Genomic DNA, 57671 nt, shown 5'->3' on the forward strand with positions numbered 1-57671 from the left:
ATGTTCTTCAAGCGTGACTATTCTCATAACTGTCAGATAAATATCTTTTGTATATTTTAAAATCTTCCGGGTACAATACTACGTGTATCATACGCGATGTTGTCCTCCTGCCAAATAGCTCAATAGTTGGGTTATCAATAGTTACCAGGGAAACTCGCCGCCTTCCTGGAAAAACCTTGCCGTAGTTCCCGGATGCGCTTGCGTTGCCAGTTGCACGATGGGCATTGCACCTTGCTCCGCGGTTTTTGTACCCTGAAACTGGTTGAGGTCGGAAGCGGTATACCCCGGCGTAACACTGTTAACGCTGATACCGGTATCACGAAGTTCATTGGCCAACATAACGGTAAAGGCATTTAACGCTGTTTTAGATGTACCATAGGCATGGTAATTCGCACGGTTGGGGTTTCTTTCGGGCGCGGTGTGTACGGCGAGAGATCCAATCTCGCTGGAAACATTGATGATAGCTGCCTGGCCTGCTTTTCTGAGCAATGGCAGAAATTCCTGCGAGGTTTGTATTGCACCAAAAAAATTCGTGTCGAAGATCCTGCGCAGGTTTTCTATGTTTCCGATAGCCAGGGTTTGCGGTTGGTCGCCAGCAATACCGGCATTATTTATCAAAATATCTAAGGAACTTATTTTAGCCTCCAATTCATGCCTGGCCTGACGAACAGATTTAAAATCGGTTACATCAATTACAATAGTTTCCACGTTAGTTATACCCAGATTGTTCAATTTCTGAACAGCTTCAAGTCCGTGCTCTTTATTCCTGCTGCCTAAATATACAAAATAGTTAAGTTTTGCCAGTTGCCTGGCGGTTTCAAAACCAATTCCTTTGTTTGCGCCGGTGATTAGTACTGTTTTCATAAGTATGTCTCTTACTGAATTATGTAAGTATAATTAGCTACTACAAAGAAACAATGTCAAGTGTTATGCCGCAATGGTTTATTGGTGGCATTTACAGGATAATTCATGGATAATTCTTCGATATGAAAAAGTTTGCATGTAGTTTAAAAAGGCCAGGAGCAATAAAGCACTGGCCATCCATTAAGAGTTGCGCTTGTCAAAAAGACAAAAGCGAGATCCGGAATTCCCCATAAGGCACTGATTTACCCGTCGTTTTGATAAATGCATCATTATAATTGCTGCCTTTTGCTATGGTTCTGGCAGAGGCAATGCTGTTAACGCCACCGCTGACCCCCAGGACAACATATTGTCCAAGCAGGTATTCAAAGCCCGGACCGGTTTTAAACTCAATGGTGTTGTAGCTGAAGTGCCCGGGCAACGCCGGATCGCCAGATTTAAAGAATGATGCATACGTATTAGCAGTAGTGCCCACATAGATCCACGCTTTACGGGAAAGTGCCTGTTTCAGTGATGCGCCCTGAGGGAAGTCAAGTATCAGCTGCAGCCCGCTGCTATTCAATTTGCGGAAATAATTGACTACAGGCAGCACCGGAGAGGGAGCAGAGGGGTCAATCAGTACCAGCGCCCCTACCGAGAAGTACTCATCAGGCGTGTGCGTCAGGGGAAAGCTAATGCTGCCGTTAAAGTTGAACCTTCTTACCGAGCTCAGATTGTCGGATAATCCGGTGAATACGGCGGAATAGATCACCGGGGTATGAAAAATGGCATCTGTCCTTGAAAAGTTGAGGGACAGGCCGAGGGTGCTTTTGGAGATGTCTCCTTTGTTTACGCGCGGGGCAGCAAGCTGGTTGTTCGCTTCCCGTATATTAAAGAACTGTTGGTTATGATAGATGGTTGCGCCGATCACGTTACCGTCCCAGCTGCTGATCGGTATGGAGAAGAAAGAGCTGATCCGGGCATTGCGGCTTTCTCCGCTGGAGAAATCTTTACCGTTCAATTTTGACTCAAAATGTCCTGAACCGAACAAGTCGGTCGTAACAGAAGCCTGCCGGAGTGATGGATAACGCAGCGCCTGTTCGTGAGACTCGCTCCGGAGGGTATCGGCCGGGTGCAAACTGGACATGCTGAACATGTTTTGAGCATAGGTGCCGGCGCTGCAAAAGAGCATGCCAATCACCAGAATGTTGATTTTCATAGAATTTAGTAAAATGATGAACGATAGAAGATTGCCAGCTTGCCTTTCGGCTTTAAGCGGTAACCGGGCCGGCTTTAATGGTTTTACCCAATCGGATCGCAGCTAACAAAAAGTAAAATGCACCAAATAAGGAGTATCCCGCAAGGCTGGAAATACCATGGTTAGGGTCATGCGCCATAGCAATAAAAACACCTCCGGCGAGTACAGACTGTCCGCCGCTTAGGATCATCGGCCATTGACCGCCGAATATCTTGCGTCGCTTTAGGCCCAGTATAAGCTGGATGATTCCGGTGATTGCAGCCCAGGCACCAATGACCATCATTGCAGTTGGCACACCGGATTGTAAGGCCAATGCGATCGCTATGGTGGTTACAATGCCGATTGCCAGGTTAACATATTGGGGGGTTTTAGAGGCTTCCGGCGGATTCGCTTTGATATCAAACCAGGTAGCTACAGCATCCCATAACGGGTAAATAATAAAAAGTGCGTTTGCAAGTGAGGGGTTAGATTTCAGTGACGTAACAAGGGCAATAACCCATACTACCGAAAATCCTACACGTGTAAAATAAAGTGTGCGCAGCACTTTGGCTGTTTGCACAGATTGGGCGGACAGTGCCGCGCTTGATTCATTGTTTGTATTCATGATGTGATGTTTTTTATTTGTGTAAAGCAAAGTTGCCGGTTTACATTGCCCGAAATTTTCACTTAAGTTAAAATGGCGCCAATTATGATAATAATCTTACAATCAGTGTTTTTTAACATCAGGCTCAAAGTCAAGGGAAACGGAGTTCATGCAAAAACGCTTATGCGTGGGTGGCGGTCCGTCGTCAAAAATATGGCCTAAATGTGAATCACACCGCCCGCACAATACTTCGGTCCGGTGCATGCCGTAGGAATCATCGGTATGATAGCGGATAGCTGTTGTCCGGCTTGGCTCGTAGAAGCTGGGCCAGCCGCAGCTGCTTGCAAACTTGGCATCCGACCTGAACAACAGATTGCCGCAAACGGCGCAATAGTAGGTCCCCAGGGTTGTGCTTTTCCAGTATTTGCCGGTGAATGGCCGCTCTGTATCTTTTTCGCGTGCAACCGCGTACAAGTCGGTGGACAGTACTTTTTTCCATTCTGTATTGCTCACGTTCAGTTTGGCCGTATCGGTGTTGGAATACCATGGATTCTGCTCGTGACCACGGGCAGATTTTTCATTCTGGGCGAAGCTGCTCAGGCTGGGCAGCATCAGCAGGCTACAATAAATCAGGATCTTTTTCATTGTTTGAGTTTTTCTTTAAAGATGTGCTTGAACTTTTCCAGCTGAGGCTGGATGACATAACGGCAATAAACCTCCCCGGGGTGCTTTTTATAATATTCCTGGTGGTATCTTTCAGCTTCGTAGAAAACTGTAAAACCTGTCAGCTCCGTCACGATCGGCCGGGGATATATCTTTTGTTCGGTTAACTTGCGGATATAATACAATGCTTTTTCTGACTGTGCTTTGTTATGGTAGAAAACAGCCGAACGGTACTGGGTTCCTACGTCGTTTCCCTGCCGGTTGAGCTGCGTAGGGTCGTGGGACAGGAAGAAGGCTTCCAGCAGCTCGTCATAAGTAATGACTGAACTGTCGTAAACCACGTTGAACGCTTCGGCATGACCCGTGGTGCCGGTGCAAACCTGCTCGTAGTCCGGATCAGCCACATGGCCGCCGGTATACCCCGAAGTCACTTTCAGCACGCCCTTCAGCTGCGAAAATTTCGCTTCGCCGCACCAGAAGCAACCGGAAGCGAACGTCGCCGTATCAATACGACCGGTTGCTTTGCTTAGGGTTGCTCCAAGCTTTTTATTTACAAGAGAAGCTGCAAAGGCTGAAACGATCAATGCAAGCAGAAATATGGATAACAAGATTTGTTTTTTCATCAGCTTATTTGTTTAAAGCGACTTTGCTGTCTGCAGCTTCCTGCGCGAATTGCATCAGCCCGTTACCGTCAACAAAGCCGGTATGATTGGCGACTACTTTACCATTTTCATCAACGATAAGCAATGTAGGCAGTCCTTCAACCTGCCAGGTTTTCGCCAGTTCCACACCATCACCCTTTTCTACATCCACGCTGAAATTGATAAAATGCTGATTGAAATAGGCGGCTGCTTTTGCATCTCTGAAAGTCGTTTTACGGAGTTCTTTACAAGGTGCGCACCACGTCGCATAAGCGTCTACAAAGACCCGCTTATGGCTTGCCTTAGCTTTTGCCAGTACCTGTTTATAGGATTGCTGGCTGAATTTTATTTCCTGCGCTGTTCCTTTTTTCTGCGCTGAGGCATGTAGTGAATAAAGACTGGATAGCAGCGCAATGCACAGGGCCAGTATCCGGGATTTGAACAATTGATTTTTCATAGGTTTGATTAATTAAAGTTTTGAATTGATGATGTTCTTTTTGCTGCGTTTATGCCCTGATCTAAAAAATTGGTATAAGCTTTTATATCCAGGTCGAAGGCGCGGGGTTCTGCAGCGGGCTTTCCGTCAGGTCCCAGTACCACGTAAAAGGGCTGGGCATTCGTATTATACCGGGCCTCCTGGAGGTCACTCCATTTCTGGCCCAGCGTATTGATGGACCTGGCAGAGACCTTGGAGATATATTTTTCTGAATTACTAAGGGCTGTTCTGTCATCTACGTACAGGGAGATGAGTACATAGTCATTTTTGAGTCTTTTCAGCACTTCAGGGTCCGACCAGACTGATGCTTCCATCTTTCTGCAATTGGTGCAGCTCCAGCCGGTAAAATCCAGCAGCACCGGTTTGTTGACCTTTTTGGCATAGGCCAGCCCTTCCTCGTAATCATAAAAGGCATCGATGTTATCGGGAGCATGGAACAGGCCGGCGTATTTATGGCCTGTTGAAGGCGTTGTACCCGGTGCGTTGCCGGCACCTGTAAGCGAAAACTGTTGTGTGCTCTGTGGCGGCAGCCATCCGCTGATGCCTTTAAGCGGAGCGCCGAACAGGCCTGGAACAAGGTATAACGTAAATACCAGCGTTACCATGGCAAGCAACAACCTGAATAGCGGTATGGAGCCAACCTCAGTGTCATGGCTCAACCTGATCTTACCCAGAAGATAAAATGCAAGCACACCAAAAATGATGATCCAGATCATCAGGAACAGGTCTCGGCTGATTAGCCCCCAGTGATAGGCCAGGTCAACGTTCGTCAGGTATTTGAAGGCAAGCGCCAGTTCCAGTAATCCAAGCACGATTTTAACTGAATTCAGCCAGCCGCCAGACTTTGGCAATGCTTTCAGCCACGATGGAAATATGGCGAAAGCAGTGAACGGCAGCGCCAAAGCAAAGGAGAACCCGAACATGCCGAGTGCCGGCCCGAGATAAGTGCCCTTGCTTACCGCTTCAACCAGGAGTGTACCGATCAGCGGCCCGGTACATGAAAATGATACCAGTGCAAGCGTGAACGCCATGAAAAACAGGCCGATCCAACCGCCGCTTTCTGATTTCTCATCCATCTTATTGACGAAAAATGACGGCAGCGTAATCTCGAAAGCACCAAGAAAGGATAGTGCAAAGACAATTAGGATGACGAAAAATAACAAATTAAATGCAGCGCTACTCGCCGCCTCGTTCAGCGCTGACGCACCAAAGATTGCTGTGATCAGCAGGCCAAGGCCCACATAAATGGTGATGATAGATAACCCATAGATGACAGCAGCCTTGATACCCTGTGACCGTGTGCCGGACCTTTTTGTGAAAAATGAAACGGTTAGCGGAACCATCGGGTAAATGCAGGGAAGAAAGAACGCAGCCAAACCACCAACAAAACCTGCCAGGAAGATGGCCAAAAGCGAATGATCGTCGCTCGCTGCATTTTTCGTGGAGGCTGCTTTTAAGGCCTGCGGGCTGTTGCGGGCAGCCTTCGCCGGGCTACCCCCTAAGAGTATTTGCCCGTTCCCTGTAACCGGAATGTCAAAACTTACATCGCTTGGCGGCAGGAATTTTTGACCGCTGCAAACCATATAGTTCAATGAACCGGTCAAATGGGCACCCGTATCTTTGGTATTGACGATTTGTGTAAAGGTGACCTGGTGTTCATGATAGCGGATCGTCATTTGAAAGGACTGGTCAAACCCGCTTAAAGCTGCCGGCTTTTCGGTCACCTTGCCGGCCAGCGACAGGCCCGGTGTTTGGTCGAACTTGAACGAGGTAGGAACCGGTCCGCCGCTTTTAAGAAATTGCGAATACAAATGCCACCCGTTGTCAATGTTCGCAGTAAATGAAACGGCATATTTGTCCTGATCTATTTTAGTGGAAGCAAACTTCCAGTGCACAGGCGTATCAATTTTGGCGAAAGCCTGCAGCGAAAACAGGCAAAGCCATAGTAAAATTAATTTTTTCATTGTTTGATCTTTTAGGACGGCGCTGCCGCCGCTACAAAATTGCTGCTGGCTGAGTAGCGAAATTTTCACTATAGTTAATATGGTTGTAATCAAACGGTCAAAAAAAAACCGCTACATTGCTGTAAGCGGTTTTTCACATCAAACATTAAACACTACTTGCTTGTCAGATAGCTTAAAACCTGTTTTGAGTGTTCATCTCCCTTCATAAAATCCCTGAAGCTGTAGGCTACATTTCCGTCAAGGCCAATAACGAATGTTTCGCGGCCGCTTACTTTCATTTCGCCAAAAGCTTGTTCTTTTACGCCGTAAGAGTTCAATACTTTATTCTCCGGGTCACTCAGCAAAGTGAATGGCAAGTGCTCTTTTGTAGCAAAGGCTTTGTGACTGGCAACAGTACCATTGTTGATCCCGATCACAAGGGCATTTGCATCATTGTATTTGGCATAAGCGTCACGAAACGCGCAGGCCTCTTTGGTGCAAACGGGGCTTTCATCCTTTGGATAGAAAAAGATCACCACTTTCTTTTTTCCAAGATATTTGGCGAGTTTGAAAGGCTTCCCGTTCTGATCCATCAGCGTGAAATCGGGGGCTTTTTCGCCCTGTTTCAATGTGGTGGTCTCGGTTGGGGCAACATCCTGTGCCGCTGCCTGATTGACGTTCAGGCCCACGAAAGCAGTTAATACGATCAGGCCGGTCCATAATTTTGATTTCAAGTTTGTTTTCATGAATATTCAATAATTTGTATAAATGATTTATTGAATCAAAAGTCAGCGCAATTGGCCGCCTGATTTTTCACTTAAGTTAAAATGGCCGGATTTAGTCTCTTGTTTGGGCAAGCAAGACCGTATTATAACATTCAAATGACTTTATGAATTAAAGCCCATGTTGCAGGTGTTTCGCAGGTCTTGTAATGCGCCAAAGCCCATGCGGTTGATCTCCAGATCACCGCCTAATAGAAAAGTTGATTTAAATTCCGAAGATGTCTTTATATAATAGCTTTATTTGATGATTTGTAAAAGTAAACTGGTCACCTCATCCGGCTTTGTAAGCATCGGACAATGACCTGAATCAACAGCGTAAACATTTTTGATACCTGCCGAGGCTACCTTTTTGATTTGGATATTTATTTACCACTCCAAATTTCTATTGATATCCATCGTGAAGTTTTAACTTAAGTGAAAATATTAGTGTTATTTTGATTTTACTTTTGAAGACACTGCTGCACTGGTTGGATAAGTTTAGTTGGACCATGCAGCTGTATGATATAGCACATTAAATACCCAGTTTCCATGCAATACGAATTACCCTTTTGGTACGAGCAACTGAAAAGCAAATATCCTGTAGTAACCGATGAAGAATGGCTGTTGCTGAACCGTATGGCTACTGTTAAGCGCATCCGGAAAGGTGAACCCTTTTTAAAATATGGTAAGGTTGCCCGGTACTCAGCGTTTATTATTTCAGGGCTGTTCAAATTTTCAATTCAAGACGAGGACGGAAATGAAAAGATCATCAAGTTCGGCTTCGCGAACGACTTCCTGGCAAACTGCGAAAGCTATAACCAGGGAGTGCCTTCTGCTGTAAGCATTATTGCGCTTGAGGAAGCGGTGATCCTAAAAATAAATATTAAAAAATTGCAGCCCCTTTATGACCTGCACATGAATTTGCTTCATGTCAACCTGCAGTTATACCGGGAAATTTCGGAGCAGCAATCCGAGCACCAGCATATCCTGTCATTAAAGAGCCCTCTGGGGCGGTACCGCTATCTGCTTGAACGCCGCCCTGCGATCATACAGAAAATATCGCTGACCAATATAGCGCGTTATCTTTACATCAGCCGGGAGGCTGTAAGCCGGGCGCGTTTATTTTTGTTAAAAAAGCCCGGTAGTTTTTGTGACTGAGATCACAAATTCAGGTTTTGCTTCTGCGATAACTTTGGCTAAAAAATGATGAAGCAAAGCATGATTTTACTCCACGGCCTGTTTGGCGGCCTAAGTAACTGGAATGGTGTTATTAAATATTTCGAAAGCAGGTTCGATATTCATGTTCCGGTACTGCCATTACATGAAAAGCATAAAGGTGATACGGTGGAGTATCTTATTGAATATTTAGAATTGATGATCACCTCAAAAAAACTGAAGAATGTTATCCTTGTTGGGAATTCGCTCGGCGGACATATTGCTATACGGTACGCCCATCGTCACCACGGGAACGTCGCAAAATTAGTGTTAACAGGCAGTTCCGGACTTTATGAAAATACGCAGATGGGGAGTTATTTGAAACGCGGAAACTATACATACATCAAAGAAAGAGTCGCCGCGACATTTTTTGATCCTGCAGTTGCTACCGATGAACTGGTTGCAGAGGTGATGCAGACCACGACAGACGCTTACAAATGTTTAAGCATTATCAAAGCCGCGAAGTCAACCCAGCGGGATCATGTGCTTGCACGCCTTCCTGAAATTAAAACGCCGGCATTATTAATATGGGGCAATGACGATATCATCACACCTCCTGCAGTTGCCCGGCAATTTAAGGACAACTTGCCAAACTCGGAATTGGTTATGCTGAAAGAGTGCGGACATGCCCCGATGATGGAAAGGCCGGAAGCGTTTAATAAAGCCCTGGAAGAGTTTCTTGCTTAAGTGACCCCGTCGGTTAAAGGATAGACTCCGGATATTAATTAATACAAATCTTTACAAATACTATATAAACACAAATGGATATCTCTAAATCGCAAAGCAAAAAAGCTATCGGAATATTTCTGATTTTGACTTTAGCCTTTAGCACAGTTGTCTGGGTATTAACAATTCACTCAGGCGAAGGCCGGATAGGCGGCAGAATATATGGTTATGGCATTATGTGGTGCCCGGCACTGGCTACCTGGCTGACCTGTAAGATCCTGAATTATAAAATAAGCGATCTGGCCTGGCAATGGGGTAAAGCAAAGTATCTGGTATGGGCCTACATCATTCCTTTAGCCTATTCACTGATCGCTTATCTGATCATATGGTTAAAGGGTTGGGGAGGATTTTACAATAAGACCTTTGTCACTGAAGCAGCAAAATCTTTAGGTTGGAGTAACCTGTCTCCGGGGGTGTTCATCGCCTTGTTTTTTGTGGTCAACGGCGTTATTGGCATGTTTGGAAGCATGGCTACTGCGTTAGGTGAAGAGATAGGTTGGCGCGGGTTTTTAGTACCTCATTTAAACAAAGTCACCGGTTATACCTATACGTCATTGATTAGCGGTATCATCTGGGCCTTATGGCATTACCCCCTAATTATCTGGGGACACTATAACGGGGGCACTCCAATTTGGTATGGGTTGACCTGTTTTACCATAGCGGTGGTTAGCGAAGGCTTTATCTATACCTGGTTCAGGCTGAAATCAGGAAGTTTATGGACAGGCGTTATGCTTCATGCCAGCCACAACTTATTTGTCCAGTCTTTTTTTACACCATTAACCATCGTTAACAATAGCCGAACAAATTATTTCATAGATGAGTTCGGGGCTGTGCTTGCCGTTGTAACACTGTTTGGCGCTATTTATTTCTGGACCCGGAGAAAAGAAGTGCATAACGCTTAATGCTGCTACTAAACTTTATTTGAATTGTATAAATTTGATACGATTAATTGTGATTTTTGCTCCTTTAAAAAATAGTGCTTCATGATAGGGCCGGAGATGATCATGGTAACTACTGTCATTACCACCAGGCCTTCAAAAACCGGTTCACTGATGATCTTTGCCTGTAAGGCAAGTAAACCTAATACGATTTCCTGTGATCCCCGCGCGTTCATACCGAAAGCCACGGCTATGGATTCATTTTTTGACATGCCGCTCATAGCGCTGCCTATACCGGCACCAATAAGTTTGGCCAGACAGGCAATTACCAGAATGATAACAACTATTTCAAGATTAAAATTGGCAATAAAATTTAGTCGTAATCCAACCGATGCGAAAAACAGCGGCGCCAGCACATTGATGGTAAATTGGTGAAGAACGTGCTTATGCTTCTCGGTAAAATATTCCGAATCATTAATGCCAACTCCAACCAAAAAAGCGCCGAACACCCCACGGACGCCCAGGCTTTCGGTAATACACGCACTGATCAGGCATAAGCAAACCGCCATGGTTAGTACCCGGCCGGGCTTTTGGCTTTTGCCGGCAAAAGCCAAAAGCTTATGCATCAGCCAGCGGCCTCCGGTAAGCATAAAAACAGCATAAAGCACCACTATACTTACCGACCAAAATGAGGCTTCTTCTTTACCCACATTCATAAGCTGGATGATTATTGAAAATAATATCCAACCTAAAAAGTCATCCACCATGGCGGCGGTAAGTACGATGTTGCCTATTCGGGTATTTAAAATATCCAGATCAAGCAAGATCTTAGTAATTACCGAAAGCGCTGTAATGGAAAGTGCTGTGCCCAAAAACAAGGAAGTAACCAACTGGTTATTAAACCCGTTTGCAAAGTGACTCTGGTATAGGAACCATACAGCGGCAAAACCTATGGCAAATGGAAATATAATCCCCGTTAGGCTGATGCTGATTGCCTGTTTACCGTTTTGACGGATCTGTTTAAGATCTACCTCAAAGCCTGCAATGAACATCAGTAAAATGATACCAATATTGGCAATGCCATCAAATGCCTCAAAGGCGTGGGGTGCTGATAAAAAGACGCCTTTAAAAAGATCAGGAAATAACAAGCCTAACAGGGTAGGCCCAACAAGAATACCTGCAAAAATTTCGCCAATGATAGCCGGTAGTTTGTACCTGCGGCATAACTCACCCAACAACCTTGCCGGGATAAGTATGATTAACAGGATAATTAAAAAGTGGACTATCTCTGATGAACTGAGTTTGGAAACCATGATCTGATAAGTATTATTGTAAGCCCTCTTTTATTTCTATCCTTAATTGGTGTGTATTAAAAACATGGGAGTAGGGCTGCACGCTTTTTGTTAAGAATACACTGCCGCCAATTACACTATGGTGCCCGATTACCGTTCGCCCTCCCAATATGGTGCTGCGGGCATAAATGATCACGTTATCTTCAACAGTTGGATGCCTTTTTGTTTCTGAAAGCTCTTTACTAACCTGCGAAGCTCCTAATGTTACCCCTTGATATATAGTAACATATTTGCCAATGATACTTGTTGCACCTATTACAATACCAGTGCCGTGATCAATACAAAAGGGTACACCAATGCTGGCCTTAGGATGGATGTCAACACCTGTTTTTCCATGAGCATGTTCGCACAGTATCCTGGGTAAAATGGGTATAGCAGCTTGTGTAAGTTTATGAGCGATGCGGTAAACAGCAATGGCATAAAAACCAGGGTAGGATACAATTACCTCGTGTACACTGAGGGCTGCCGGGTCCTTATCATAGATCATCGAAGCATCCAGTCGCAGGTCCTGGTAAATTTCATCCAATGAATCATAAAATAAGTCAACAGCTTTCTCAATATCAATGTCTTTTGGATCGAGATAACTTAACAATATATTTTCAAGGTCTATCTGGTTCTTTTTAAGGTGACCACCATAAATGGATAGTTTATTTGCATGATTATTGGGAAACAGAAATTCAAAAAGGTCAGATAACCAACCAACACATTGCCTGATCTTGGGCGTGGCTTCCCATTCTGCCTTATGAGTTTGATAAAGCAATTCTATAAAGCTGTCGAATTTATCATCTTTCATATCGTAGCTTATCTTTTAAGGCTATGAAGCGTGTTCACCAACAGATCAATTTCGGCACAGGTATTATAAAATGCCAGTGATGGCCTTACCGTGCTTTCAACCCCAAAGCGCCGCAATATAGGCTGAGCACAATGGTGGCCCGAACGTACAGCGATGCCCTGCTGGTTCAATGCGGCTCCAACTTCTTCGGTTTTGTAGCCATCCAGTACGAATGATAAAACGCTGGCTTTATCGGGCGCTGTACCAATCAGGCGAATGCCTTTAACCTCTTTTAACAACTGGGTTGCATAAACTAACAGATAATGCTCATATTGGGCTATGAGTGGCATCCCTAAGCGGCTTACATAATCAATTGCCGCGCCTAAACCAACCGCGTCGGCAATGTTACCTGTACCCGCTTCAAAGCGGCTGGGTGCGTCATGGTATTGGGTGTGCTCAAAAGTTACATCCTTAATCATATTGCCACCTCCCTGCCAGGGTTGGGTTTCGTTTAACAGATCTTCCTTACCATAAAGTACACCAATACCGGTAGGCCCGAATACTTTATGACCCGAGAATACAAACCAGTCGGCATTCAATGCCCTTACATCTACAGGCATGTGCGAAACAGATTGTGCGCCATCAACCAATACTTTAGCGCCTGCCAAATGCGCTAAATGAATAATTTGCGCGGCCGGCGTAACCGTACCCAAAGCATTAGATACCTGGGTAAATGACACCAGTTTGGTTTTGGGCCCCAGGAGTTTTACATATTCATCTATCAATACCTGCCCGTCATCATCCACAGGAATAACTTTTATTGTAAGATTCTTTTTAGCAGCTAATTGCTGCCATGGAACAATGTTGGCGTGGTGTTCCAGGTGGCTCACAATGATCTCATCGCCTGTGTGCAGGTTTTGCTCGCCCCAGCTTTTGGCCACCAGGTTAATGGCTTCGGTTGCGCCACGCACAAAAATGATCTCGTTTATGGAACCGGCATTTAAAAAAGTTTGTACTTTTTTGCGCGCGCTTTCATAAGCATCGGTTGCCCTTGCCGCCAGTTCATGTGCTGCCCGGTGTATGTTGGAGTTTTCGTGCTCATAAAAATAGCTGATGCGGTCAATTACCTGTTTAGGCTTTTGGGTGGTAGCCGCGTTATCCAGCCATATCAGTTGCTTCCCGTTCACCTGTTCCTGTAATATGGGAAAGTCACGCCTCACCAGGTTTACATCAAACGGCTGACTAATAATATTGCTGATACCGGCCTGCCTGACCTTTTCCTGATCTGATTTTACCACAGGTAATCCATGGTTATCTGATAAAAAATAAAACGGAATTTCGGTAGCAGCAGGCGCACCGGCAAATGGTAATGCGTTTGAAGGCCCCGATGTATTAATGTTGCTCAATATCTTCTTCAGATCGATATCAAAAGCCTGATCCTGCTGGTATGGTAGCTGGAACAAGCTTTCAGGAGCAGGTGAAAGTTGCTCAACCGGGAAGCTTTGTTTTAAAGCTACATCCGGTATAAGATCAGTTTTCGCCAGGTATGATTCATAACTAAAACCAGGTTGCGTAGGCAATTGCCCTCCAAAAGCAGTAGGGGTACTACCCGCAACAGGCGCTGACGAATTAGAATGATTACTTAAATTAGGATCGGCAAAGCTGGTTTGCGGATCCTTTAAGTTTACTGCATTATTCTGGTTAATGGCAGATGGCGAAATACCACCACCTCCAATTGTACTTGAAGGAATTGATTGTACAGGGGTATTTACATGCTGCAACGGGTTAAATAAACCCTCATCAGCTATATTGCCTGGTGATGAAAAAGATTCAGGAGCTTGTTGAACCGGTAATTGGTTTACAAAGCCTCCTGGTCCCGATTTAAAGAACTGGTTAGCCAGTTGCTCCAGCTCCTGTGGGTTGGGTAAGTTATCCTGATTAATATTTGTACTCATGGTAATTGCCTAAATCAACATCCTCTAAAACAGCAATAGCATCATCAACTAACACGGCTAAAGAGCAATAAAGCGAAACCAGGTATGATGCAATTGCTTTGTTATTTATACCCATAAAGCGGACAGATAAACCCGGTGACTGCTCGCCCGGAAGACCCGGCTGGAACAAGCCTACAACACCCTGACGGCTTTCGCCTGTCCTTAACAATATGATCTTTGATTTATTTTTTACGATGGGCAGTTTATCCGAAGGAATAAGCGGGATCCCTCTCCAGGTAATAAACTGCGAACCGAATAACGAAACCGTAGGCGGTGGTACGCCACGGCGGGTACATTCGCGTCCAAAAGCGGCTATGGCCAGCGGGTGCAGCAGGAAAAAGCCCGGTTCTTTCCAAACTTTAGTGATCAGTTCGTCCAGGTCATCAGGGGTGGGGGGACCCAGCCTGGTTTTAATTTTTTGTGATGGGGCGATACTGCTCAGTAGCCCATATTCAGGGTTGTTGATGAGCTCACTTTCCTGCCTTTCCTTAACAATCTCAATGGTAAGCCGCAACTGTTCGCTGATTTGGTTATAAGGTTTGCTGTACAAGTCCGACACACGGGTATGCACATCCAGTACCGTGTTTACCGCGCTCAGGTTATACTCCCTGGGGTTTTCCTCGTAATCTACAAAGGTTGATGGCAGTTCACGTTCATCACGTGATGAACAATCCACTTCTACATTGTTCGCGTGTACCACTTTGTTTAAACGATAAACGCCCGATTCAACCGGGATCCAATTCAGTAAATGGGTTAACCATCGTGGTGTAATGGTTGATAACTGGGGCACGGTGCGGGTTGCTACCGCTAACTGCCTGGCGGCTACATCGCCAAGGGCAGTTTGTTTTGATTTTTGATCTGGCATTTTGGATAATAGACTAAGTGTATTAAGAAATTATTTAAGGTGCTGCTTTAAATTACGATAACCTGTTGGCAATGATAAGAAATAAAATATATAAAGTCTATGGGAATTATAGTTTTTAATATATATTTGCAGCATCACGTTCTTTTATACTTATCCAGAAAGACAGAGGGAAGGGCCCCATGACGTCTTGGCAACCTGTACCATGAATCTCAGATTTAGTAAAAGGTGCTAATTCCTGCTCCCGAAATGGGGGATAGATAAGTTGGTACAGAATTCTGCAGGTTTTCTCTCCGGCTCTCTTTTAGGTAAGTGTTAATGAACATTAAATAAACTGAATACACATGAACAGACTTTATTACTTGTCTTCCGAAACTTATCAGTCATTTCGTAATGATGCCATAATGTGTTGTTGATACCGCAAACAAAAATTTGGATACAATTAATTATAATACCATTATTATCACCTGCATCTTACCAAATGAAAAAACTAATACTTACCGCTTTATCCTTTATCCTCAGTACTGCTGCATTTTCGCAGATCCTTACACCGGTAAAATGGTCATATGCGGCCAAAAAGATTGATAGTGAACAGGCCATAGTATTTATAAAAGCTACCATTGATAAAGGCTGGCATATTTATTCGCAGCATCTTGCCGATGGCGGGCCGATAAAGACCTCGCTAAAGTTTGAAAAAAACGATAACTACATTGTAGTAGGCAATACAACTGAACCCAAGCCTGTAAGCAAATATGAAAAGTCGTTCAGCATGAATGTGCAATACTTTGAACAGTCGGTTATATTTCAGCAAAAAGTAAAACTTAAATCAGGCCAGGCATCAGTTAACGGTACAATAAATTTTATGGCATGTAATGATAAGCAATGCTTGCCGCCCGATGATGTGGAGTTTAATATACCCGTAAAATAGTATCATATATAAACAAATACCTAATTATTAAAGCAGTTCAATAGCCACCAATTGACCTGCAGCGTTACAAACAAATACCATGAAACCAAAATCAGATCTATTCACCAAAGCCCGCAAACAGAATGGTGGCACCCTTTTCTGTTGTTACCATTATTGCTAACAAACGCTATTACATTCAGGTCCAAAAATCTTAACCGGAGATATACATCCTGGCTGTACTAAGTGCGTTGCTTTGCTATGGTGGTAAATCAGGCGTGTGCTGTACAGTCCAGGATGTTTATCGTTTTACAAGATAAGAAATACTAAAAACGTTAACGAAATAAAAATATTCTACTTAATCTATAGGTTTTATTGTATTTATCATATTTATTACTATCTTTACACCATTCTAATTAACCCCACCATTAATTAGTTGATTTATAAAGAATAAGGGAGAGGAAGTCTCGATGATCTTATAGCAACTTTTCAATAATCTGAAATAAGTGCTAGACTTTTTTCTAAAGCAATAAAGCTTCAGAAATATAAATTAACTAACAGTCATGTACACATTTAACAATCAACACCCACAGGTACAACCCGCAACCATTAAACGATGTTGCTGTATGGCTCAGTATGTTTTCTGGTTTTAACAACCTGATCTCCTGAAATTTTGCTGTTGTTTTTTTAAGGGCTTTTAAGCCCTGGGGACAACTCATGTCAAATTTTCGCTGTGCCGCCACCTAACTATCATCAATTAACAACAATTAAAACTTATACAAATGAAAATTACAAACTACTTAACCAAAGTCAGGCTGCTTTCTGCCGGTCTGGTGCTTACCGGCGTTACCGTGTTATCAGCACATGAAAACCCTAAACCAAAATTCATCAAAGATGGTAAATGGCGTGGGGTATTTACCGTAAGCGAATCGCAGGTGCCATTTAATTTTGAACTGAAAGGTAAGGATGCTGAACACGCGGTATTTACGCTGATCAATGGCTCGCGCCGGGATAATTTCCATGTAAAACTTATCGGTACCGATTCGGTATACATCAAGATGAATACCTACGATGCCGCCCTGGTTGCCAAAATTGAGGATGATGGCAAGATCAGCGGCGAATACCGCAGCCTTGTACCTGGTTTCAGGGGCAATTCACTACCATTTACTGCAGAGTACGGTAAAACTTACCGCTTTGTGGAGCCCGGTAAAGATGTTGCCCCTAAGGCAGACCTGACCGGCAAATGGGAAATAAAAACCTACAGTAAGGAGGCAGTGCCCGCATCTATCGCATTACTGAAACAAAAAGGCAACAAGCTTACCGGTGTGGTGATGACCGTAGTTGGTGATACCCGCGAGCTGGAAGGAACAGTACAGGGCGACGAGTTTGCGCTAAGTGGCTTTACCGGCCCAAGCCCCTTCATTATTAAAGGAAAAATAAATGAAGATGGCTCTATCAGCGGCGAGGAAGGCTTTGGTATCTATAAAAATCTGAAGTTTGATGCCACCAAAAAAACTGATGTTGAGCTGCCCGATCCTTACAAGCTAACCTTCCTGAAAGAAGGATATAAGAAGCTTGACTTTTCTTTCCCGGGTATTGATGGCAAGCAGGTGTCCTTAAGCGATAATAAATACAAAGGCAAAGTTGTAATTGTAGAGATCATTGGTACCTGGTGCCCAAACTGTACCGACCAAACCGTGTTCCTTTCGCCATGGTTCAATAAAAACCATAACCGCGGGGTTGAGGCCATAGCATTAGGCTTTGAGCAAAAAGATAGCCTTGAATATGCTAAATATACTTTAGGTAAACTGAAGGAAAAATATGCCATCAATTACGACATCGCCTTTGGCGGTTTGGCTGATAAAAAACTGGTTTCGCAAAAGCTACCTGCGTTGAACAAATTTATAGCTTTCCCAACAACCATCATCATTGATAGAAAAGGTGATGTTAGGGAGATCTACACCGGCTATACAGGGACAGTTACCGGTAAATACCACGAGGATTATGAAAAGAAATTCAATAAGCTATTGGATCAATTGCTCGCTGAGCCTGCGCCGGAAACAGCTGCAGTTGCCGATCCTACAGCTCACCAGGGAAATTAACATTAACTGATCTTATAATTTATCAAATGAAAACCATCAATTTAATTACATCATTCAAATGCCTGTCAATAGGCTTGTTGTTTAGCGGGGCTGCTTTGGCTGCGGATAAAAATCCGCCGGTGAAATTTATCAAAGAGGGTGTTTGGCGCGGTGTTTTTACTGTGGCCGAAACCAAAGTGCCTTTTAACTTTGAGCTGAAGGGTAAGGATGCCGAACACGCCGTATTTACTTTATTAAATGGAAGCCGCCGGGACAATTTTCATGTAAAGCAAATAGGTAAGGATTCGGTATTTATTAAAATGAATACCTATGATGCCGCACTGGTTGCCAAAGTTGAAGAGGACGGAACGCTAAGTGGCGAATACCGCAGCCTGGTACCAGGTTTCAGAGGTAATTCACTGCCTTTCACCGCCGAATACGGGAAAAGCTACCGCTTTGTAGAACCCGGGAAGGATGTAGCTCCGGCCGCCAACCTTACCGGTAAATGGGAACTGAAGGTTTACTCGAAAGACCAGGTGCCCAATAAAATTGCCGTTTTAAAGCAAACGGGCAACAAGCTTACCGGCGTAATTATGCAGGTAACCGGCGACAGCCGCGAACTGGAGGGTACGGTACAGGGAGATGAGTTTGAACTGTCAGGCTTTACCGGCCCAAGCCCTAAGATCTATAAAGGTAAGATCAATCCCGATGGTACCCTGAGCGGTGAAATAGGATCGGGTATTTATGATAATACCAAGTTTGACGCGGTTAAGGATGACAAGGCCGAGCTGCCGGATCCCTATAAGCTTACCTACCTGAAAGAGGGTTATAAAAAGCTGGATTTTACTTTCCCTGATCTTAACGGCAAACCGGTGTCTTTGAGCGATGCCAAATACAAAGGTAAGGTAACCATTATTGAAATTGTAGGTACCTGGTGCCCAAACTGTACCGATCAAACCGTGTTCCTTTCTCCCTGGTTCAATAAAAACCATAACCGCGGAGTAGAGGCTATAGCTATTGGCTTTGAACAAAAGGACAGCCTGGAATATGCCAAATACACTTTAGGCAAGCTGAAAGAAAAATACAATGTACAGTATGATATTGTATTTGGCGGCCTGGCCGATAAAAAGCTGGTTTCGCAAAAACTGCCTGCCTTAAACAAGTTTGTTGCTTTCCCAACAACCATCATTATTGATAGGAAAGGCGATGTAAGAGAGATCTATACCGGCTATACAGGTACGGTTACCGGCAAATACTACCAGGATTACGAAAAGAAATTCAATAAACTGTTAGATGAGCTCATTGCCGAACCAGTCCCGGCCAGTGAAGCAAACGCAACCCAGGATAATAACGAAACATTAAAAGGTAAATAAATACCAATCCCGGTAAAGGATAAAAACTTTACCGGGTAAATATCCAATTACTAAATCAAACCATAAATAAATACCACCCATGACTAAATTAACTTTCGCTGTATATTCCACAGCCATTATTTCATTATCGGCATTCACTGCCGCTATCATCCCAACTAAAACTACAACCAATGCTAAAACAGGTAATGTTAAGCTTATAACCTTTGGTAAACATTACAAGGCGCAAAACTTTAAGGTAGATAACCAGGGAAGTAAGCTTACCTGGCTGGCCAAAAAAGCAACCGGCGACCATAATGGAGAGGTTAAGATAAGCAACGGTTTATTTGCAACTGATAATAACGTTTTAAAAAGCGGAACTTTTGATATCGACTTGAATACTATTACCGATGCTGACCTGACCGACCAGGCCTCCAATGATAAACTAATAAGCACACTTAAAAGCGAAACCTTTTTCAGTACCGAAAAATTCCCTAAAGCAAACTTTGTTATCACTTCGGCAACAAAAACCAGCGCGAACCAGTATGATATTAAAGGACGGTTAACTATAAAGGGTATTACCAATGATGTTAGTTTTCCGGCTACTGTAGCCGTAGATGGTAAAAAATTAAATGCCACTGCTAAAATTACCGTTGACCGGACCAAATACGATATCAAATTCCGCTCGAAAAACTTTTTTGAGAACCTGGGTGATAAGGTGATCTATGATGATTTTGACCTGAATGTAAATCTTAACGCAACCGCGCAATAAGTTTTATAAGGGGCAGTAAACTATACAAATTTTATAAAAACTTAAGCCATCTTTTAGATGGAGGGCCATTGTTTTGACTAATAAACGCATTTAAAAACTGGTGTAAAGTTGGAAACGGGTCATGAGCCGGGGCGCATTGGGTACCCCGGCGAAGGTCCAAACAACTAACAAAAGAAGAAAAATGCATAACGATATGAAAAGAGGAAATATACTTCTGGTTATAGTAGCTATCAGTACATTGATAAGCTTTATGAGTTTTGTGGGCACAAAAGATGATGTGCAGACCAAAGAGCAATTGGGCGAGAAATTATTTTTCGACCCCATTTTATCTGGCGATAATACCATCAGTTGCTCATCATGCCATAAACCGGAGTTTGCCTTTGCCGATACGGCTGCTTTTAGCGTCGGTATAAAAGGTAACCTGACCTCAAGAAACTCGCCGGGCTTAACCAATCTCTCCGGTCGTCCGCACCTTTTTTGGGATGGGCGCGCTTCATCATTGGAAGAGCAGGCTATGGGGCCAATAACATCAGCAACAGAAATGGGGCTTACTATGGATGATGCTGTAAAAAAACTAACCGAAAATAAATACTACGCTGATGCATTTCAAAAGATATTTAAATCAACACCCACTAAAGATAATCTGTTAAAGGCCATAGCCTCTTTTGAGCGTACGCTCGAAACGTCAAACAGTCCTTATGACCGCTATATCAACGGCGATGATAACGCTTTATCCGCATCGGCAGCGCGTGGCCGATTATTGTTTATAGGTAAGGCCAATTGCAACAACTGCCACTCAGGCGAGGATTTTACAGCCGACCGGTTCAAGAGCATTGGTTTATATAATGGTAAAGATCTGAATGATCCCGGCCGCTCTGTTATCACCAAAAACAAAACCGAGGACGGCGAATTTAAAATTCCAAGCCTACGCAATGTGGCTGTAACAGCCCCCTATATGCACAATGGCAAGTTTAAAACATTGAAAAGTGTAGTTGAATATTACAATAACCCATCGGCAATAGTAAAAGATGGTATTAACCGCGACCTGTCATTGGATAAGCCTTTGAACCTAAGCGACGGAGAAATAAACGATATGGTTGAATTTTTAAAAGCGCTTACCGACGACCGCTTTAAGCAAAAAATGGCTTCAAACTGAAAATAATCCCCCTGTTAAATAATTAATTAATCACGAACACCGACTGTGCATGTGGGCCAGAAAAAGCACCCACTATAGCCACTGCTTTGTCTAAAATTATTGTAAAATGAAGAAAATTATACTCTTGCTGATAATTTTTAGCCTTACCTATGGGCAAAACGTATTCGCGCAAAAACGAACGGTTGGAGGTGTGGTTACCTCTGCCGATGATCGGGCCCCGCTTCCCGGGGTTTCTGTAAGGATCAAAGGTCTCAATGAAGGCGCTGTAACCAAAGCCGATGGATCCTTTGAAATTGTGGTACGCAACGGCAAATATCTTGTATTCTCCTTTATAGGTTTTGAAAGCCAGGAAGTTGAGATAGATGGTACAAAACAATTTAAAATTGCCCTTAAACCATCTGGTAATGCGCTGAACGAGGTGCAAATAGTTGGTTCCCGAAACGCCAATCGTACCAAGCTGAATTCGGCCTCTGCTGTTGATGTGATCGATATTAAACCCTTACTGGAATCTGCACCGCAGGTAAGTGTTACACAACTATTGCAGTACATCTCGCCGTCGTTTCACTCCGTTAACGGGAGTAATGCAGGGGATGCCGGGTCGGCATTAAGTCTGGCCCAACTTCGCGGTCTGGGGCCCGACCAGGTATTGGTATTGGTAAATGGAAAACGCAGGCACAAAAGCGCGAACGTAAATTATGGAGGACTGGGCAATGGGTCTACCGGGTATGACTTAAATTCCATTCCATCGGGTTCCATCGACAGGATTGAGATCCTGCGCGATGGAGCAGCGGCCCAATATGGCTCCGACGCCATTGCGGGCGTGATCAATATCGTTCTCAAGAAAAAAACAGATGACCTGGCTGTTACTACATCAGGCAGCACCCGTAGGCGCGGGGATGGGGCAACAACCCGTACCAGCGTTAATTATGGTGTTGGCCTGGGTAACACTGGCGGTTATATCAATGCCACTGCCGAATATGCAACCCAGGCTATTGCGCTACCAGCCGGAAAGGCCGATGCAGGATTATACAACGACCCTATTTATGGTGGTGGCGCCAATACCCGCGCGTATGATGCTATTTATACCAAAGAAATTGACGATGCTATTTTAAAAAGCCGGGGTATTGATCGTCATTTTTTTGATCAGCGTGGTGGAGGTTCTAACCCTGGTCAGGATGCATTACTATCCTTTAACGTGGGTTTCCCATTGAATAAGACGACCGACATATACGCATTTGGCGGTATCAGCAGTCGCAATTCCCAGTTTACAGCCGTTTACCGTTTACCCGGCTGGACATCGCGGAACAATAATTTTATTTACCCGGATGGTTTTTTACCGGCCATGGAAAATAATATAGTCGATGGCTCTATTGCTGTGGGTATAAAAGGTAAAGTAGGGGACTGGAATGTAGACCTATCCAACGTATTTGGAAAGAACAGTTTCAGTAACCGGGTAGACAATTCCTTGAATGCGAGCCTGGGACTAAAAAGCCCGACCAGTTTTGACGCTGGCAGATATAACGCCGGTCAAAACACCACGGGGCTCGACTTTAACCGCTACTTCGAAAAGGTTTTAAAAGGGTTGAACGTGGCCTTTGGCGCACAGCACCGGATTGAAAGCTTCCAGATCATCGCAGGTGAAGAAGGTTCTTATTCTAAGGCAGACCAGCGTACTATTGTAGATGTGGATACTACCATAGGGGGTATTCCATATTTATCAAACGCTGGCGTTACTTCCCTGAATGGCCTTGCAGCAGGTTCACAGATCCATTTAGGTTTTCGGCCAGAGAACGCGGTGAACGTAAGCCGTTCTATAACCGCCGGCTATGCAGATGTGGAACTGAACGTAACCAAAGAATGGCTGGTATCCGGTGCCGGCCGCGCTGAATATTTTTCTGACTTCGGCAATGTGTTTACCTGGAAGGCTGCCACCCGCTACAGTTTTGCGAGATGGCTGAATATCCGCGGGTCGGCCAATACCGGCTTCCGGGCGCCAGACCTGGCGCAGTCCTATTATACCTCTGTTTCCACTACATTTCAGCAGGGCAGGGGAGTTGATATTTTAACCGCTTCCAATCAAAGTGCAGCTGCAAGGGCATTAGGTATCCCTAAATTAACGCCTGAAAAATCAAAAGGATATGCCTTAGGTTTAACCTCTGCTCCGGGTAGTAATGTTGAATTAACGGTAGATGCATACCTGATCAATATTGATAACAGGGTGGGTAATACCGGTAACTTTACCTCCACTGATGCCAATCTTCCGGCAGATGTTAAAACTCTTTTTCAGCAAACTGGCGCGGCCCAGGCTAATTTCTTTTATAATGAATTTAGTACCCGTACCAAAGGGGTAGAGTTTACCGGTAGTTATAAGGTATTATTGGATAAAGGGAATATCAACTTCCTGTTTGGCGGGAATTTTTCCAAGAACGAAGTGACCCGGGTAAATACACCAAAAGGATTGGAAGCGTATAAGAACGTGATATTAAGCCCGGGTGAGCGGGCAAGGGTGACGACCAATATCCCAGCCCAAAAGATCAATCTGCAAGGCATTTACAGCCTGGATAAATTTACCTTCCTGCTCCGTACCGTATACTTTGGCAAGGTAACTACTGCCTCCTTGCTCAGTGCAGCTGACCCACTGAACCCGGTATATTTTTACCAAAACCTGAAACCGATATGGATTACAGACCTATCGGTAGGTTATAAATTTACTGCTAAACTACAGGGAACCGTAGGCGTAAACAACTTGTTTAATGTAGTAGGAGACTATACCGACCCATCGATAGCCGGTTTACGCAACCCAACCGTTGTTGGCATCCAGAACGGCAGCGCGGGTATTCAGCCATTTATTAAACTTTCAGCTCATCTATAAGCTCACGCATCATGAACAATAAATATCATATACTCTACCAGAAATCCGTAAAAAAAACGGTTGGTATCCTGCATCTCCATAAATTACAATTGTTTTTAGGCACGGTGTTATTACTGACTGCATCCTGCAAAAAAACAGATTATCTCAATATCAATAATGCCGATAGGCCGGCTCTTGCCGCACACATCAGCTTTGTGAATGCCAGGCCGGTAAACGCGGGCATTCAGTTTTGGACATATACTACCCAGGTTACAAAAACCGCAGTTGCAATTAACACCAAAACCGATTACCTGGATACCCAGTTTGGGGATGTGCAGATCAACTTTACCGAAGGTACAAACACCTCTTACAAGGCATCGCGCCAGTTTGGAAACAGCGCTACGTTTAGTTCAAGCGGCGGCCCTAACGGCCCTATAGCAACATATTACCATACAGTTTTCGCCGTAAAAAATACTAAGGTAACGGCCGATTCACTTATCCTGTTCTATGATGATCTGTCGGCGCCCGCTGCGGGAAAAGCAAAGATCAGGTTTGTACACCTTGCCCCTGGTAACCCTAATGTTGATTTTGGTGTAGCCGGTCAAACAGCCTTGTTTACCAATACAGCTTATGGCAGGGCAGGTGGTTCTATTTTATCCGGTACCGGGTATAATGTATGGTCACTCGGCCCGTTTGTTGTTGTTGATGCAGGTAAGGCTAATTTTTCGGTTACTAATTCTACTGATCATGCTGTGGTGAGCATATTGAACGATCAATTAAGTAATGTAACTTTAATAGCCGGAAAAATATATACCATTTACATCAATGATACGCCGGGCAGTACAAGTATTGGCGCAACCATACTCACACATAATTAAGATACAGTACAGTATATAAGTGATTTAATAGCGTGTACTTGCAAAGCAGACCCGGTTCCGTTCCGGGCTGCTTTAATTTATAAACCCAATATTAACCCTATATATATCATGAAAACAAACAGTCGCAGAAAGTTTATCGAAAACACCCTTAAAGCAACGGTAGCTGTTGCAATTGGAAGTAATGTTATTTTAAATAATGCAACAGCTGCTATAATTAAAACAGGTCAGCATGACAGTGCAGACGAACCGCTAAAATTTACGCAGGTGCCATTAGGGTTTAGCTACGCGGCCCTGGAACCACATATAGATGCGCTGACCAACGAGATTCATTATACCAAACATCATGCAGCCTACATTAAAAATGTAAATGAAGCTATAATTGCCGAAAAGCTGCCTTATACAAGTGAGAAAGAGTTTTTTGATCATGCCTCACAACTTTCGCCCAAGGCACGTAACAATGGAGGTGGAGCCTGGAACCATAATTTTTTCTGGCAAAGTTTAACGCCAAAATCAACCGGGCCTGATGATAAAATCAAAGATGCTATTACAGCTTCGTTCGGATCATTTGACCAGTTCAAAGAGCTGTTTACACAGGCGGCACTTACCCGGTTTGGCTCAGGGTGGGCATGGCTGGTGAATGTAAACGGGAAACTGACTATTACATCAACGGCCAACCAGGATAATCCTTTGTTTGATAACGCCCAAGTAAAAGGCATTCCTTTATTGGCATTGGATGTTTGGGAGCATGCGTATTATCTTAAATACCAAAACAAACGCAATGAATACATTGCTGGCTGGTGGAATGTGGTGAACTGGAACGCGGTTAATAAAAGACTTGGATAACAGGTATAGCAAATTACAGTCGGCATTACACTTTTGAGTAAATTGCCTAATCAAAAACCACCAAAACTAAAGAGCTCTCTCAGATAGCTCGAGAGGACCTTTTATGACCAATGAGCTGGAGTTTTCGAACTGTTTTTAGCAATTTTTAAAAACTTAGCGACTACAGCGAAGAGTATTTTTAAGAAAGTTAAAAATAAGTTGGAAGAATAGAATTGTCTTAAATTTAAAAGACGGAATTGCTCAGTAATTTAATCTTGAAGTTCATTTGGGTGTATTTTGCACACTATAAATCTGTTGACTTAAAATTCAATATGAGATATTTTAAGCAAAAATAAATAGATGTTTCCGAGTTGCTTTACGGTATAAAATCAAGTACTCCTCAACTTAATTGAATCGACCGATTTATTGAAGATTTAAAGCATTTGGTTAATCTATTTGACAAATTAAGCCTACTTAAAATTTTCGTTTGAACATTATGCCTTGTCCTGATATAGCTTGGCTTTTAGTCTTGTCTGCATTTTGGTTTACAATTGTTATTTGTTTTTTACAATCTGTATAGATACAATATTAATTGTCTTCTTCACAATCATTTATTATTTATTTATTGATTATTTGAAAAATAGGTTGTTACTTTATGATTCCAATTATAATACCTGCATCTTGTTCAACCCCCTGAGATCTCCCAATATTGGTGACGAAATACCAACTTCGCTGCACCAGCGTCTGTCATCGGGCGATGAACTTGCTTTTAAGCTGTTTTTTCAAAAAAACCAACCTAAGCTTTTTACCTACATTTATAAAGTTGTCAAGTCTCGCGAAATTGCAGAAGAACTGGTGCTTGATATTTTTGTGAAGATATGGTCGGCCAAAGAAATTCTTAGCGAAGTTGAAAACGTTGATGCTTTTCTTTACCGGATGGCCGTAAATAAATCACTCGATTTTTTACGGACAGCCGCCCGCGAAAAAAGGATACAACAATTGCTTAACCACCATATGCAGTATGAGCAGGCAACGGCAACTTCCAATCACGATTTAAAAGAATATAATCAGCGTGTTACACAATGCCTTCAAATGCTCACTCAGCAACAGCAATTAGTACTCAATTTAAGCCGGGAAGAAGGCCTCACCCACGAGCAAATTGCCGACAAATTAAATCTGTCGAAAAATACAGTAAAAAATCACATGGTTACCGCCTTAAAAAAAATGCGGGAATTTATAAAACGCGGCCAGTTATCCATTTTGCTGACAATATCTCTTTTTTTTCATATCTAATTAGTCCTTCCTCGTTATTTTATCGTCAAGTGTATAAGTTGGTTCCAATTAGCCAAATGTAACATGTCAACAGCCTCTGTTTTCCGTATAAAATACTTGTTTCAAAAATACCTGGACGCTTCATGTACGGTAGAAGAGCTTGATGAGCTTTTTGAACTGATAGCCAAAGAGGATAACCTGTCAGAAATTGAAGGTTTATTGGAAAAGCTATGGTCAGATACTGAACCCCGACCTGGCGTTAACACTGGGGCTGAACATCAGGAAGTTTTATACAATAAACTGCTTGAAACCATAAAAAAGGAAAAAAACATTTATTCGTTTCAAAAAAGAAGTCCCGCAACAATCATTTGGTCGGTTGCGGCAACCATCGCATTATTTATATGCGCTGGCTTATACTTTTTACATACCAAACCTAAACCAACACCTTTGCAGGCCCAGGTAGCTCTGCCCAAATCCATACGTCATGTGCGGGAGATAAGGCTGGCTGATGGTAGCATAGTGCTGTTAAATAAAAACAGTCACTTAAATTATCCGGCAAGGTTCACCGGCAAAACCCGCGAAGTATACCTAACCGGGGAGGCCTATTTTGATATCAGGCACGACCCGCGTCACCCTTTCCTGGTACATGTGGGACAAATTACTACACGCGTGTTAGGTACAGCATTCAATATTAAATCCGAAGGCCGTTTGATTCAGGTAACAGTTACACGCGGAAAAGTTAAAGTGTCTACCCCTAAAAAAAACTTAGGCATTGTATTGCCAAATCATCAGATAAGCTATAACGAAACCAATCATCAATCTTCAAAAAACATATTGAATGCCAAAATTACGGTACTTTGGAAAGAGACCGATCTGGTGATGGACCACATGACCCTGAAAGAAGCCGCCACCGTTTTAACAGAAAGGTATGGTATAAAAGTTATGCTGGATAATGAAAAGATAGGGAGCTGCCGTTTTAGCGCTACTTTCTTAAATACTACCGGGTTAGAACAGGTTGTCAATGTACTATCGCACCTGAATAATCTGAACTATAAATGGGATGGGCCCAGTAAAGTTATATTATCCGGACCAGGCTGTGAACAATAAATAATTTTTCACCACTTAAATTAAAAATCTATGAAACAGTGATACTTTAACCTCAAACTAAAAAACCCCGCTGCTTACGACTTCTCACATCTTTCGGCAACAGGGTAAGTATTTTAACCAATTTATTATTAACCGATTAAAACCAATGCAAGTTATGAAAAAAACTCTTGCGTTTAAGCAATGGTGCACATTATCTGATGGTTCTGCACGCCAGTTATTAAACACATCCCGAAAAATTATGAGACTCAGTTTTATTATCCTGTTGGTAATACTGATTTCCGGCCAATTGCTCTTAGCTTCATCAAGTAAGGGCCAATCCCTGGATAAGATCAATATTAAGATAGCATTGCGTAACGAAACTCTAAAATCTATAATTAAAGAAATTGAAAAGCAAACCAATTTAAGATTTGCTTACAAAGACAATGTGCCCGCAAATACCCGCATCAATCTTTCATCCGAAAATAAATCGGTAAAAGATATCCTGGATGAGCTTTTTGCTACCCGTGGAATTGGCTACAGCCAGATAGACAATAATATAATTTTGTTTAATAATGCTGTTTCAGGGCCAACAGGATCAGCTGTTAGTAATAACGGCGGCCAGATAGCAACAATTACCGTGAATGGTAAAGTAACCGACGAAAAAGGTGAGCCTCTGCCTGGTGTATCAGTAAGAATAAAAGACACCAATATAGGTGTTGCCACTAATCTTTCCGGCGATTTTACCATTACGGTTCCTAATGCCAATACAGTGTTGGTATTTACCTTTTTAGGGTTCAAATCATTAGAACAAAGTGTTAATGGAAAGACTTTTTTAAGGGTATCGTTGGTACCATTAAGCAAATCGCTCGAAGAGGTGATCATTGTAGGTTATGGTACGGTCAAAAAGAGGGACCTTACCGGTTCTGTTGTTTCTGTTAAGGGAGATGAGATCACCAAAGTTGCGGCATCAAACCCAATGGAGGCCCTTCAGGGAAAGGTTTCGGGCGTAGATATTGTACGCACAAGTGGTGGCGCAGGTGCAAATGTGAGCGTAACCGTACGTGGTAACCGGTCACTATCTGCCGGTAATGGCCCGCTTTACATAGTTGACGGGATACAATACAGCAACTATGAAGATATCAATCAAAACGATATCGCATCAATGGAATTTTTAAAGGATGCATCGTCCACAGCCATTTATGGGTCGCGCGGCGCAAACGGGGTAATTATAATCACCACAAAAAGAGGCAGCGATGGAAAACCCAAGGTAGCTGCCGGTTCATATTATGGAATTTCGGATATTGCCGGCTATCCGGTACCCATGACAGGGGCACAATATGCTAACCTAAAGCGTGAAGGTTTTAGAACCATTGGAACATGGAACTCTATTGCCGACGACCCTAAAGTTTTTACCAGTGCTGGCGATTTGGCTGCGGTTCAAAACGGCCTATCCTATTACTGGCCGGGCTTTTTACTGCACAAAGGTTCCCAACAGGATTATAACGCAAGTGTTTCTGGCGGAAGCGAAAAAACAAAAGCTTATTTTTCTTTTGATTATTTTAAGGAAAAAGGTTTGTATGCCAATGATTATTCTAACAGGTACACCTTGCGGTTAAATATAGACCATCAGTTATTCAATGCTTTTAAAGTTGGGCTGCAAAGTCAGCTTGCTTATTATGATCAAAACCTTCGGAACGACGGCGTGCTATCCGTGGCTAACAAAGTTATACCTTATTTTAATCCTTATAACGCTGATGGCAGCATAGCTAAATTTCCGGGTAACGGTAACCAGGCTAATCCTCTTTTTGATGATGATGCAGCACAGTTTGTAAATAATAACAAAATTACCCATTTGCTTTCAACCGCTTACGCAGAATGGAAGCCGATAAGCAGCTTAACCATACGGTCAAATTTGGGTATTACCTTGTCCAATTCACGTAACGGACATTTTGAAAGCGCCAATACTATAAACAGAGCACTGTCTTCGGGGTCACTATCGTCAGTAGCCAATTCAAATGAAACCAATTTGCTTTGGGAAAACATTATTACCTGGCAAAAAAAGATAGCCAGTCATAGCTTAGATATAACGGGTGTTACCAGTTATCAATCAAATGTTATGGACCAATCATCAGCACAAGGTACGGGACAATTAATACCCGACCAATCTTTTTATGCGCTGCAAAACAACCCATCTAACTTAAAAATATCAAGTAACTATGTTGGGCAACATTTAACTTCGGGAGCGCTGCGCTTAAATTATTCATTTAGAGACAGATATTTACTAACACTTACCGGGCGTGCCGATGGTTCATCTGTATTATCGTCAGGAAATAAGTGGGCATTCTTCCCTTCGGCAGCTGCAGCCTGGCGTGTAGTTGATGAGGGATTTATGAAAACTCAAAATGTATTTTCTGAATTGAAATTACGCTTAAGTTATGGCGTGGCCGGTAATGCCGCGGTAAGCGCATATCAAACCCAAAGTAAGGCTGCGCTTATCCCATTTTCATGGAACGATATAACAGCGTTAGCATATGGCCTTGATCCAAATATTGGAAACCCACAACTAAACTGGGAGTTAACAGGAACGTTAAACGCAGGTATTGATTTCGGAATTTATAAAGACAGGGTTTCGGGCACCGTAGATTATTATGATTCACATACCAGGGATCTGTTGTTGCCACAGCAATTACCGGCCTCTACAGGGGCGCTAAGAACACTGGCCAATGTTGGCAAAAGCCGTAATACAGGTATTGAGATCGCGCTAAAAACCGTTAACGTTCGATCAAATAATTTCTCATGGACATCCAATATTACCTATACGCGTAATAAGGAGCGTATCACTTATTTACCAAATGGAGTAAATGATCTTGCCAATGGTTGGTTTATAGGTTATCCGGTGGTATCATATTACGATTATCAAAAAGTAGGGATATGGCAAACATCTGAAACCGCCCAGGCAGCAAGTTACGGTTACAAGCCGGGTGACATTAAAGTGGCTGATATTGATAACGACGGAAAATTTACCACCACATTTGACCGTAAAATACTTGGTTCAGCTGTCCCAACGTACAGCTTTGGCTTTAGTAATGATTTTAAATATAAAAGCTTTGATTTGAACGTGCAGGTATTTGGACGTATCGGGCAGATGTTCATATCTCAGTATGCGTTAAAATATGAACCTAACGCAATTGAAAATGGCGCCAATGTAGATTATTGGACACCTGAAAACCCAACAAATGAGTACCCAAGACCCAGTGCCAATATTACAAAGGCATCCGAGCCATTTGCTTCAACATTGGGCTACAAAGATGGTTCCTATGTTAAAATAAGGAACGCCACGCTTGGGTTTACTTTTCCGGCAAGTGTAACTAAATCAATCCATGTATCTAATTTAAGGATATATGTGAGTGCCAAAAACTTTGCGACATTCTCAAAAATAAAAGATTATGATCCTGAAGGCGGTGGTTCGTTCGATAGGCCGCTTACCAAATTGTTCCTGGCCGGATTAAATCTTTCCTTTTAACAAATACTAATATTTAAAAAATATATTATGAAAAAATTACTAAAAAGCTGGGCACTGTTACTCATAGCCATTGCCGCTTCATTTAGTGCCTGCAACAAAAAGCTTGAAGAATATAATCCAAGTAATTTAACCGCTACAACTGTTTATACCAAGGCAGTTGGCTTTGAAACATTAGTTAACGCGGCCTATACCTATACCCGGTTTTGGTATGGTAAAGAGGAGGGATACCTGGCATCTGAAATGGGAACAGATATATGGACAAGCGGCACCGGCGATCCATACCCCATGTTTACCCAATACATCAATTTTCAAGGTACTGCCGATCCGCTGCCGCTATTATGGAACAATATGTATGCCGGTGTAAATTTATGCAATACAGGTATAGCACAAATTGCTGCTGTAACAGATTATACGCCAGCCCAAAAACTGAACCGCGAAGCCGAACTGCGTTTTTTAAGAGCATTTTATTACTGGCACATTGTTGAAACCTGGGGCGGAGTAAACTTTACTACCCAACCAACTGAAGGTGCTAATACCGTAGCTAATAAAACACCGGTAGAAACTTTTTACAACCAGATATTTGAGGACCTCAAATTCGCGGTAGCTAATTTAACCCCCACCACTGCCGATTATGGCCGTGCCACAATACCGGTAGCCAAAGCCTTTTTAGCGCGGATGTATTTAACCCGCGGTATGAATACCGAAGCATTTAACATGGCCGATGATGTAATTAAAAACTATGGCTATGTATTGCAACCAAAGTATGCAGATCTGTGGAATATGGGGAACCTGAAAAATAAGGAGGTAATTTGGGCCGTTGATTATTCAACCAATTTGGCCAATAACGATCTTACATCGGCAACTTATCCAAACGGGCACTACCGTGGCTCAAACAACGGGCACTTAATGTACCTCATGGTTTATGACCAGGTAAATACAAGCTTGCTCATCCGGGATATTCCAAACGGAAGGCCATTTAACAGGTATATGCCCACTTTGGCTTATTTAAATATGTTTGATCAGCAAAATGATTCACGTTATGCCGGTTCTTTTCAAAGTGTTTGGTATGCTAATAAAGCCGGTACTTATAATGGCAATACTATTAAAGTAGGCGATACGGTTTGCTACACACCTAATGCTACTATACCGGTAGCATCACAAAGCAGTAAATATGTTACTTACGACCTGGCTAAGGTATATGCATCAAACGGGGTGCCCATTCAGCGTAAGTTTTATGTTTCTTTATCGAAATTTAAAGATTCAACACGCGCAAGCGTAGCTGAGGCTCAAAGTGCCCGCGATGTTTTTGTGATCAGGCTGGCAGAGATGTATCTGATTGCTGCCGAGGCAAAATTAAACCTGGGCGACCCTGGAACCGCGGCAACTTACATTAACGTACTCAGAACAAGAGCGGCAAAAACCGGACGCACAGCAGAAATGCAGATCACGGCTGCACAGGTTAATATCGACTTTATTTTAGACGAAAGAGCGCGCGAGTTAGGTGGCGAACAGCTACGATGGTTTGATTTGAAACGAACGGGAAAATTAGCAAGTCGTATCCAGGCCATGAATCCGGATGCGGCTATTAATTTCAAACCATACCATTTGGTAAGACCGATACCCCAGGGACAAATTGATGCCGTGACTAATAAAGATGTGTTTAAACAAAACCCGGGGTATAATTAAATTTTTAAAGAGGAGGAGTTTAATAGCTCCCCTCTTTAAAAATTTCTGAGCGCTTAACAATTATATACTCCGGCATTCACAGTGTTACGATGCCATGGGGTAATTAAATAAGAAATGAATAAATTGTTTGCCTCAGAACGTGTCTTTGTCGGACCGGAAGAGAAAGAATAATTATGATAACTAAAACTCGAAAATATGACGCATAGGAACAGCAATATTAAATTTAGAACTATATTTTCATGTGTTTTAATAAGCGCGGCGTTGCTGATGTCTTTTCTTATTGTTCCCGGCCGCATCACCGTTTATCTGGCGGGTGATTCCACGATGTCCAACAAACAGCCTAAGGCTTTTCCCGAGACAGGCTGGGGGATGCCTTTCAGCTCGTTTTTTGATAGCACGGTAACTGTAGATAACCGAGCACAGAATGGCCGGAGTACTAAAACATTCATCAGTGAAGGCTTATGGGATTCCATTACTGGCAGCTTACAGGAGGGCGATTATGTGTTTATACAATTTGGCCATAATGATGAAGTGCCCACCAAAAAGAGCTATATCAATGAACAGGGATACCAGGATAATTTATTAAGATTCATTCGCGAAACGAGGGACAAAAAAGCAAACCCGGTATTGCTGACACCCGTGGCACGAAGAAAGTTTGATACGACAGGAACTATCGTGGGGACACACGAAGTGTATTCCGCGATTGTACGTAAACTGGCAGCAGAGCAAAAAGTTCCGCTGATTGATCTGGATAGGGAGAGTCAGGCTTTATTGCAAAAGCTTGGGCCCGAGGGATCAAAAAAATTATTTAATTACCTGACGCCGGGAGAAAGTATTAACTATCCGAAAGGCCAGGCTGACAATACACACTTTAATGAACTGGGAGCCCGAAAAATGGCCGAGATTGTTTTAGAAGGTATCCGGTCATTAAAGCTTGAACTTGCCCGGCATATTGCCCCTTCAAAACTTAAACCAGCCTATGAAAAATAAACTGGTGTTCATTACACTATTAATTACAACCGGACAGATTTTTGCCCAGCAAAAAAAGCAAATACCCACAGCAGGTACCAATTACATCTCTAAGGTATGGGTGTCAGATCGGGGTAATGGTACCTATAAAAACCCGGTGATAAACGCCGATTATTCTGATCCGGATGCCATTCGTGTTGGAGACGATTTCTATCTTGTTTCTTCCAGCTTTGAAGCAATTCCGGGTTTGCCTGTATTGCATTCAAAAGATCTGGTTAACTGGAGTATAGTAGGCCATGCGTTATTGAAGCAGCCGCCCTTTGATCATTTTGATGTGCCTCGGCATGGCGATGGGGTCTGGGCCCCTGCTATCCGTTATTACCATAACGAATTTTATATCTATTATCCCGACCCTGATTTTGGCATTTATCTGGTAAAGGCTCAAAATCCTGCCGGCCCCTGGAGCAAACCTGTTATGGTGATGGAAGGCAAAGGTATAATAGATCCCTGCCCGCTGCTGGATAGCGATGGCAGCATGTACCTTGTACATGGCTTTGCAGGCAGCCGGGCCGGTATAAAAAGCGTGATTGCCGTAAACAAACTGAGCAAAGATGGAACCAGGGTAGTGGACGATGGGGTGATTGTTTATGACGGACATGAAACTGACCCGACCATTGAAGGCCCGAAATTTTATAAGCGCAACGGATATTACTACATTTTTGCCCCGGCCGGTGGTGTACCCACAGGCTGGCAGTTGGTGCTGCGTTCAAAAAATATTTATGGACCGTACGAACGGCGGGTGGTAATGGATCAGGGGAAAAGCACCACCAACGGTCCGCATCAGGGGGCATGGGTAAACACACCAACAGGAGAGGATTGGTTCCTGCATTTTCAGGATAAGGGCGTTTACGGCCGTGTGGTGCATTTACAGCCTATGGCGTGGAAGGATAACTGGCCGGTTATTGGCGTTGATAAGGATGGCGACGGTAAAGGTGAACCTGTATTGACTTATAAAAAGCCTAATGTTGGTAAAATATATCCGGTAACCACCCCGCAGGAAAGCGACGAATTTAACAGCGCACTTCCGGGTTTACAATGGCAATGGATGGCCAACGCAAAGCCCGTATGGATGTTTATGAATACCGCTAAGGGAGCTTTGAGGCTGTACAGCTATCAATTGCCAAATGATGCCGCTAATCTGTGGTTTGCGCCAAATGTGCTATCACAAAAGTTTCCGGCTGATGAATTTACGGCTACCACCAAAATAACCTTTACGCCTAATTTAAAGCTGGAGGGCGAAAAAACTGGACTTACTATTATGGGGTTCAGCTATGCCAACATAGCCATGAAAAGTAAAAAGGATGGCGTATACCTGGTGTTTACAACTTGTGTGGACGCGGATAAAGGCAAAGCAGAAGAGGAGGAGCTTATTACAAAACTATCGTCTTCAACCATTTATTTACGTGTTAAGGTAACGAAGAATGCTGTATGCAACTTCAGCTATAGCACCGATGGAGTAGACTTTAAGGATACCGGCCGGCCATTTACCGCCGAGGCTGGCCGTTGGATTGGCGCCAAGATTGGCTTGTTTTGCACACGTACAAATCAGATCAATGATTCGGGGTATGCTGATATAGACTGGTTTAGGATTACGGCCAATAATTAATACAATAAGGTATGGGTCATGCCTAAATGCATATCAATAATTTGTTAGTCAACAATAAATAAAAATAAAATGAAGATGATCCGGTTGGTTTATCATCACCAAAAATGAATTTGTATGAGAATTGATCAATGTAAAAAGAGATGTCTGTTTTTTATTGCCATAATCGCGCTTTGTTCACCGGCATTACAGGCTCAAGACGAACAGCCTTATTCACAGCGCATGGCACAAACGGTTATGACTATTTGGAAAGATAGCTTGCCAACCGGCGACAAGTGGACCTATGACCAGGGCGTGATTTTGAAAGGAATAGAAGGTATTTGGCAACAAACCGGCGACGAAAAATACTTCACATACATACAGCATTGTATGGATAGATACGTTACACCTGATGGCAATATACGCACCTACCGGCAAGCCGATTACAATATAGATAATGTGTTATGCGGTCGTAATTTATTAACGCTATATAAGGTGCTGGGCACCGAAAAATACTATAAAGCGGCAACATTGCTGCGCGACCAATTACGGAAACAACCGCGGGTGCACGAGGGAGGCTTTTGGCATAAAAACCGCTACCCAAACCAGATGTGGCTGGACGGTTTATATATGGGTGAACCTTTTTATGCTGAATATGCCGCTACTTTTCATGAGGATACCGCTTTCAATGATATTGCCAAACAATTTATCTTAATGGAAGCGAAAGCCCGGGACACAAAAACAGGGCTGCTGTACCATGGCTGGGATCAAAGTAAAAAAGAGCGCTGGGCTAACCCGGAAACCGGCTTGTCACCTAATTTTTGGGGCCGGGCTATGGGGTGGTATGGTATGGCATTGGTTGATGTGCTTGATCATTTTCCGGCGCAGCATCCAAAACGCGCTGAATTATTGGCGATACTTAACCGGTTTGCCACCGCAATTGTTAAGTATCAGGATAAAAATTCTGGCTTGTGGTACCAGGTACTTGATAGAGGTACCGCCCAGGGAAATTACCCGGAAGCATCAGCATCGTGCATGTTTGTATATACTATGGCAAAAGCAGTAAGACAAGGATATTTGAAACCAGCCTATTTACCTTCCGTTCAAAAAGGGTATAACGGAATTATCAAAAAATTTATTGAAACAGATGCGAATGGTCAGCTAAATCTTAACGGGACAGTGAGTGTATCAGGTCTTGGAGGAAAACCATATCGTGACGGAAGCTACGCGTATTATTTGAGCGAAAAGGTGATAACAAACGACGCTAAGGGCGTTGGGGCATTTATATTAGCCAGTGTGGAGGTGGAACGTTTAACTGATCTGAATAATAAGAAAACAAAACTGAACTGAGACTAAAAACACCGGCCAGCTAAATTTATGCTGGCTCGGTGACGGTTGACGGATTTAAATCATGTGCTGTTATTATTTCTGTTTATAAGTACGCTTTAGCCAGGCTTCCGGAACTGGCACAATGCAAATGTTCATAGACCGATTATCCTCGGAAAGCATGGCCGACTGGATCTCGATCCGGGTACCATCCGGGCTGAAAGTTGGGTGCGGATGATCTGCCGCTGTAACCTTGTGCCCTGTGGTAAGTAATATCATTTCATGGGTATGCCTGTCTATCAGGTACAAACCCCTGTCAAAGTCATCGCCTACAGCAAACCTGCCATCAACCGATCCGCTTACGTGCCATAACCCGCTGCCCGAAGGTGTTTGACCGGCAATGGTCATTTCTCTTGTTCTGATATTCACAATACCCAGTCCTGTCGGTTTCTCGCGTGTGCCTGAAGGTCCCCACGCTGCTTCCTGTCCCGGGTTGGCTCCGTTTACCGCTGTTCCTGCAGCTGTAGTACCCACAGTGTTGGGTATTTTACGATGTCCCATGATAGAGAAAGCAACCTCATCCTTAGTAATAACAGCCTCGTGCGTTACCCATTCATAAGGAGATTCAGGATAAAGTGGGCGCAATCCAGTACCATCGGCATTTACTATCCAGGTACGTTGTGGAGATTTGCCACCCGTTTCCCAGCAAAAAATAATTTCGCCTGCTACCCAGGGGTTTGTTTGAATATGACCTACCTGAAATGGTACCGCGACAACGTGTTTTATTTCACCGGTTTTAATATTCATTCCGGCAATACCTGATGGTCCTGCACCCATTTTGCGCGGGCCAAAGGCTTCTTCAAGTTTAGTGCCCGGAGCTAAACGTCGGGCGGCTTCGGCCTTTCCTATACGGAAATAAGCCCAGTCTTCAGCACCGTCAAGTGCCATATCACCGCCAGCCCCTATCTCAGGCGGCGTTGTTCCGCAAATGCGCTGGTAATGATCGGCAGATTTTAATTTTCCCGATTTACTATCGGCAAAAAGCGAAGCCAGATCAACCTCTACAATTTCCATTGATCCTTCCGGGGCCGATTTGGGTGGGTTACGCATAAAATATAATTTCATGCTCTTGCGGGCAATATTTAACATGCCAACATAGCCACCTTCCGTTACCTGCACCATTTCTCCCGTTTTTTCATTTACAGCTATGGCTTCGCCATGAACACGATCTGACCGGAAGATGAGCCATTGCATGTCAGATGTCCATTGATTATGTGTTTGATAGATCTTAGAATCACCGGCGGGTGTACTGGTTAAAAAAGTTAGCATGGTTCCGGTTATGGGATCTTTAACTACCTTACGTTCAGACGGAAAACGTTTGCCGATTTGTGCATGAGCAGGAAAATAAGTAAAAACCAGGGCCAATGCCGCGGTAATAACTGTATAGCGTTTTATATTCATATTAATCATGAGGTTTAGGTTGATAATGTTTATTTATTTACCTGTACTGAACTATCGTTAATTACAAACGGGTGATTTTGCAGCATACGGTAAATTTCGGCCCCGGCAAGCAAAACCGGGCCGTAACCATGCGCGGCATAGTTGTTTACCGGGCGATAATAATAAAAGGCAGGATCGAAACCCATACCTGTACCTACGCATACGCCTTCTACCTGACCCTTATCATTTACTTTGGTGCTTACGGCGTTCCAGGCCAAAAGCGCCGCAGGGCCGTAAGCTTTAGCATCCAGCCATCCCTTATTAATTGCCCGCGCAAAGCAATAAGCGTAAATGGCCGTAGCAGATGTTTCCAGATACGAATCGTTACGGTCAAGCAACTGGTGCCAGAAACCGGTTGCATCCTGGAGCTGGGCAAGGCCAGCAGTGTGTTTCTTTAACATTTCTATCAGTATTGCTCTCCCCGGATGATCTTGCGGAAGTGCGTCAAGCAATTCTATTTTTGTTAAAATAGCCCAGCCATTTGCCCTGGCCCAATGAAACTGCGGATGCGGATCCATGTCCTGGATCCAGCCATGCATATATAATCCGCGTTCGGGGTTAAACATGCGTTTACTGAATAGCTCATATTGTTTTACAGCTTCATCAAAATACTTCCTGTCGCCGGTAAGCACACCCATTTGGGCAAGCGCGGGCAGACTCATATACAGGTCATCAAGCCATAAGGTATTGGGTTGAGGACGATTGCGCGCCAGTGTACCATCGGCTAAACGAAACTGTTTTGTGAGGATAAAGTTGAGATAGTTATCAATTATCGGCCGCAGATCAGATTTTACTGCCCCGGCTTTCAAGGCCTTGATCATTGCGGCAGCCATTGATCCGGCATCGTCAAGCGCCTGCGGTTCAATCACCGATTTTACAGGTGTTAATGCCTGCGGAGCGCTTTTGAGGTAATTCTTAAATCCTGAAACCGCGCTTCCGATATAATTTAGCCTGTTTAGGGTATAGTCGGTAAACCGCTTATCGCCGGTTGCAGCTCCCGCCTCCAGCATGCCGGTATAGGTTACTCCCCATTCATAGCTGATCAGCCTGAAATCGCCCTGTGCAAAAACGCTGTTAGCGTTTAACTTGGAGAGTGCGCTGATATTTTGCCCACTTGATTTATCAATTAACTGATAAGGTGTAACCTCATTCAAGTAATGATAAACCCGGTCAAGAACAGCTTTAACATCGGCCTGTTTAGTTTCACCATAAGGGGTTATATAAGCAGGCTTCAGCAAATGCAGTGGGGTAGTAGCATCGTTATTTTTTGAAGTAGTATTTTGACTGTATGATGCCTGTGAAATAGTTTGAAATAACAATGTAGCAAAACAGCAATTTAAAACAAGCCGCGAAAACCCGCGATTTGTTTTTGGTTTGGTATCAGATTGGTTCATTTAAAGCGCAATTAATGTATGGTTGATGTATTAGTTATAAAGTTATCATATTAGTCATTCTCCAATCTGTATTAAACAGCATATTAATAACTACCCAAACAGGATATTCCTGTTTGGGTAGTTATTACAGATAAATATTGTTACCATCCCGGATTCTGGTATTCCGTTTTTTGACCGGGTTGCATAGGTTGGCCGTTTATGGTTGTGGCATCAATCTGCACCTGTGGAATAGGTCTTAACTTATCCCTGACTACAATACTGGTGGCATCTTTATTAAACAATTTTGTTCTGTCATATAATGTTTCTGTACGCACCAGATCTTCCCAACGATAAAATTCGCCACATAGTTCACGCGTACGTTCATTGAGCATAAAATGAATAAAGCGATCAGATGTACCGGCAACCGTTGGCGGATAATTCTCACTCGCGGCGTTAGTTGTAAATAAATCCATCGTTGCCATCAACTGCGGATAAGTATCAGATACGTCGCCAGGTGTGCTGCCGTCAAACATATAAGTTTGCGGGTTCTTAAATTCACCGGCATGGTAGGCTGCTCTTTGCCGTATTTTATTGATATACATAAGCGCGGTATTGTAATCGCCTTTACGGCCATACGCTTCTGCAGCAATCAGGTAAGTTTCGGCTAAACGGGCAACTATACCGTTACGGATGCCCCGTTCTTCATTATAATCGCTCGTTACACGCACCGGATCAAGCATTTTTACCAAAGTAAGGTACTTGTTATTGTTAAAACCCTGCTGTATAGCGCCACCCGGTGTAGCGGTATAATACCGGGCATAAACGGTGTACCTGTACTTAGCTATTTGTGCAGTGGTTAACGGATTGTTTTTCGTATTCACAATAAATAATGCCGCGGTATCTCCTACACCAAACCTGTTAGCGCCCACCAATGATGGATTAGGTGCATCGCCCGCTGTAAATTTAGGTGTACCCGCGTTGGTGTTAGAATAAAACACCGTACGGAAGCTTTTATAAAAACGCGAATCGTTTTTTCGGTCGAACAGGTCAATGGTATAATCTGAAGGGCCTAAACGGCGATAGGGCCTGCCGTTAAAATTATCGGTATTACGGGCCAAACCGGGGATACCCACATCGTACTGGCAAATGTAATACTCATGCGTACGGTTACCACTGGAGCCATTCAAGGTAAGATCTTTGATAAACTGGGCTGCGAAAATGATCTCTTTGCTGGCCTGCGCTGTCTGGAACTTGCTGATATCGCCTGAAGGGGCAGAACCATTTTGCCCGATGGCAGGTGTGGCTACCTTTGGATAACCCGCCGGGTAAACGCCATTCCAGATATTCATATAATCGCTTTCCAGCACATAATACGGGCTGTTAATTACTTGCGTGGCATAATAAGCCGCACTGTCAATATCTGTTGGCTGCTGGCCGCGTACATCATGAACCGCGCTGCCACGGGTTAAATACACCTTAGCCAGGAAATGCTGCGCTGCACCCTGGGTAGCCCTGCCCTGATCTGTTGTTGTTGGAGAAAGGTTAACGGCTGCATAGCGAAGATCATTGATAATTTGTTTATACACCCCGGCAACAGAGGCGCGCGCAAAATCAGTTTGCTTGCCTGTGATAGGTTGTAATACTAAAGGCACGCCTGCAAACTGCTGCACCAGTTGGAAATAGTAATATCCTCTCAGAAACCTAAGTTCGGCCGTGCGCTGGGTAACCTGCGCTTGTGTGCCAAGCGTTTTAGACGACGTGCTTTTGAAAAGCGGTAATTGCTGAAGTCCCATGTTACAACGCCCAATGCCCTGGTAGTTATTTACCCATAAGCCATTTAATAAACCTTCGGCCGAGTTAAGGCTCGCGGTATAACTGTTATAATATTCATAGTTAAACTGGTCGCCTTCAATAAACTCATCGGTGCCAAAATTGTATAAGGCATAAGCCTGCTCGCCTTCAAATTTGTTACGAACCGGCGTATAGGCCGATCTTACCAGATCCTCCAAACCCTGATCGGTATTATAATACTCCTGCGTAAGGGTACTTACCAATTCTTCTTTAAGGTATTTCTTACATGATGTAATACTTAAACCCATCATGAGCATCATAACCTGAATGATATATTTTTTCATTTTATTATCTTTAATTGTTACCATTTTGTTTATAAGCCCGCTTTTATACCAAATACTAAGCTCCTGTAACTGTATGATGTAGGTACAGGATTATTGGTACTGCTTGATGGATATGAACTTACATAAGGCACCGTTTCGGGATCATAGGTTTTATACTTACTAAACAGGAATGGATTAACCGCGTTAACAGAAAAGGATAAACTTCGCATCTTTATTTTGCTCAGCAGCGAGGCCGGGATCTGGTAGGAAAGCAAGATACTTCTTACCCGCACAAATGATCCGTCCCTGAAACCATTGGCCTGCCAGTAAAGCGGAATATCGCTGGTAAGGTTAGGCTGCGGATAATCATTAGATGGATTGGATGGCGTCCAGTAATTTAGTTTTATTGATTCATACCGACCAACAAGCGTAGGCCTTGGGTCGCGGATCAGCCCGCCGTGGCTGATATATACAAAGGCCGATAATTCAAACCCTTTGTAGCTAATAGTATTATTAATGCTGCCTGTCCATTGAGGGTTTGGCGAACCGAGCACTACTTTATCGGCTTCAGTTATAGTAGTATCTCCATTCATATCCTGAACACGGATCCTACCGGGCTGTAAGGCGGTATTTGACTTGTTGCCGGCCTTTTTCCAAAAATAGTCATACAGAATACCGCCCGGCTGGGCATCACTGTTCTGGAATATGCCTTGCCGCTGATAATCATAATATGCCCTGACCGGGGCGCCTATGAACCATTGGCTGGAGATATTATTATTACCTGAACCATCAAGTTGCGTAATAGCCTCCTTGTTTTTAGAGAATACAAAGTCGGTTGTCCATTTAAATCCACCATGATTAACATTAACTGTGGTAAGGGCCACCTCAATACCCCGGTTCCTGACCTTGCCAAGATTTACCGTTATATTGCTATAACCAGACGCATCAGGTAATTTTTGGGGCTGAATTTCATTTGAATTAGATTCGTAAACATCAATTGAACCCGAAACCCTTCCTCTAAACAAACCATAATCCAGACCTATATTTTTGGTTACCGTTTTTTCCCAGGTTAAATCGGGCAGCGGCAAACCATTAGGTGCATAGCCCTGCGCCGGCGTTTGACCAAAATTATAGTACGACTGGCTTAAAGTGCCATTGGTTAAATATGGTCTGATACCTGAGTTGCCTACCGAACCTATACCTCCCCGCACCTTTAACTGATCAATAAAACTTACATTTTTCATAAAGTTTTCCTGATCAATACGCCAGGCTACTGAGCCCGAAGGAAACGCCTTACCCTTATGCTGCTCAGACAGTACAGACGAGCCGTCATACCTTTCTGCTAATGTTAAAATGTACTTGCTATTATAGGCGTAAATTACCCTTCCTAAAAATGACGCTAACTGGTATTGCGAAAAACCTCCGCGATAGGTCACTACACCGCTCGCATTGTTTTGTAAAGAATACCATCGTTGCGACTCATAGTTAAGGCCTGTAGCCGAAGCGCTGGTTGAATCTCTTCTGTCTTTCACCAGCTCTTGTACCGCTGTTACACTGATATCGTGCTTTTTGGCGATGGTAGTATTATATGACAACTGGTTTTGCAGTGTCCAGGTTAAGTTTGAACTTGTATTGTAAGAAGCGCTCGCTGCCCCACCAGCCCTGACTGATGATTGCGAGCCATTAAACGCGCCATTTCTGGCACTTGATACGTCGGCACCAAATGTACTCTTCAGGGTTAAACCTTTGTAGATATTAGCCTGTACATACGCATTGGCTAAAAGGTGGCTCACCCTGTTTTCATTAATTACACTCTTAACATCATTAATCGGGTTGATGATATTGCTATCGTTACCGGGGAACAATACAAAATTACCGCTGCTGTCATAAGGCTCGGCCAAAGGCAATTGTCCGGAGACAGCGCCGTATATGTCTGAACCTGTATTTTGTATGGCATTGGCATAAGTGATATTACCACCTGTGCTAAAAAAACTTACAGGCCGGTAACTAATACTATTTGAGATACTATACCGGGTATAGTCCTGCCCTGGTATAATACCCTTTTGTTTCAGATAACCCAGTGAAAAGGCATTGCTGAATTTCTCGGAACCTCCGGATATGGAAAAATTTTGATTTTGTGTTGAACCTGTTCTTAATCCCAGTTTCTGCCAGTCAAAGGTTGATACTTTGGAGGCATCATAAAGTGGTATGTTATCCTGCACAGGATAACCAAGGCTTGTAAGCAAGGCCTTTTCAGCGTCTGTAGCAGGCCGTGTAGCTACATCAAATATGTTGTTTGCGGGGTCGTATTTGGTAAAGGTATAACCAGCCATCACTTTATTTAAAACGTTGGGATCAGCACCAAAAAGCTTATAGTCGGATGCAGGATCGGGGAAATACTGTTGATTACCACTTGTGGTACTTAAGCTTGAATTATATGATTTGCCACCTACATAAGCATCTCTTTTAAACTGCGCGTATTCGCCGCCGTTAAATATGGCCAGCTTGCGTAATATATTATCAAATGACGTACTACCGCTATAATTAACGGTTACCTTACCCGCTTTTCCTTTTCTTGTGGTAACCTGTATAACGCCGTTAGCGCCTCTTGAACCATATATAGCTGTAGCCGATGCATCTTTCAGTACGTCGACCGATTCAATATCAAGAGGGTTAATATCATCAATACTATAGGAAACCGGAACACCATCTACCACAAATAAAGGGTCGTTAGTGGCATTTAATGAACGGGTACCCCTGATACGTATAGCCGACCCGGAACCTGGGCGATAAGAACTTGGTGTTGCAACCAAACCCGGCGCCTGCCCCTGTAAGGCGGTGCTTAAGTTAGCTGCCGGTATTCGGTCCATTTTTTCAACATTAACGGATGCTATAGCGCTTGATACATCGCCCCTTTTTTGGGTACCGTAACCAATTACTACCACTTCACTTAATGCTTTTGATTCGGGCAATAGCTGAACATTCACCACATGACCGGCACCTATGGTAACTTCCTGTGTTTTGAAGCCCACAAAACTAAATATCAATACGCCATTTTGAACATTATCACTGGGCGTATGCAGGCTATATGTGCCGCTAACATCAGTAACTGCAGTAGCATTTGTGCCTTTGAGTTTAACACTTACCCCAGGCAATGGCTGGCCAACTTCATCAGTAACCTTACCCGTTATTACTGCGGGGGGCAACGGTGTTGTCATTTCAGGAGTTACCCCTTTTGGTTTTAAAATAATGGTTTTATCTAAAATCTGATAGGTAAAGGGCTGGTCGGCAAAGCATGCAGCCAATACAGTTTCCAAAGGCACATCCGTTACCTCAATGGAAACCTTTTTCGTTTTTTGAAGCAGCTCATCAGCGTACAAAAATCTGTAATTAACCTGCTTGTTAATTTGCTGAAATATGGTTTGCAATGAAACATTTTTTTCTGACAGTGTAACGGTTTGCGAATACGAAATCGCGCTTACATGCATACTACATATCAGTAAAATAACAGAGGTTAGCTTCATAATCAGGAGTGCTTTAAATACCGGTCTTCTCATCCGGCAAAAACATTCATAGTAAAAATTAAAATTCATACTTTTGCATCATATAGGTTGAATAATCAATTGGTTAGTAATTGCATACGGCCAGCTGGTGATCCTGTATTTACCGGGGGCGCTGCAACGCTTCCGGTTTCTTGATCAAAGCTTTTTTATTTGGTTTTATCTCTTTAAAATTTGTGTGGCCCCATTACCTGGTTACGATAATTTTGCGGCCATCAATACTGAAATGAACTCCTCCTGTCAGTTCAAGCATATTTAATATTTGCGATATGTTATTCTTGCGCGAAATACTCCCGGAGATATGGGTTTGAGGTATTTCATCCTTGTATTCAACTTCAACATTATACCACCGGGCTACCTGCTTCATCACGCTTTTTATATCTTGTTTGTCAAAAATGAAAAAGTCATTTTTCCAGGCAACAGATCCACTAACATCAATAGTATTTATTTTAATTTTTGAGGAGTTACGCCCGATATAGGCTTGTTGTCCCGGCACTATCATTTTGCTATATCCATCCCGGTATATTTTAACTGATCCTTCTAATAAAGTGGTTTTCACAGTTCCCTCATCGCTATAGGCGTGTATATTAAAATGAGTACCTAATACCTGTACCACCGTATTGTTCGAAAACACTTTAAATGGTTTTAGTTTATTCCTAGCGACTTCAAAATAAGCTTCACCAGTTAAATAAACCTTCCGCTCAAACATGTTAAACACTACCGGGAATTTTAAAGAAGATGCCGAGTTAAGCCAAACCATGCTCCCATCGGGCAATGTTATTTTGTATTTGCACCCTGCAGGAATAGTAATTATATGGTATTGATTTGTACTAAAGCCACTGCCATTACCTGTTACATGGTAACTGACCATACCATGATTGGATGTGATTTTTAAACCGGCATATTTTTTAACTATACCTGCTGTACTGCCGTCGATCGTTATTACAGAACCATCAGTTAAAGTGAGGTTTGCTTTATCAGTTCCGGGAGGCACGTCATTTTTGTATTTGATATTTCCTGGTACCGTAGCCTGCAATTTTAAAACGGGCTGTGATCTTTTATAAAGTATAGCTGTTGCAGAAAGGATGATGAGAATGATAGCCGCGTATTTCCATTTTTTGATGAAAATATAAACCTTATCAGTAAACGATACTTTTTGAGTTCGCATTACTATATTTTGCCAGGCATCCCTGGTTTTTATGGTAGCAAGAAAATTCAGGTCGGATTTTATCAATTCTTCGTCCTGTAGTTTTTCCAGTAGTAATGCATTTTCAGGATTTTCATTTATCCAGGCTTTCAGCTTAATTTCTTCAATAGCAGATAACTCACCCTTTAAGTGCTTAATAATAAGAACAGCATATTGATAAGCTTCGTAATTGTTGTTCATAAATAATATTTAGGCTGTGCTGGAGCACTTATATTGGTATTATCACTAAAGACACCTTACTGTAACAAAAGGGTGACAAGAAAAAAAATGTTTTTTTATAAGAGCGGGATTAGAGATGGGTAAGAGCAATTAACACAACAAAAAGCTCGGGGCTTAAATGGCCTCTCAGTACCTTAAGCGCCCTTTGTTTTTGTGTTTTTACCGTATTAATCGATATGCCCAATACATTAGCTATCTGGTTATTTTTCATATCATCCAGATAACTCATACGAAATATTTGCTGGCAGCTGCCGGGCAGCAGTGCTATTGCTTTATATATCTCTGCTAATACTTCGGTTCTGACTATGTTATTGAATATGGCTTCCTCAACAGGAATGCTAGGCAGGCTGTTGATATGTTGTTCGGCTACTTTATTATGCCGGATAACATTCAGACTTGCATTTTTTACAGTGCTATAGAGAAAATTTTTTATTGCTGCGGGATTATTAGAAATATGATCGCTGTTATCCCAAAATTTAACAAAGGCATCCTGTGCAATGTCTTCGGCCTGCGGTTTGTTGTTAACAATCTGGTATGAAAAATATACCAGGCGGCTGTAATAATCGTTAAATAAATTTTTAACATCAACCCATCGGCAAGTTTCAATCTGGTGACCTAAAATATCATTTTCCATAAATTATAGTTAGGCATAGGAAGTATTTTATTAAGCTGGATTTTAAATCAGCGGCTACAATAATAATTGGTTAACTAATATCAAATAAATCCTCCCTTCAAGCATCCTGTTGTGTCCTGTACAGAATACAATACACAATATTTAATAATAGTTAATTAATTGGTCTTAGAAATTTGCAGAAAACGATATAGTAGAGCAATTAAAAATCTTAAGTCAACTGAAGGCGGCCTAACAGTTTTAATTTGCCTAATCTTCAACAGAAAAATCTCCAACCGTAAATATTTCCAGCTTTTAAAACATATTACAGAACCTTCGATATTGATAAACATCAATGAGTTTCGGAATAGAGGTAGATAGTTTTGTGACATTCCATAGGGGACGTTAACAAACTAAAACTATAAGAAATGAAAATCAATATCCGAAAATCAATACTAACGCGACAGGGCGCAAAACCTACCCGCTTGCTTGCCCATTTTATTACAATTGTAACCATGCTGTTCATGCTTATACCGGGGTTAAGCTTCGGCCAGGGGTATGTCGAAGGGGTAAATATCAGTTATGAGTATATGCCTATGAAGATCGAAACACCGTCCGGTGTCCAGAAATTCACCGGTAGTAATCTCAAAATAGCTACTGCGATCCCTATTTTTCTAACCCCTAACAAATCTAAATACCTGATCGTTGGTGGCAACCTGGAAGCTTTCAACTTTTCCGGCACTCATCCTGATTTTGAGGTCAAAAGGGTTTACAGCATTTCGCCCACATTAGGTTATAGCACCACGGTCAGCAAAAGCTTCAATCTGACCGCCTTGCTCACACCAACCATGAACAGTGATTATAAGGATGTCAAAAGCTCCGACATTAAATTTGGCGCCATTGTGCGGGGAAGCTGGAAGGCAAGCGACAATCTAACCTGGAGAGGTATAATTGGCTACCGGAGGCAGTTCTATGGTCCGCAGTATGTGGCCCTGGTGGGCATGGACTGGAAGGTGAATGAGAAGTGGCAGATATTCGGTGATATTCCACATAACCTTACCGCCAGTTATACGGTAAATCAAAAAGTAAATGCCGGTTTTAATCTGTTCGTTCAGAATTCAACATACCGGCTCAACAACCAGGACCGCTATTTTGAATATAATACGGTAAATCCCGGCCTTTTTGTGGAACGTTACCTTTCCGCTAAATGGGCTGTCAGGGCAACGGCCGCTTATACGCTGATCAGGAACATGGAGATCTATAACAAGGATGATAAGGCTAAGGGATTTATCGATTTTGCCGAGCTGGGCGATCGTAAAGACCCGATCAACCCTGAAGTGTCGCCCGGCCTCGCTTTTAAAATAGGCTTGAGCTACAGAATTATTCCAGGGAAAAAGTAATCTATCATTAAACAAATATTATCATGACTAGAATATTAATGGGTTTGGCCGTTGGTGGTCTCCTGACGTTATTGGATATTTATCCCACCCATTCCCGCTTTTTGCCTGCATTGGAGATCATTAAGAATCGCAGACATCTGGTTAACATCATTATTGATACGGTTACTGAGATAAGCAGCTTCAAAAAGAACTTGCAGGTGATTAAACCACCGGAAGATGCACTTACACTAAGCAGATTCAGTAAAGACGGGCAGGTGCACACGCTCGCCGTATTGGAAGATGACGGCGAGACTGTTACAGGTGTAGATATAAGCGCTGAATTGAAGCGATATGACCGGAATTCATTTGATGTCATAAAAAACTTAGCATTCAATGAGGTTGTAAAACTTATTCGCACAGGTTCAAAGAAAGTTGTCGTAAAATACAAGGATCTGCTGCCCAGTATGGCTGGCAAAGAACATTTGGCTATCGGAATAAACTATGTGGAGCACGGCAAAGAAACCGGGCAGGTCAGGCCTTTTATGTTTCCAAAATATGTGGATACAGATCCGGCGGTCCACCAGTTAAATTATACAGAAGGGTGGCTTTTGGATCATGAGGTGGAACTGGGCATCGTATTTCCTTCAGCGGTCTGTTCAACTGCAGACCTTAACCGTATCATGATCGGATTTTTAGTGGTTAATGATTTTACAGACAGGGCTACTTTAATGCGTAAGATGGACAGTCAAAATGTAACAGGCGGCAGAGGGTTCCCGGATGCCAAAAGTAAAAAAGGGTTCTTGCCGACCGGCCCTTATATGGTCATTCCCAAAGATTGGCGGGCATTTGTCAAAGAATTACACCTGAAGCTTTCGGTCAATGGAGAATTACGCCAAAACGGGAGTGCGAAAGACATGGTTTGGAATATAGATAAAATCATTGAACAATCGCTATCGATAAGGCGCCAAAAGAAAAGTTTTTATCAGGATAAAATGGTTAAATTATTTGAAGGCAATTGCATCCCGGCAAACAGTATTGTCATCACCGGAACGCCGTCAGGAGTTGTGTTTAATGCGCCAACCAAAGGCTTCATTTTCGGTACAGTAACCAAGTATATATTCACGGGCGGATTTTTCAATGCGAAAATGCACCCCTATATTTTGCAGCAGTACTTAAAAAAGGAAATGACAAATCCGCGCTATCTCAAGCCCGGGGATCATGTAGAAAGTTCCGTTAACTATCTGGGAACGATAAAAACGAGCGTTAAAGAACACGTTCCAAAAGTACCGAAATAGAAAAGTACATAGCCGAGATGATTAAAAACATATTAGAATTCTTTGCAGTGTTACATGTACCCTGAAGTGTATCCGTTGGCGGGTTGGAAAGTTTAATGCTGCTGCCTGACCCGCTTCAACATGGTATCAATTAAGTTTTTTATATCTATATTAGGTAGAAACTTCGACGCTCAAAACTAAAAGACACGTTGTTGTTAAACCGAATTGATTAAGTAAACTTAATAATCACATGACCAATCCTCAGTCCCTCATAAAGATAGAACCATTTATAAGAACAATAGTTCAACCTAATGTGGAAGAATGGGAGGCTTTTACAAGGATCGTGCAATTCAAAAAACTAAAAAAGAAAGATCTGCTATTAGAGGAAGGGCAAGTTTGTAATTTTATAGCTTTTCTCAATTCCGGTGTCTTGCGGGAATACTCCTATCTGAATGGAAAGGAAACTACTGTAGATTTTGTGGGCGAAAATCAATTCGCCACTGATTATCAAAGCTTTATTTTGCAGATTCCTTCGGAGCAGTATTTGGAGGCCCTGACAGACGTGGATATGCTGGTTCTAAAAAAAGAAGGGATTAACACCCTGTTCGACAATTTTAAAATTTGGGAACGGTTTGGCAGACTGATCATTGAAAAGGTATTCTGCCAGGCCGAAGGGAAACGAAAAAAAATCATTTCCACTACTCACGAGGAACAGTATCATGAGTTTGTGGCTGCATATCCACAGATTATTCAACAAGTGCCACAATATTACATCGCTTCCTATTTAGGATTGACGCCGGAGCATCTAAGCAGGTTAAGGAAGAAAATTTAGCCCAGGATTGATATACAATTCCTCCTATCGTTAACTACTCTAACATATACCCTTGTTTTTCTTCACCTCAAAGCAGTGGTAGTTTGACGAGCTGTAAATAATTTTATTCAACATCGGTTGCAGTGTCGAATCTTACAAAAGTACATGAGCAATTTATTGACAATTCCTATAGATGCAAAAGGAGCGCATTTAAGGTGTTCGGGGGGAGTTGCTCCCGAACCTGCAATCGTTGATGAACTCAATATTTTTTTAAAAACTATTCAACAGAAAAGCCGCTCTACTTTCGTAACGCGACTTCGTAGACCTTACTCGGCAAATCTCGAACTGTTTTCTGGAGGATTTGAGGAAAATAGCATGTTGAGCTTTGTAGCTCACACTTAGTCCTCGACGGTGGCGTGCTCGATGCCGTACTTCGGCGCTGCTGCCTTCATGCGGGCGATTTCGGCCTCGTCGACCGGGGGGGCGGGGCCGTCGTTGATTGCTGGCTGACCGGACTCACGGAAGAAATCCTCGAACCCGCCGGGCCCGATGGCATGCACCTCATCGCCGATATGGATTTCGAAAGTTCCGTCGAGCACATACCAGAACTCGTCCTCATTGGTGTGGATGTGTGGCGGAGGCCCACCGCCGGGGGCAGTCAGGCACTCAACCACTGTATAGCTTTTACCAGTCGTCGCAGCAGTCGCCTTGAGCGTCAACGCATAGGCTACAAACCTGATGCGCTCGCCTTCGCCTGCGGTTTTAGCAAAGCCCTTGATAATGTTTGTGTCGTTGTTATTCATAATGGGATTTATTCATTACTTATGATGATATTTATCCCGGACTAATTTATTTTTGTGCTGTTAGTTTTATTTCCCCATACTTTCCTGCATAGAAATCCCGGTAGGCAGTTGCTATTTCCGTTTGTGAATTCATTACAAACGGACCTTCGGCTACTACAGGTTCTGTATATTCTTCACCGCCAAATAACAGAACATCGACGGTTATTAAAGAAGTATTGTTTATTTCAATTTCACCGGGCGCTTTGTCAAATTCAATAAATTCACCCGCTTGAAACTCGGTGTCGTTTAGCACCACATTTTGTATGGGTAAAAAGGCCGCAACTTCTGTTTTACTTTCCATTGCTACTGGAAATTGTGCGCCTGCTTTCAATTGAATATGATACAAAAATTGCTTAGAATAATTGGGGATCTTCGAACTGAGGTCTTCATAGCTGCCAACAATTACTTTTAACCAGCCACTTTCATTTGGGAATTCTTTTTTGGGGATTTCGCCAGCTTGAACAGCTATATGAGCCGGTTTTTCGGCTTTGTTTGTTGCCGGTAGATTTATCCAAAATTGAAAACCCTGGATAAATTTGCTCTCTGTTTGGGAGTCGTAATTTAAATTTTCATCGTGGATTATTCCATTACCTGCTTTCATCCACTGTGCGCCTCCTGAATGAATTATCGCCTCATTTCCCGCACTGTCAAAATGCTCTACTTCGCCCTGAAGAATATAGGTTAATGTTGCAATGCCCCGGTGTGGATGGGCTCCCATACCATTTTTGGTTATGGTTTCTTTAAAGGCCGGGCGAACATAATCGAGAAATACAAAAGGACCAACTTTGTTAGCGTATCGATTAGGTAACATTCGTTGGATTGATAGTGGGCCTACGCAGCACTATTGCCTTTTGTTGAGAAACTCGTTTTCTTTTTCATTTTTTACTTGTTTTTACTCAGCCATTCCTGGAGTGGCACAAATTTGTGGGTGGCAGTTTCTTTTGCCAATTCAATTCGTGATGTTGAATCAGGTCCCATGTAAGTGTGTTTTTCAAAATATCCAAACATCTCAGCTAACTCCTTTGCCCCTTCAAAAAAAGTTGAAAATATTTCAGCCGGCACTTGTGAAAAGCTGTACTCTTTGCCATTGACTTTATAGGCTTCTATAATATCATTAAAACTGTACAACCCAGTTGCCAGGGCGAGGTAATTGCCGTTTCCAACTTTTTCGGGTTGCAAAAATGCACCGGCGACTACTTTTCCCAGGTCATTAATGTCCGACATGTGAATCGCTTTCTTTGTGGGGTCAATCGGTAATGTCCAACCGGTTGTGCCATCTTGTTTTGGCTGTGGCCCCATTATCCCAACAAGATTTTGATAATAAAATGGGGGTTGAACAAAAGTTGAATATTTGAACCCTGCACTTTTCACCAGATCATCCACCTTAGCTTTGCCGGTAAAATGAGGTACTTCAAATCCTGCTTCACTAATGAGCTCAACATCTGGAAGTGTTGACCAAATAAAATGTTGCACTCCCGTTGCTTTTGCCGCCTCTATGGCATTTTTACCTTGAGTAATTTCGTCGGCACCTTCCCAAAAGTTGGTTACCACAAATACACCATAAGCATTTGTAAAGGCATCTTTTAAGGATTGCAAGTCTTTTAGATCGGCATAAACTGCTTCATTTGCCTTGCCTGTATATTTTTCCGGATTCCGGGTTATTGCTTTTACATTAAAAGAGCCTTCATTTACAAGGGCATCTACAACACCTTTACCTTGTGAGCCGGTTGCTCCAATTACTACTATTGTTTGCTTTTTCATCTGTTTGTTTTATGATGTAAAATTGCAGCAACAGCACGGCCCGGAACGATGAGAAATGATAAAAAAAAGCGTTGATATTTATCAACGCTTTTGTAAAATCAAAAATTAAAATAGAATTTATTTAATTGCTTGTTTTCTAATTCTGCTTAAAGTTTCTTTAGTTATGCCCAAAAAAGAAGCAATGAGATGTTGGGGGAATCGTTGAATAAATTGAGGGTGGTTATCGGCAAATTCTTTATAGCGTTTTTCTGCTGTATTACTAATGGTAGAATTCAATCTTCGCTGAGAAACGATGAAACTTCTTTGGTCCATTAACCTTGTCATTTGTCCAAATGAAGGTACTTTTTCTATCAGATCCAGCATGTCAGCTACTGTAGCAATGAGTAGTTCTGTATCTTCCCAGGCGTCAATATTATATCTTGATGGAGTAAGCATGACAGCACTTTCACGGTCGCTTGCCCAATAATTTTCAATGTATAATTGTACAATATGCTCCACACCTTTGTCATCTACGCTGTATTGTCGCATAGCACCTTTTATTATAAAACCAACGTATTTACACACATTGCCTTCTTCCAAAAAGTATTGCTTTTTTCTGAGCTTTTTTGGTTGAAAAGCACCTGCAATTAACGCTTCTTCATCACTTGTAAGTGGCAACGTAGCGTGTTGCTTGATGTAGTCTAAAAGCTTGCTGTGCATTGAAATGATTATTAAATTAAACCCAATGCAAAGATATATTTCACTTTGATAAAATTGGTGCTCGTTTAAAAGGCAAATGTAAACCGATAACAAAAAGGATGCTACTTCCAGTATTAATTTTATGAATACGATCAAAATTTAAAGCCCAAAACCGACCCTACGAAAAAACCGTCCTTGTGCTGCGGTATGATGTCATTGATAAAATCTCCCGTTTTAAAATATTGCACACCTCCGAAGATGCTCCCCAGGCACGGATATTATTCCTGCCAAACTTCCCCGATTGATAACCTGCTTCAAAATTGTAAAGTAATCCACTTCCATTTCTCCAAAACCGAACGCCAAAAGTATGTCGGGATTCATCAGCAACACCTTCATCAAACCTGGCGTTAGCCCTATCGATGCCGAGGTAAAAAAGATCGATATTGACGCTTTTGGCAGCAGCGCAATAATAAAAGGAAAAGCAACATCCTGAACGATCCGGGGTGTTGCTTTTTTTATCCGATCACCCATCACCTATACTATTAAAATATGACAGACGAAGCTGCCCTGATGATGGAAGATAATCTTAACCAGGTTTGGAATGAAAGAGATCCGGACGCCAGGTTGAAGGTCATCGAAATAGCAGAGCACCGGGATGTTGTGCAAGAAGAAGTGCCTGCCTCAAAAATTACAAGCGAAAACCCAATGACATAGTTCAACTTAATTAATTCCGGTAAATGAAAAATAATCTAACAGATGATCTGGAGCAGGATGAAATTTTTAATAATAAAAAACCCTCCTGAATGCCAGGAGGGTTTTTTATTATTAAAAAATTAACACATATTACTGTACATCCCACCACAGCCTATCGGTAAGTTTTGCACTTTGCTGGGGTTGTGTATTGGTCAAGATTTCACTTTGCGGGTATAACAACCTCCGCGGAATATCCGATAAAGCGCCGTTTGATTTGGTAATGGCAGGGTAGCCCGTCCGTCTCCAATCACTGAAGTTTTCGATATTGAAGAAATTAGCTACGCTTTTTTCTTCCATGATCCGTTGAATGGCATTGCCCGCGGTAAGTGTACCTCTTTGCAGCACGTAAGCGTTAGCGTCACCGGTAGTTACCGATAGTTTGGCCATATTTAGTTTAACTGCATCCTGGTATATCGGCTGCGCTGCTGCGGCTCCCGATTTGATGAACGTAGCCTCGGCTTTCAGGAACAATGCTTCTTCGTAATTGACGATATAATTGGGGGAGTTTGCCCCTGCATAAAAATCGGTAGGGTATGAATAGGTAGACAGATCGCCGGTAACGTCGCCAACTGTTCGGCCATGATATAATTTGGTCGATTCGGCCGGTTTTACAATCTTACTCAGTCGCGGATCGTTACGGCTTTTAAATCCTTCAACATAAGTGTTATTCAACACATATGTAGTAACTGGCCCAAAGTTAAGGTTAATGGTATTCTCGCTGCCGGCACCGCCAGAATAGGTAAACTTCAAATCATCATCGCTGCTTGCCATGCCGTTACTAAGGGCGGTTAAAGCAAGGTCGGCCTGTGCAGTTGCAGTATAACCTGGCGCTTTGGTCAGGTGCATATAATAGCGCGCCTTTAATGTATAGGCGAGCCTTTTCCACTTAGCCATATCGCCGGTATAGAAGTAATCGTCGCCTGCTGGTTTGGTGGTGGTGTTTTTTTCGATGTCCGCAATTCCGTTATCTAACAGTGTTTGCACCGCTTTGTAAATGTCTTCCTGTTTGTCATAAACAGGCGTGAGTTTGTCGTTGCCCTTAAAGGCTTGTGAATAAGGGATATCTCCCCAGATATCTGTGGCTGTTCCTAACGTATAAGCCGATAAGATCTTAGCAATAGCGGAATAATTAGCTTGACCGTCGGCTGTGGCTTTGGTATCAAGGATTTTAAGGTTATTAAGAATGTTTACATAATAGTTAAACCAATCGCCATCCAAATCAATATTGAATAACTGGTAGTTCCATATACCAGGATTGGGTTGGTTGGCGGTTATGGTTTGCATAAAATTTTGTACAATGATGCTGGCATTTCCGGCGTAAACCTGGTCAGATACGTTTAATTCAATAGGCGCCAGCAACAACGATTCCTGAACATCGGTGGGATTGTTAGGGTCTTTATTTACATCCAGCACCTTTTTACAACTTGTTGTTAAAGCAAACAGAACAAGCAGGTATATCGATATTTTTTTCATTTGATAATTTTTAAATCGGTTAAACATGGGTTAGAAACCTAACTTCAATGACAGGTTAAATGACCTTGCGGTTGGTGTTGAGAAAGCATAAATGCCTTGATTGCCGTTAGCGCTGCCGTATGAGCTGACTTCCGGATCGGCACCGGTGAAGTGTGGGCTGTAAATCCAGAGGTTACGGCCGGTTACTGTTAACGAAGCATTTTTAAATGGAGTTTTTTGTATAACTGAAGGAGAAAGCTGGTAGGCAAAACTTACGTTCCTAAGTTTTACATAAGTGCCATCCTGTATAGATGATTCGTATTGCCTGCTTTGGTAATAGGTTTGTGCATCAACCTTAACCGTATTGGGCGCACCGGTAGTTGCGTTAACGCCGCTTACTACAAAGGGCTGGCGGTTTTCTGTAACTTTTGCCGTTCCGTAAAAGAAAGCAACACTTTCCACATCATTTTGCACATCGCCATGCATTTTCACATCGAAAAAGAAACTCAGGCTAAATTGCTTGTACCGGAATGAATTGCTTATTCCGCCTGTCCAATCCGGGTTGGCATTACCAACCACGCCTTGCTCAGAATCAACTACAGGCAAACCGTTGTCGTCAATAAGCATTTGTCCGCTGGCGTTGCGTTTGTAGCGTGTTCCATAAAAAATATTATAAGGTTGCCCAACAATGATACGTCCTAACTGGGTGATCTTCTTTTCTTCGTTGATAGCCAATACTTTGTTGCGAATCCGGGTAAAGTTGAGGGTTACATCCCAACTAAAGTCTTTTGATTGAACTGGGCTGGCATTTAACAATAACTCAAATCCTTTATTCCT

48 protein-coding genes and 2 riboswitches (2 of these 50 only partly in view) are annotated in these 57671 nt (G+C 42.8%); of the genes, 22 read left to right on the forward strand and 26 right to left on the reverse strand.

The window, feature by feature from the left end; genetic code table 11:
* From M2273_RS10970 to M2273_RS11010, 9 genes are all read right to left on the reverse strand, one after another.
* Nucleotides 1-27: the beginning of an amidohydrolase family protein gene (locus tag M2273_RS10970; RefSeq protein ID WP_429396674.1), read on the reverse strand. The gene continues 960 nt to the left of window position 1, outside the view; 27 of the gene's 987 nt are visible here — the first part of the coding sequence; it begins with the start codon at nt 25-27; its stop codon lies beyond the left edge, outside the window.
* 114 nt (nt 28-141) lie between these two features.
* Nucleotides 142-864, reverse strand: coding sequence for an SDR family oxidoreductase (locus tag M2273_RS10975; protein WP_429396676.1), 723 nt, complete (start codon nt 862-864; stop codon nt 142-144).
* Nucleotides 865-1060: 196 nt separating this feature from the next.
* Nucleotides 1061-2059, reverse strand: a complete 999-nt coding sequence (locus tag M2273_RS10980; protein ID WP_429396678.1) for a hypothetical protein — start codon at nt 2057-2059, stop codon at nt 1061-1063.
* Nucleotides 2060-2111: 52 nt separating this feature from the next.
* Nucleotides 2112-2702 (reverse strand): hypothetical protein, encoded by a 591-nt coding sequence (locus M2273_RS10985; RefSeq protein ID WP_429396679.1) that lies wholly within the window; start codon nt 2700-2702, stop codon nt 2112-2114.
* 102 nt (nt 2703-2804) lie between these two features.
* Nucleotides 2805-3326, reverse strand: a complete 522-nt coding sequence (gene msrB, locus M2273_RS10990; RefSeq protein WP_429396681.1) for a peptide-methionine (R)-S-oxide reductase MsrB — start codon at nt 3324-3326, stop codon at nt 2805-2807.
* Nucleotides 3323-3967 carry a peptide-methionine (S)-S-oxide reductase MsrA gene (msrA, locus tag M2273_RS10995; RefSeq protein WP_429396682.1) on the reverse strand — a complete coding sequence of 215 codons (645 nt, stop codon included), beginning with the start codon at nt 3965-3967 and terminating at the stop codon, nt 3323-3325. Before msrA ends, msrB begins: the two co-directional genes overlap by 4 nt.
* Before the next feature lie 4 nt (nt 3968-3971).
* Entirely contained in the window at nt 3972-4442 is a 471-nt protein-coding gene (locus M2273_RS11000; protein WP_429396684.1) for a thioredoxin family protein, read from the reverse strand.
* A gap of 8 nt (nt 4443-4450) precedes the next feature.
* The gene (locus M2273_RS11005; protein WP_429396686.1) at nt 4451-6445 is read right to left on the reverse strand and encodes a cytochrome c biogenesis protein CcdA; all 1995 of its coding nucleotides are present in this window, start codon (nt 6443-6445) and stop codon (nt 4451-4453) included.
* A gap of 152 nt (nt 6446-6597) precedes the next feature.
* Entirely contained in the window at nt 6598-7170 is a 573-nt protein-coding gene (locus M2273_RS11010) for a peroxiredoxin (RefSeq protein WP_429396688.1), read from the reverse strand.
* Between the two features lie 564 nt (nt 7171-7734).
* Here M2273_RS11010 and M2273_RS11015 point away from each other — a divergent pair.
* The 3 genes from M2273_RS11015 to M2273_RS11025 all read left to right on the forward strand — a co-directional run bounded on the left by M2273_RS11015 (nt 7735) and on the right by M2273_RS11025 (nt 10028).
* Nucleotides 7735-8343 (forward strand): Crp/Fnr family transcriptional regulator, encoded by a 609-nt coding sequence (locus M2273_RS11015; protein WP_429396690.1) that lies wholly within the window; start codon nt 7735-7737, stop codon nt 8341-8343.
* 60 nt (nt 8344-8403) lie between these two features.
* Nucleotides 8404-9087 (forward strand): alpha/beta fold hydrolase, encoded by a 684-nt coding sequence (locus tag M2273_RS11020; RefSeq protein WP_429396692.1) that lies wholly within the window; start codon nt 8404-8406, stop codon nt 9085-9087.
* A 74-nt stretch (nt 9088-9161) separates the two neighbouring features.
* Nucleotides 9162-10028 carry a CPBP family glutamic-type intramembrane protease gene (locus tag M2273_RS11025; RefSeq protein ID WP_429396694.1) on the forward strand — a complete coding sequence of 289 codons (867 nt, stop codon included), beginning with the start codon at nt 9162-9164 and terminating at the stop codon, nt 10026-10028.
* 8 nt (nt 10029-10036) lie between these two features.
* Here the strand turns inward: M2273_RS11025 and M2273_RS11030 are convergent, their stop codons facing one another.
* From M2273_RS11030 to M2273_RS11045, 4 genes are read right to left on the reverse strand one after another with little or no spacing between them, the layout of a single operon-like run.
* Nucleotides 10037-11317, reverse strand: coding sequence for a cation:proton antiporter (locus M2273_RS11030; protein WP_429396696.1), 1281 nt, complete (start codon nt 11315-11317; stop codon nt 10037-10039).
* A 13-nt stretch (nt 11318-11330) separates the two neighbouring features.
* Nucleotides 11331-12149 (reverse strand): serine O-acetyltransferase, encoded by an 819-nt coding sequence (locus M2273_RS11035; protein WP_429396698.1) that lies wholly within the window; start codon nt 12147-12149, stop codon nt 11331-11333.
* Between the two features lie 8 nt (nt 12150-12157).
* Complete coding sequence (locus M2273_RS11040; RefSeq protein ID WP_429396700.1) at nt 12158-14083, reverse strand: family 2A encapsulin nanocompartment cargo protein cysteine desulfurase; 1926 nt, start codon at nt 14081-14083, stop codon at nt 12158-12160.
* A complete protein-coding gene (locus M2273_RS11045) occupies nt 14067-14987 on the reverse strand; it encodes a family 2A encapsulin nanocompartment shell protein (RefSeq protein ID WP_429396702.1) in 921 nt (306 codons plus the stop codon). The genes M2273_RS11040 and M2273_RS11045 overlap by 17 nt, the downstream gene beginning before the upstream one ends.
* Before the next feature lie 147 nt (nt 14988-15134).
* A riboswitch (SAM riboswitch) is annotated at nt 15135-15251 on the forward strand.
* A gap of 214 nt (nt 15252-15465) precedes the next feature.
* On the opposite strand from M2273_RS11045, the gene M2273_RS11050 reads away from it, so the two are divergent.
* The 15 genes from M2273_RS11050 (at nt 15466) to M2273_RS11120 (ending at nt 37325) form a co-directional block, all read left to right on the forward strand.
* Nucleotides 15466-15912 carry a protein-disulfide reductase DsbD domain-containing protein gene (locus tag M2273_RS11050; RefSeq protein WP_429396704.1) on the forward strand — a complete coding sequence of 149 codons (447 nt, stop codon included), beginning with the start codon at nt 15466-15468 and terminating at the stop codon, nt 15910-15912.
* Nucleotides 15913-16326: 414 nt separating this feature from the next.
* Nucleotides 16327-16440: riboswitch (SAM riboswitch) on the forward strand.
* 230 nt (nt 16441-16670) lie between these two features.
* Nucleotides 16671-17990, forward strand: coding sequence for a peroxiredoxin family protein (locus M2273_RS11055; protein WP_429396706.1), 1320 nt, complete (start codon nt 16671-16673; stop codon nt 17988-17990).
* 26 nt (nt 17991-18016) lie between these two features.
* Nucleotides 18017-19342 carry a peroxiredoxin family protein gene (locus M2273_RS11060; RefSeq protein ID WP_429396707.1) on the forward strand — a complete coding sequence of 442 codons (1326 nt, stop codon included), beginning with the start codon at nt 18017-18019 and terminating at the stop codon, nt 19340-19342.
* 79 nt (nt 19343-19421) lie between these two features.
* Complete coding sequence (locus M2273_RS11065) at nt 19422-20090, forward strand: YceI family protein (RefSeq protein ID WP_429396709.1); 669 nt, start codon at nt 19422-19424, stop codon at nt 20088-20090.
* 193 nt (nt 20091-20283) lie between these two features.
* Nucleotides 20284-21246, forward strand: a complete 963-nt coding sequence (locus M2273_RS11070) for a cytochrome-c peroxidase (protein WP_429396711.1) — start codon at nt 20284-20286, stop codon at nt 21244-21246.
* Nucleotides 21247-21352: 106 nt separating this feature from the next.
* Nucleotides 21353-24118, forward strand: coding sequence for a TonB-dependent receptor (locus M2273_RS11075; protein ID WP_429396713.1), 2766 nt, complete (start codon nt 21353-21355; stop codon nt 24116-24118).
* An 11-nt stretch (nt 24119-24129) separates the two neighbouring features.
* Nucleotides 24130-24975, forward strand: a complete 846-nt coding sequence (locus M2273_RS11080) for a DUF4397 domain-containing protein (protein WP_429396715.1) — start codon at nt 24130-24132, stop codon at nt 24973-24975.
* A gap of 108 nt (nt 24976-25083) precedes the next feature.
* Complete coding sequence (locus M2273_RS11085; RefSeq protein WP_429396717.1) at nt 25084-25818, forward strand: superoxide dismutase; 735 nt, start codon at nt 25084-25086, stop codon at nt 25816-25818.
* Nucleotides 25819-26478: 660 nt separating this feature from the next.
* Nucleotides 26479-27090 carry an RNA polymerase sigma-70 factor gene (locus tag M2273_RS11090; protein ID WP_429396718.1) on the forward strand — a complete coding sequence of 204 codons (612 nt, stop codon included), beginning with the start codon at nt 26479-26481 and terminating at the stop codon, nt 27088-27090.
* A gap of 63 nt (nt 27091-27153) precedes the next feature.
* Nucleotides 27154-28176, forward strand: a complete 1023-nt coding sequence (locus tag M2273_RS11095) for a FecR family protein (RefSeq protein WP_429396720.1) — start codon at nt 27154-27156, stop codon at nt 28174-28176.
* Nucleotides 28177-28330: 154 nt separating this feature from the next.
* Nucleotides 28331-31678 (forward strand): SusC/RagA family TonB-linked outer membrane protein, encoded by a 3348-nt coding sequence (locus M2273_RS11100; RefSeq protein WP_429396722.1) that lies wholly within the window; start codon nt 28331-28333, stop codon nt 31676-31678.
* A 27-nt stretch (nt 31679-31705) separates the two neighbouring features.
* Nucleotides 31706-33364 carry a RagB/SusD family nutrient uptake outer membrane protein gene (locus M2273_RS11105; protein WP_429396724.1) on the forward strand — a complete coding sequence of 553 codons (1659 nt, stop codon included), beginning with the start codon at nt 31706-31708 and terminating at the stop codon, nt 33362-33364.
* Between the two features lie 195 nt (nt 33365-33559).
* Nucleotides 33560-34354, forward strand: coding sequence for a rhamnogalacturonan acetylesterase (locus M2273_RS11110; protein WP_429396726.1), 795 nt, complete (start codon nt 33560-33562; stop codon nt 34352-34354).
* Nucleotides 34344-35999, forward strand: coding sequence for a glycoside hydrolase family 43 protein (locus tag M2273_RS11115; protein ID WP_429396728.1), 1656 nt, complete (start codon nt 34344-34346; stop codon nt 35997-35999). The genes M2273_RS11110 and M2273_RS11115 overlap by 11 nt, the downstream gene beginning before the upstream one ends.
* Before the next feature lie 114 nt (nt 36000-36113).
* On the forward strand, nt 36114-37325 hold the full coding sequence (locus tag M2273_RS11120) for a glycoside hydrolase family 88/105 protein (protein ID WP_429396730.1): 1212 nt from the start codon (nt 36114-36116) through the stop codon (nt 37323-37325).
* 72 nt (nt 37326-37397) lie between these two features.
* On the opposite strand, the gene M2273_RS11125 is transcribed toward M2273_RS11120, so the two are convergent.
* The 6 genes from M2273_RS11125 to M2273_RS11150 all read right to left on the reverse strand — a co-directional run bounded on the left by M2273_RS11125 (nt 37398) and on the right by M2273_RS11150 (nt 47908).
* The gene (locus tag M2273_RS11125; RefSeq protein WP_429396732.1) at nt 37398-38762 is read right to left on the reverse strand and encodes a hypothetical protein; all 1365 of its coding nucleotides are present in this window, start codon (nt 38760-38762) and stop codon (nt 37398-37400) included.
* Between the two features lie 29 nt (nt 38763-38791).
* Nucleotides 38792-40195: a glycoside hydrolase family 88/105 protein gene (locus M2273_RS11130; RefSeq protein WP_429396734.1), complete on the reverse strand. Its 1404-nt coding sequence runs from the start codon at nt 40193-40195 to the stop codon at nt 38792-38794.
* 140 nt (nt 40196-40335) lie between these two features.
* Complete coding sequence (locus M2273_RS11135) at nt 40336-42309, reverse strand: RagB/SusD family nutrient uptake outer membrane protein (RefSeq protein WP_429396736.1); 1974 nt, start codon at nt 42307-42309, stop codon at nt 40336-40338.
* Between the two features lie 29 nt (nt 42310-42338).
* A complete protein-coding gene (locus tag M2273_RS11140) occupies nt 42339-45812 on the reverse strand; it encodes a TonB-dependent receptor (RefSeq protein ID WP_429396738.1) in 3474 nt (1157 codons plus the stop codon).
* A gap of 223 nt (nt 45813-46035) precedes the next feature.
* Nucleotides 46036-47235, reverse strand: coding sequence for a FecR family protein (locus M2273_RS11145; RefSeq protein ID WP_429396740.1), 1200 nt, complete (start codon nt 47233-47235; stop codon nt 46036-46038).
* Between the two features lie 109 nt (nt 47236-47344).
* Complete coding sequence (locus tag M2273_RS11150; RefSeq protein WP_429396742.1) at nt 47345-47908, reverse strand: RNA polymerase sigma-70 factor; 564 nt, start codon at nt 47906-47908, stop codon at nt 47345-47347.
* A gap of 404 nt (nt 47909-48312) precedes the next feature.
* On the opposite strand from M2273_RS11150, the gene M2273_RS11155 reads away from it, so the two are divergent.
* The 3 genes from M2273_RS11155 (at nt 48313) to M2273_RS11165 (ending at nt 51369) form a co-directional block, all read left to right on the forward strand.
* On the forward strand, nt 48313-49284 hold the full coding sequence (locus M2273_RS11155; protein WP_429396744.1) for a DUF6268 family outer membrane beta-barrel protein: 972 nt from the start codon (nt 48313-48315) through the stop codon (nt 49282-49284).
* 23 nt (nt 49285-49307) lie between these two features.
* The gene (locus M2273_RS11160; protein WP_429396746.1) at nt 49308-50558 is read left to right on the forward strand and encodes a fumarylacetoacetate hydrolase family protein; all 1251 of its coding nucleotides are present in this window, start codon (nt 49308-49310) and stop codon (nt 50556-50558) included.
* Between the two features lie 229 nt (nt 50559-50787).
* Entirely contained in the window at nt 50788-51369 is a 582-nt protein-coding gene (locus M2273_RS11165) for a Crp/Fnr family transcriptional regulator (RefSeq protein WP_429396748.1), read from the forward strand.
* A gap of 377 nt (nt 51370-51746) precedes the next feature.
* Here M2273_RS11165 and M2273_RS11170 read toward each other — a convergent pair whose 3' ends face one another.
* From M2273_RS11170 to M2273_RS11190, 5 genes are all read right to left on the reverse strand, one after another.
* Complete coding sequence (locus tag M2273_RS11170; RefSeq protein ID WP_429396750.1) at nt 51747-52151, reverse strand: cupin domain-containing protein; 405 nt, start codon at nt 52149-52151, stop codon at nt 51747-51749.
* Nucleotides 52152-52197: 46 nt separating this feature from the next.
* Entirely contained in the window at nt 52198-53001 is an 804-nt protein-coding gene (locus M2273_RS11175; protein WP_429396751.1) for a pirin family protein, read from the reverse strand.
* 71 nt (nt 53002-53072) lie between these two features.
* Complete coding sequence (locus tag M2273_RS11180) at nt 53073-53951, reverse strand: NmrA/HSCARG family protein (protein ID WP_429396753.1); 879 nt, start codon at nt 53949-53951, stop codon at nt 53073-53075.
* Nucleotides 53952-54068: 117 nt separating this feature from the next.
* Nucleotides 54069-54650, reverse strand: a complete 582-nt coding sequence (locus M2273_RS11185) for a Crp/Fnr family transcriptional regulator (RefSeq protein ID WP_429396755.1) — start codon at nt 54648-54650, stop codon at nt 54069-54071.
* Between the two features lie 157 nt (nt 54651-54807).
* Nucleotides 54808-55071: an alginate export family protein gene (locus M2273_RS11190; RefSeq protein ID WP_429397498.1), complete on the reverse strand. Its 264-nt coding sequence runs from the start codon at nt 55069-55071 to the stop codon at nt 54808-54810.
* A 107-nt stretch (nt 55072-55178) separates the two neighbouring features.
* On the opposite strand from M2273_RS11190, the gene M2273_RS11195 reads away from it, so the two are divergent.
* Complete coding sequence (locus tag M2273_RS11195; RefSeq protein ID WP_429396757.1) at nt 55179-55343, forward strand: hypothetical protein; 165 nt, start codon at nt 55179-55181, stop codon at nt 55341-55343.
* A gap of 129 nt (nt 55344-55472) precedes the next feature.
* On the opposite strand, the gene M2273_RS11200 is transcribed toward M2273_RS11195, so the two are convergent.
* Complete coding sequence (locus M2273_RS11200; protein WP_429396759.1) at nt 55473-56855, reverse strand: SusD/RagB family nutrient-binding outer membrane lipoprotein; 1383 nt, start codon at nt 56853-56855, stop codon at nt 55473-55475.
* 30 nt (nt 56856-56885) lie between these two features.
* Nucleotides 56886-57671 carry the end of a SusC/RagA family TonB-linked outer membrane protein gene (locus M2273_RS11205; RefSeq protein ID WP_429396760.1) on the reverse strand. It continues 2238 nt past the right edge of the window, so 786 of the gene's 3024 nt are visible here — the last part of the coding sequence; its start codon lies beyond the right edge, outside the window; the stop codon is at nt 56886-56888.

The sequence above is a fragment of the Mucilaginibacter lappiensis genome, assembly GCF_050433765.1.
Classification (GTDB): domain Bacteria; phylum Bacteroidota; class Bacteroidia; order Sphingobacteriales; family Sphingobacteriaceae; genus Mucilaginibacter; species Mucilaginibacter lappiensis_A.

What these genes read in the sequence shown, in the direction of transcription:
- M2273_RS10975 (WP_429396676.1), bottom strand. Translation starts at nt 864, where the DNA reads ATGAAAACAGTACTAATCACCGGCGCAAACAAAGGAATTGGTTTTGAA.
- M2273_RS10980 (WP_429396678.1), bottom strand. Translation starts at nt 2,059, where the DNA reads ATGAAAATCAACATTCTGGTGATTGGCATGCTCTTTTGCAGCGCCGGC.
- M2273_RS10985 (WP_429396679.1), bottom strand. Translation starts at nt 2,702, where the DNA reads ATGAATACAAACAATGAATCAAGCGCGGCACTGTCCGCCCAATCTGTG.
- msrB (WP_429396681.1), bottom strand. Translation starts at nt 3,326, where the DNA reads ATGAAAAAGATCCTGATTTATTGTAGCCTGCTGATGCTGCCCAGCCTG.
- msrA (WP_429396682.1), bottom strand. Translation starts at nt 3,967, where the DNA reads ATGAAAAAACAAATCTTGTTATCCATATTTCTGCTTGCATTGATCGTT.
- M2273_RS11000 (WP_429396684.1), bottom strand. Translation starts at nt 4,442, where the DNA reads ATGAAAAATCAATTGTTCAAATCCCGGATACTGGCCCTGTGCATTGCG.
- M2273_RS11005 (WP_429396686.1), bottom strand. Translation starts at nt 6,445, where the DNA reads ATGAAAAAATTAATTTTACTATGGCTTTGCCTGTTTTCGCTGCAGGCT.
- M2273_RS11010 (WP_429396688.1), bottom strand. Translation starts at nt 7,170, where the DNA reads ATGAAAACAAACTTGAAATCAAAATTATGGACCGGCCTGATCGTATTA.
- M2273_RS11015 (WP_429396690.1), top strand. Translation starts at nt 7,735, where the DNA reads ATGCAATACGAATTACCCTTTTGGTACGAGCAACTGAAAAGCAAATAT.
- M2273_RS11020 (WP_429396692.1), top strand. Translation starts at nt 8,404, where the DNA reads ATGATTTTACTCCACGGCCTGTTTGGCGGCCTAAGTAACTGGAATGGT.
- M2273_RS11025 (WP_429396694.1), top strand. Translation starts at nt 9,162, where the DNA reads ATGGATATCTCTAAATCGCAAAGCAAAAAAGCTATCGGAATATTTCTG.
- M2273_RS11030 (WP_429396696.1), bottom strand. Translation starts at nt 11,317, where the DNA reads ATGGTTTCCAAACTCAGTTCATCAGAGATAGTCCACTTTTTAATTATC.
- M2273_RS11035 (WP_429396698.1), bottom strand. Translation starts at nt 12,149, where the DNA reads ATGAAAGATGATAAATTCGACAGCTTTATAGAATTGCTTTATCAAACT.
- M2273_RS11040 (WP_429396700.1), bottom strand. Translation starts at nt 14,083, where the DNA reads ATGAGTACAAATATTAATCAGGATAACTTACCCAACCCACAGGAGCTG.
- M2273_RS11045 (WP_429396702.1), bottom strand. Translation starts at nt 14,987, where the DNA reads ATGCCAGATCAAAAATCAAAACAAACTGCCCTTGGCGATGTAGCCGCC.
- M2273_RS11050 (WP_429396704.1), top strand. Translation starts at nt 15,466, where the DNA reads ATGAAAAAACTAATACTTACCGCTTTATCCTTTATCCTCAGTACTGCT.
- M2273_RS11055 (WP_429396706.1), top strand. Translation starts at nt 16,671, where the DNA reads ATGAAAATTACAAACTACTTAACCAAAGTCAGGCTGCTTTCTGCCGGT.
- M2273_RS11060 (WP_429396707.1), top strand. Translation starts at nt 18,017, where the DNA reads ATGAAAACCATCAATTTAATTACATCATTCAAATGCCTGTCAATAGGC.
- M2273_RS11065 (WP_429396709.1), top strand. Translation starts at nt 19,422, where the DNA reads ATGACTAAATTAACTTTCGCTGTATATTCCACAGCCATTATTTCATTA.
- M2273_RS11070 (WP_429396711.1), top strand. Translation starts at nt 20,284, where the DNA reads ATGAAAAGAGGAAATATACTTCTGGTTATAGTAGCTATCAGTACATTG.
- M2273_RS11075 (WP_429396713.1), top strand. Translation starts at nt 21,353, where the DNA reads ATGAAGAAAATTATACTCTTGCTGATAATTTTTAGCCTTACCTATGGG.
- M2273_RS11080 (WP_429396715.1), top strand. Translation starts at nt 24,130, where the DNA reads ATGAACAATAAATATCATATACTCTACCAGAAATCCGTAAAAAAAACG.
- M2273_RS11085 (WP_429396717.1), top strand. Translation starts at nt 25,084, where the DNA reads ATGAAAACAAACAGTCGCAGAAAGTTTATCGAAAACACCCTTAAAGCA.
- M2273_RS11095 (WP_429396720.1), top strand. Translation starts at nt 27,154, where the DNA reads ATGTCAACAGCCTCTGTTTTCCGTATAAAATACTTGTTTCAAAAATAC.
- M2273_RS11100 (WP_429396722.1), top strand. Translation starts at nt 28,331, where the DNA reads ATGAAAAAAACTCTTGCGTTTAAGCAATGGTGCACATTATCTGATGGT.
- M2273_RS11105 (WP_429396724.1), top strand. Translation starts at nt 31,706, where the DNA reads ATGAAAAAATTACTAAAAAGCTGGGCACTGTTACTCATAGCCATTGCC.
- M2273_RS11110 (WP_429396726.1), top strand. Translation starts at nt 33,560, where the DNA reads ATGACGCATAGGAACAGCAATATTAAATTTAGAACTATATTTTCATGT.
- M2273_RS11115 (WP_429396728.1), top strand. Translation starts at nt 34,344, where the DNA reads ATGAAAAATAAACTGGTGTTCATTACACTATTAATTACAACCGGACAG.
- M2273_RS11120 (WP_429396730.1), top strand. Translation starts at nt 36,114, where the DNA reads ATGAGAATTGATCAATGTAAAAAGAGATGTCTGTTTTTTATTGCCATA.
- M2273_RS11125 (WP_429396732.1), bottom strand. Translation starts at nt 38,762, where the DNA reads ATGAATATAAAACGCTATACAGTTATTACCGCGGCATTGGCCCTGGTT.
- M2273_RS11130 (WP_429396734.1), bottom strand. Translation starts at nt 40,195, where the DNA reads ATGAACCAATCTGATACCAAACCAAAAACAAATCGCGGGTTTTCGCGG.
- M2273_RS11135 (WP_429396736.1), bottom strand. Translation starts at nt 42,309, where the DNA reads ATGAAAAAATATATCATTCAGGTTATGATGCTCATGATGGGTTTAAGT.
- M2273_RS11140 (WP_429396738.1), bottom strand. Translation starts at nt 45,812, where the DNA reads ATGAAGCTAACCTCTGTTATTTTACTGATATGTAGTATGCATGTAAGC.
- M2273_RS11145 (WP_429396740.1), bottom strand. Translation starts at nt 47,235, where the DNA reads ATGAACAACAATTACGAAGCTTATCAATATGCTGTTCTTATTATTAAG.
- M2273_RS11150 (WP_429396742.1), bottom strand. Translation starts at nt 47,908, where the DNA reads ATGGAAAATGATATTTTAGGTCACCAGATTGAAACTTGCCGATGGGTT.
- M2273_RS11155 (WP_429396744.1), top strand. Translation starts at nt 48,313, where the DNA reads ATGAAAATCAATATCCGAAAATCAATACTAACGCGACAGGGCGCAAAA.
- M2273_RS11160 (WP_429396746.1), top strand. Translation starts at nt 49,308, where the DNA reads ATGACTAGAATATTAATGGGTTTGGCCGTTGGTGGTCTCCTGACGTTA.
- M2273_RS11165 (WP_429396748.1), top strand. Translation starts at nt 50,788, where the DNA reads ATGACCAATCCTCAGTCCCTCATAAAGATAGAACCATTTATAAGAACA.
- M2273_RS11170 (WP_429396750.1), bottom strand. Translation starts at nt 52,151, where the DNA reads ATGAATAACAACGACACAAACATTATCAAGGGCTTTGCTAAAACCGCA.
- M2273_RS11175 (WP_429396751.1), bottom strand. Translation starts at nt 53,001, where the DNA reads ATGTTACCTAATCGATACGCTAACAAAGTTGGTCCTTTTGTATTTCTC.
- M2273_RS11180 (WP_429396753.1), bottom strand. Translation starts at nt 53,951, where the DNA reads ATGAAAAAGCAAACAATAGTAGTAATTGGAGCAACCGGCTCACAAGGT.
- M2273_RS11185 (WP_429396755.1), bottom strand. Translation starts at nt 54,650, where the DNA reads ATGCACAGCAAGCTTTTAGACTACATCAAGCAACACGCTACGTTGCCA.
- M2273_RS11195 (WP_429396757.1), top strand. Translation starts at nt 55,179, where the DNA reads ATGACAGACGAAGCTGCCCTGATGATGGAAGATAATCTTAACCAGGTT.
- M2273_RS11200 (WP_429396759.1), bottom strand. Translation starts at nt 56,855, where the DNA reads ATGAAAAAAATATCGATATACCTGCTTGTTCTGTTTGCTTTAACAACA.